Raw genomic sequence first — 57,671 nt, 5'->3', positions numbered from 1 at the left:
GATCCCGTTTCTCTCATAAGCAGCGCTTCATCGGTCAAATCTTGAATACGTAATTTCTTGCCAACCAAGGGATGACTGCTATTGGCGACAAAAGCAAGAGGGTTTAGTGCAATTCGCGATGAGTTCACGTTCAGGTCTTCAGGCGGTTGACCCAAAAGGTAGAAGTCGTCTTTGTTCTCATTGAGTCTTTCCAACAGGTTTTCTTTGTTGCCAACACGCATTAATACGGTGACATCAGGGTAGGCTTGTGAGAATTTATGAATGACTTCCGGTACGAAGTATTGAGCCGTTGATATAACAGACATTTTAACGCTACCGCCGGAGAAACCTTTGAGATGGTTTATCTTTTGTTCAACAGTCGATAGTTGCGACAAAATCACGCGACAAGCATCGTAAAGAATTTTGCCAGCTTCAGTAAGATAGACTTTACGACCTATTTGTTCGAATAGGGGAACTTCGAGGATATCAGACAGCTTCTTCACCTGCATGGACACCGTCGGTTGTGTCAGGTGGAGTTGCTCAGCAGCTTTTGAAAAGCTTTGATTGTTGGCGATACACTCAAAAACCTGAAGTTGTCTTAGGGTGGCGTTTCGTGCAAGCTGAGCAATTTTTTCAGGCATAGTGAATGAGCTTATTCTTCGACATCGTCTAGTTTTTTGATTTTTTTGTAAGCTTTTTTGACGGCTTGTTTTACGCGTTCTTCGACTTCATGATGCTCTTGCCCGGACATGTAAAAAGACATATCAATATCGTAGCGAATATATTTGGGCGGAATGCGGTTGAGAGCGATGCAAGCCATATCGGCCAATTGGTTTTCAGTCAGGCCGGATTTTAGATAATTATCGTTGATTTCGTCGAATACTTTTTTTTCATAAAAGTTGTGAACACTTTCCAAATCAGACATCGAAACCTCCAGTGGCATAGATTACATGCATTGTTTTTCAAAACATCATAATGAATTTTTGCAAGCTAAGGAAGGGATTTATCCAATATAAGTGAAAAGCGTCTTGGTCTAATTGTAAATTGAGGCGATAGCTTGCTTCTTGCCTGGTAAGTGATGATAATCAATGCCAACAAGTGGCGAATGCGATGCCACTGATTTCAACACTGTTTTGAACGAGACGTACATCATGCAATTTCTATATAGTTTGGCCAGTTTCGCGCATTTGCTTGCAGCCATTTTGTGGGTTGGCGGTATTTTTTTAGTTTATAAGGTGTTTCGTCCGGTGGCGATGCAGTTGGAGCCGTCTCAACGATTGACGATGTTCTTGGGGATTTTCAATAAATTCTTCCCTTGGGTTTGGGGATTTATCTTTGTATTGATTGTCTCTGGCTATGCAGATTGGATTTTAAGATTGGGCGGCTTTAATAGCACGCAGCTTTATGTCGTCGCAATGGAAGTGATTGGCTGGATAATGATTATTCTGTTTGCCTGGTTGTATTTCGTATTTTTCAAACGTTTTAAAAAATACGTCGAGGAAGAGAATTTTGCCGAGGCAGGTAAGGTGCTTAATACCAAAATGCGTCCAATTATCGTGACAAATCTTTGGTTAGGAATCTTGGAAGCCTTTATAGGTGTTTCGGGTGCTTACCTTTGAGGGGTGTGTTTTAACAAAAAGAAAAGGCAACCAGTTGGTTGCCTTTTTTGTTTCTAGCGTTGAATCGCTTAAGTCAATCCTTGAGTTAGGTCTGACTAGCTGATGGATTCTCTGCTAATGGCTCTGTGACCGATATCTGTACGGTAGTAAACATCATCCCACTGGATTTGGTTTAAACCGATATAGGCACGTTTTTGAGCTTCAGTCACGTTTTCACCGAGGGCGGTGACACATAAGACACGACCACCCGCGGTGACCACATCACCATTTTCATTAGTGGTTGTACCCGCGTGGAAGACTTTGATGTCTGCTGCATTTTTAATCACGTCAGAATTCAAACCTTTGATGACATCTCCTTTGCGGTAATCATCAGGGTAACCGCCTGCCGCCATGACAACGCCAAGTGCTGCACGGAAATCCCATTTTGCGGTTACTTCGTTCAAGCGCTTGTCTAACGCAGCAAGACAAAGTTCATTCAGGTCAGACTGAAGACGCATCATAATCGGCTGCGTTTCAGGGTCTCCGAAACGGCAGTTGAATTCCAATACTTTTGGTGCTCCATCAGGAGAGATCATGACGCCCGCATACAAAAAGCCTGTGTAAGGCAAGCCGTCTTTTGCCATGCCTTCAATAGTCGGCTCAATGACTTCTTTCATGATGCGATCGTGCACGTCACGAGTCACGACTGGTGCAGGCGTGTAAGCCCCCATTCCGCCAGTATTTGGGCCTGTATCACCATTGTTACGTGCTTTGTGGTCTTGAGAGGTTGCCATTGGCAGGATGTTTTTTCCATCTGCCATGACGATAAAGCTGGCTTCTTCACCAAATAGGAACTCTTCAATAACGACACGAGCGCCCGCGTCACCAAACTTGTTCCCCGCCAGCATGTCCTCGACAGCGGCAATGGCTTCTTCATTGGTTTGCGCAAGGATAACGCCTTTACCCGCAGCCAAACCGTCTGCCTTGATGACGATTGGTGCCCCCATTTTCTCAATATATTCGATAGCAGGTGGGATTTCAGTGAAAACTTGGTAGTCCGCAGTTGGAATATTGTGCTTTGCCAAGAAATCTTTGGAGAAAGCTTTTGAGCCTTCTAATTGTGCCGCACCTTTTGATGGGCCGAAACATTTCAAGCCAGCCGCTTCAAAAGCATCAACCACACCCAATACCAATGGCACTTCAGGGCCGACGATCGTCAAAGCGATGTCGTTATTTTGAGCAAAATCTACCAGGTTGGGGATGTCTTCAACAGCAATATTGACGTTTTCCAACTTAGGTTCAAGTGCGGTTCCAGCATTGCCTGGTGCAACAAAGACTTTAGCCACTTTGTTTGATTGCGCCGATTTCCATGCCAGGGCGTGTTCACGACCACCACTTCCGATAACTAATACATTCATTATTTTTGACTCTCTCTTCCGAGTTAGAAATTTGTTTATTTTCTATTTTAAAATGAGCGTTTTGCTTGAGTTCGCGGCGGGCAGTAAAACCGGAGCGGAGTGTACTTTTGAGTACATGAGCACCGGAAGTTTACTGTCCAACAAAGAAATCAAGTAAACAAGCCATTTTAATGTTTGAAGTGGCGCATGCCGGTAAACACCATTGCAATGCCATGTTCGTTAGCGGCATCGATTACTTCCTGATCGCGCATAGATCCGCCTGGGTGGATGACCGCGGTAATCCCTGCCGCCGCTGCCGCATCAATACCGTCACGGAAAGGGAAGAAAGCATCAGAAGCCATGACTGAACCAGGGACTTCCAAACCTTCGTCCGCTGCTTTGATACCAGCGATTTTAGCAGAGTAAACGCGGCTCATTTGTCCTGCGCCTACACCAATAGTCATGCCGTCTTTCACATAGACGATGGCATTCGACTTAACGTATTTAGCTACTTTCCAAGCGAATAGTAAGTCTGCCATTTCTTGTTGAGTTGGCGCACGCTCAGTCACGACTTTCAAGTCTGCTTCAGTCACGCTACCTAAATCGCGGTCTTGAACCAATAAACCACCTGTGACACGTTTGTAATCGTAAGCTGCCTGTTGAGCCCCCAATTCGCCACATGCTAATAGACGGACGTTTTGCTTGCTGGCAACGGCCGCTTCGGCTTCCTTGGAAACGCTTGGTGCAATGATGACTTCAACGAATTGACGGTCAACAATCGCTTTAGCGGTTTCAGCATCCAGCTCACGGTTGAAAGCGATGATGCCGCCAAATGCAGAAGTTGGGTCGGTTTTATAAGCGCGATCGTAAGCTTCAAATAGGCTGTTACCAACTGCAACACCACAAGGGTTTGCATGCTTGACGATAACGCAAGCCGTGTTGTCAAAGGTTTTTACCAATTCCAGTGCCGCATCGGTATCAGCGATATTGTTGAAGGAAAGTTCTTTTCCTTGGATTTGGGTTGCAGTAGAAATAGAGGCTTCAGTCGGGTTGCGCTCGGTATAGAAAGCTGCTGCTTGGTGAGGGTTTTCGCCATAACGCATGCTTTGCTTCTTAACAAATTGCGTTGAGTAGGTGCGAGGGAATTTGTCTTCAGCATTGTCGGTAAACATGGTGCCGAAATAGTTTGCGATGGCACCGTCATAACGAGCCGTTTGTTCAAACGTTTTGATCGCCAAATCAAAACGAGTCGCATGGCTAAGTTGACCATTGTTTGCAGACAGTTCTTCAAGGATGCGCGAGTAGTCAGCTGGGTCTGTTACAACAGCAACGTCTTTATGGTTTTTAGCAGCAGAGCGCAACATGGTTGGACCACCGATGTCGATGTTTTCAACAGCGTCTTCCAAAGAGCAATCCGCTTTAGCAACAGTTGCTTCAAAAGGATAGAGGTTTACAACCACCATATCGATTGGGTCAATGCCGTGCTCGTTCATGATGGCATCGTCCGTACCACGACGGCCTAGCAATCCACCGTGAATTTTAGGGTGTAATGTCTTAACACGACCATCCATCATTTCTGGAAAGCCGGTATATTCGGAAACCTCCGTAACAGGTAAGCCTGCTTCCGACAGAACTTTATAAGTTCCTCCTGTAGACAGGATGGCAACCCCCATAGAACTGAGTGATTGGGCAAATTCCAAAATGCCGGTTTTGTCGGACACACTGATAAGCGCGCGGCGAACAGGTTTCATAGTTTTTCTCCGAAGTTAAGTAACATTAAAAATTTAAGCTTTTGAAATCTGGTAGGTTTGAATCTTTTTTCTCAAGGTGTTTCGGTTGATGCCGAGGATATCTGCCGCCTTGCTCTGATTGTATTCAGTGTGATTCAAAATATATTCGATCATCGGTTTTTCAACTTGCCCGATGACGAGCTGGTAAACATCTGAAGGCACTTCTTCTTGCAGAGTTTTGAAATAAGCATCTAGTGTCGTGGTGACGTGATCGCTTAAAGAGCTATGCTGTTTTTCATTAAATGAAGTCATGGTTTAAAAAACTCTTCTACTAACCCAAGCTGTGCTTGAGCGCTACTTAGTTGGTTAAATTGTTTTCTAAGTTCGGTGCCGTTAGTAAGATGTTGGCTGTACCAGCCTATATGTTTTCTAGCTATGCGGTGCCCTTGTATTTCTCCATATAGCTGATAAAGACCGTTCAAATGTTGCATGACGACTGTTTCTATTTCAGACAGAGCAGGCTTTTCCAATAGCGTTTGCGTGTCAAGATAGTGGGAAATCTGCTTAAATAACCAAGGGTTACCTTGGGCAGCGCGTCCTATCATGATGCCATCGCAAAGCGTATATTTTAATACAAAATCAGCATCCTCGGGGGTGCAAATATCACCATTCGCAATGACCGGAATCGAGACAGAGGACTTCACTTCTCGAATGGTGTCATATTCAGCTTTGCCATTGAATTTATCTGCGCGAGTGCGACCGTGAATGGTGATGGCAGAAAGTCCGCAAGCTTCCGCCAGTTTGGCGATTTCCAACGCGTTTTTATTTTCCGGTGATGTGCCGGTGCGGATTTTAACTGTCACCGGCAAGTCGACCGATTTTCGTACGGTTTCAAAAATGGCTTGTACGCGTTCAGGGTAAGCCAATAATGCTGAACCGGCGGCAACATCACAAACCTTCTTCGCAGGGCAGCCCATGTTGAGGTCAATGACTTGAGCCCCTTTGTCTTGTTGCCATTTTGCCGCTTCTGACAATTCTTCCGGGTCAGTTCCCAGCAGTTGAACGATGCGGGGTGATTCTTCGCTTTCGTCAGCATGACGGCTGGATGATTTGGCAGACTTCCATAACTCCTTTTTGGACGCCACCATTTCCGAAACAGCATAATCCGCACCTAATGCACGAGCAATATCCCTAAACACTCTGTCGGTTACACCAGCCATGGGGGCAAGTGCTAGCATGGGTTTGCCAGTAGTTTGGAGGCGGATAGTCGAGATGAAGGAGTTGGTCATGGCTGTTGGTTTTGAGTTGGTTGCTTAGTGCTTTTGAAAAGCCAGTTGCGTCCATTCTTCCTGTTGGTGGTGTTCTTGCAAACGGAAGCCGATAGATTCGTAATGCGCAATTAAGTCATTGGCTTGCGTGGTTAAAATGCCTGACAACACTAATGTACCTTGTGGTTTCGTTAAACGATGAAACTCTGGGGACAGCTCCTTAAGCGGGCCGGCAAGGATATTGGCAACCAGAACATCTGCAGGCTCGGATTCAAAGTCTTTTACTAAAGCAAATGCAATATGGGCATTATTTCGTTCAGCGTTTTGTTCACTGGCAGTAATGGCTTGCGGGTCAATATCTGTGCCTTTCACTTCTACAGCGCCAAGCTTTGACGCAGCCAGAGCTAAAATGCCGGAACCACAGCCATAATCAATAACGGTTTTACCCATAGGTGGGTTTGCATCCAACCAAGTTAAACACATGGCTGTAGTGGGGTGGGTACCTGTGCCAAATGCCATTCCTGGATCCAGCATCAAGTTGGCGGCATCAGGTTGTGGCGCTTCACACCAGCTAGGGATAATCCATAGCTTGTCGCCAAATTGCATCGGTTGAAACTGATCCATCCAAGCACGAATCCAATCTTTATCTTCAAGGACTTCAACTTTGAAAGTTGCATCTTTGAGTTCTGGAACAATGGAAGTGACCAAGTTTAGGATAGGTTGAACTTCAACTTCGGCATCAAATAGTGCTTGTACGGTTGTTTGTTGCCAAATTGGGGTGGTTCCCAGTTCCGGTTCATAAATCGGACGATCTTCGGCATCGATAAACGTCACTGAAGCGGCATTGGCTTCCATAAATGCATCCGATAAAGGTTCAGCCAATTTTTCTTCGACGGTGAGGTTGATTTGTATCCAAGCCATTTATATTTCCTAAAAGGTCTTTTTAAGATTTCTAAAACGAAAAAACCACGGGTAAGTGCAATCAGCACCTTCCGTGGTTATTGAAATCAATCGCTAGAGGTTAAACTAGGTGTTCTAATCTATGCTCTAAGTAATGGATGTTTTGTCCACCTTCGCAGAAGCCAGCATCGTTCATGATTTCGCGTTGCATGTGGATATTGGTTTCAATCCCTTTGATAATCAGTTCTTGAAGGGCAACATCCATGCGGCTGATAGCCGTTTGGCGATCATTACCGTAGCAAATCAGTTTTCCAATCATGGAATCGTAATTTGGCGGAACCGGATAGCCTGTATAAATGTGGGAATCCCAACGAACGCCTAATCCACCAGCCAAGTGCAATCTGTCGATTGTGCCTGGGGAAGGAATGAAGTTTTTCGCAGGGTTTTCCGCGTTGATACGGCATTCAATCGCATGACCACGAATTTCAATGTCTTCTTGTCTAAGCGACAAAGGTTCACCCATAGCGATTTTGATTTGTTCTTTAACTAAGTCGACACCAGTTACTTGTTCTGTGACTGGGTGTTCTACCTGAAGACGAGTGTTCATTTCGATGAAATAAAACTCGCCATTTTCATATAGGAACTCAAACGTTCCCGCGCCACGGTAGCCGATTTCAATACAAGCGTTTACGCAAGCAGTACCGATTCTATTGCGTTGTTCATCGGTAATGCCTGGTGCCGGAGCTTCTTCGACCACTTTTTGATGGCGACGTTGCATGGAACAATCACGCTCGCCAAGATGGACAGCATTTCCTTGACCGTCAGCCAATACCTGAATTTCGATGTGGCGAGGGTTTTCTAGGAATTTCTCCATATAAACTTCTGGGTTGCCAAAGAAGCTACCCGCTTCTGATTTGGTCAACTGGATGGATTTAATCAGGTTGGCCTCAGTATGAACCACGCGCATACCGCGCCCACCGCCACCGCCGGATGCTTTGATGATGATTGGGTAGCCAATTTCTTTTGCCATGCGTTTGTTTTCGTCATCATTGTCGCCCAAAGGTCCGCCTGAACCCGGAACAGTAGGAACGCCAGCTGCAACCATTGCTTTAATGGCAGAAACTTTGTCACCCATGATGCGGATAGTTTCGGCTTTAGGGCCGATGAAGACAAAACCACTTTCCTCAACGCGCTCTGCAAAGTCTGCGTTTTCTGATAGGAAACCATAGCCTGGGTGGATGGCTTCTGCGTCGGTAATCTCTGCCGCTGCAATGATGGCAGGAACGTTCAAATAACTTTCTGAAGAAGGTGCAGGCCCGATACAGACAGACTCATCCGCAAGGAGGACGTGTTTTAAGTTAGCGTCAGCGGTGGAATGAACCGCAACGGTCTTAATGCCCATTTCTTTGCAGGCACGTAAGACGCGAAGGGCGATTTCACCACGGTTCGCGATTAGTATTTTTTCAATCATAGCTTCTCCGCGGAGTCTGATTATTCAATAACGAATAGAGTTTGACCAAACTCAACTGGTTCAGCGTTCTGAACCAATACTTGTTTGACTGTTCCAGACTTATCCGCTTCGATTGGGTTCATGATTTTCATCGCTTCGATAATACACAGCGTGTCGCCTTCAGAAACTTTGTCGCCGACCTTAACGAAAGCAGCGGCATCTGGTGAAGGTGCTGAGTAGAAAGTTCCGACCATTGGAGATGCTACTTTGTGACCAGAAACTTCTGGCGCAGCGGCAGGAGCAGAAGGCTCTTGCACTGGTGCAGCGGCAGCAGGAGCTGGGGCGTGCATCATTGCTTGAGGTACCATAGTCGGTGCTTGCATATAAACAGGCTCCTGACTACGTGTAATGCGAATGTTGTGTTCACCTTCTTTAATTTCGATTTCGGCAATATCGGATTGTTCTACGATTTCGATAAGCTTGCGAATTGATCGAATGTCCATCTTCGGAGTTCCTCTAATTAATATTTAAAATTAAGTTCATGTGATTCTGTTGTCATATCATTTCAGTTTTTCAACTGCGGCAGCCAGTGCCAATTGATAGCCGATTGGCCCTAAACCTGCGATAACACCTTCCGCTAGGTCTGAAAAGAAGGAGTGCTGGCGAAAATCTTCACGTTTGTGAATATTTGACAGGTGTATTTCAATAAATGGGATTTTGACAGTTGCCATTGCGTCACGAAGTGCGACGCTAGTGTGCGTGAAAGCAGCGGGGTTAATCAATATGAAATCAATTTTCTCATCCAATGCTTCTTGTACGCGCTCAACCAGTTCGTGTTCCGCATTGCTTTGGAAGTGATGCAGACGAACTTCATACTCATCCGCCAAGGTTTCAAGTTCTTCGATAATGCCGGATAGGGTTTGTCTACCGTAATGTTCAGGTTCACGCTTGCCAAGCATATTAAGGTTGGGACCGTTCAGTACCAAAATGTTTGCCATGAATACACCCTAGGATTTTGAAGAATAAGTTGTTTATAAATTTTTGAAATTATACCTAAATATCAATAAAAACGATACCGAAACTCGTTAAAAGTCTATTGAAAATGCGTGAAATGTTTTGAAAGTGGTGTTTGAGTACAAGAAGGGGGATTTTGTCGGTAAAAAGCATGATCCCAACCTGGCAGATTTTTGAAAATCTACCAGGTTGGGGGTGTTTTAGTTGAATGAGGTTTGAATGTTTTTTGAGAACTGTTCTGGTTTTTGAAAGCCAATAACACGGCTTTGTCTAGCTTCCTGACCATCTTTGAAGAATAGGATGGCCGGTGGTCCGATAATGCCGAATGCTTTCATTAGCGCTTTATCGTTCTCGTTGTTGGCGGTTACGTCTGCTTGAAGTAGTGTTACACCTTTAAGTTGTTGCATGATACCTGGATCGGAAAATGTGAATTTCTCCATTTCCTTGCAGCTAACGCACCAGTCTGCATAGAAGTCGAGCATGATAGGCTGCCCTTTGGCGACTTCTGCCTTCAGTTCGTCAAGTGTGGCGACTCTTTTAAAAGCCAGGTGTTGTTCTGCGGCGGCAGAAGAGCCATCTGCACCACCTTGATAAACTTTCAAAGGTTGCAATGCATCTTTACTGCCACCAGCTAAGCCGATAAATAGGATGACACCGTAAGTCATAAGGATAAATCCGATGGATTTCGCCAGCTTTGACCAGCCGGATTTTTCACCGATTGGTTCAAGCGCACCAAGGTAAATGGCAGAACCCATCAGAAGCGTTGCCCAAAGAACCATGGTGACGCTTTCTGGAAGAATACGGTCTGCCATCCAGATGGCAACCCCTAGCATCAATACACCAAATACGGCTTTGACATTTTCCATCCACATGCCTGCTTTCGGTAGTAGTTTCCCGGCCGACGTTCCAAGTAGCAGTAGCGGTACGCCCATACCGATGCTCATGGCAAATAGAGCCGTACCGCCTAGTAGAGCATCACCGGTTTGACCGATATAAATTAGTGCTCCGGCTAGTGGTGGTGCGACACAAGGCCCTACAATCAAGGCGGACAAGAAGCCCATGATCGCGACACCGGTTAACGTACCGCCTTGTTGTTTGTTGGATAGGTTTGTGATTTTGGATTGTAGGGCGCTAGGAAGTTGTAGTTCGTAGAAACCAAACATCGAGAATGACAGTAGAACAAAGATTAGGGCGAAACTGCCGATAATCCATGGGTTTTGGAACATGACTTGTAGGTTTTCACCAAACAGTCCAGCCAGTACGCCTGCAACTGTGTAGGTAACAGACATTGCCAATACGTACACCAGTGACATGATGAATGCTTTACGAGTGGTTAAGCTGTCGCCTTGACCGACGATGATGCTTGATAGAATTGGGATCATCGGGAACACACAAGGGGTTAGGGAAAGTAGTAGTCCAAACAGGAAGAAAGTACCAATAACAATCCATACCGAGCTGTGTTGTAGCGTTTGTGTGATTTGATCCGTTTCAGAGATTGGGGCAGCAGAATTACTGGTCGCCGAAGATGCAGTTGTCGCGCTTGCTGAGTTTGCAGAAAGAGTGACTTGTTTCTTCTCCGGCGGGTAGCATACGCCAGCCAAGTCAGAGCAACCTTGGTAGGTGATTTGAATCGTGCTGTTTGCCGTTAAGTTGGAAACAGGAAGTTTTGCTTCGAAATCCGTTTTGTAAACCAACGTATCGCCAAATACTGGATCATTGCTAGGTTCTGCTTTAGGTAGCTCTAGTGTGCCGAGTTGAGCAGGGCCGTTTAACACAGATGCTTTAATCTTGTTTTGGTAAAGGTGGTATCCGTTCGCTACTTTAAAGGTGAGAACTAAGTTTCCATTGCTATCTTGGTGGCTAGAGAAGGCAAATGCTTTATCCGCTGGGAGTAGAGCGCCATCATCATTGCTGTCTGACAACATATCGTTCAGACTACCCAAACTGTTAGAGCGACTTGCGGCAGGGATGTCAATTGTAATTTGACGTGTTTGCGGTGGGTAACAAACCCCCAGCTTGTCGGCGCAGCCTTGGTATTTTACAGTGATGGTTGCTTTTGAAAGCTTGGTCGCTTCGAAAGGTTGTTGGATATCCAGTTTGTTTAAGAAAACTTCTGTTTTACCAAATACAGCATCATCTTTGATGACGGCAGGGCTGAAAGTCGGTGTGCCCAGTTTTAAATCATTTGAGGAAATGGAGACGCGTTGTTTGTATAGGTGATAATCCTTGGCAATTGTCCAGTGAAGATCGATTTCGCCACTTTTAACTTCAGGTGTAGCCAGCTGAAATGCTTGGTTAACATCTAGAAGTTCATCATCGGCGCTTGCATTTGCCGAGAGTGTGAATAATCCAAAAGACAACAAAAGCAGTCTTAATATCGAACGAAAAGTGGAATTTATCATAGTGGCGCCTTGAAAATGTCTATTTTGTTATTATCTTAAAAATTAGGAAAGATGCTATCTAAGTCGATAGTCTTTCTAATGTTTCAAACGTATTCTTATTATTGTAGAGCTGAGCCCAATTCTATCCTAAATTTTGTCCAAACCCAAAGTTGCCATAAGGCGATTTGATTTGTTGAGTAAATGAACCCTAAAAAGAGACCGGTATGTTTAGATTTTTCTTCCTGATGTTTTTGTTGGTACCCTTGGTGGAGCTCTATGTTCTGATTAAGGTTGGAAGCGTGATTGGCGCTTTACCAACCATTTTGTTAACCATCTTTACCGCTATTGCCGGTGCTTGGCTGATGAAGAGTCAAGGAATTGCAACCATGCAAAGAGCGCAACAAAACTTGGCCGCTGGGCAGGTGCCAGAAACCGAGATGATGGAAGGTCTGTTCATTTTTCTTGGCGGTTTGTTTTTACTGATCCCTGGATTTATTACCGACACCATTGGACTGTTGCTGTTGATTCCGCCTGCCAGAAGATTTTTTGCCAAGCGATTTATTATGCAACGACAATCAAACTATGCACGTTATCACGGTCAAGATGGCAATGTTTATGAAGCAGAGTGGACGGTAGCAAAAGATGGGCATGTTAAGCAAGTGCATGTGACCTACGACACGAATCAGTCGGACGCGATTGAAGGCGAGGTGCTTGATTCTGATGACTCATCAAAGAAGCATGATAAATAGGGATAGGTAAATAGTGATTTGATGGCGGCAAGTGAGATGCCTTGCCGCCAGGCCTGTCAGTTTTGGTGTTAGATTAATAGTTTTCTAACATTTCTCCATAGCCTTCTCTGTATGAAGGATATTTAAAATCATAACCCGTCGCACGAATTTTAGCGTTTGATAAACGTTTGTTGCTTCTTTGTGCGCGACTGTTTTCCGTTGGTTCCAAGTGTTCAATGTCTTGAGGTACGGAAAGTTGGTCCGCCAACCACTCGTAAACGTCACAGGTGAGTGTCGGTTCGTCATCAACGCCGATATATAGATCTTCAACCTTGTCATAGTTCATTAAGTGAGACATCATGCCTACACAATCTTCAGAGTGAATACGGTTGCTATAAACGCCTTCCATACAGTGCGCTTTGCCTTTAAGTACCAAATCAATCAAATGAGTTCTTCCCGGACCGTAAATGCCGCCGAAGCGAATAATCGTTGCAGGAAATGGTGCGTTGAACGCCAACTCTTCACCTTCTAAAAGGCGTTGACTGGTAAAGTGCTTCGCTTCCGTTGCACTTTGCTCCGTGACCACTTCACCATCATTCTGTCCAAAAACAGAGGTGCTGGAAACAAAAAATAAGCGTTTGATGTTTTGCCCGTTTAAAGACTGAATAACGTTTTTTAGCCCTAAGACATAAGCTTGATAATAGGCAATGTCTTTATGGCTACTAGCCGAGACGATATAAAAAACGTAATCAATGTTTTCCGGTATTTCCGGTGGCTGAGAAAAAAGGTCTGCTGCAATTGGAGAAATGCTATCAGGAAGTGTTTCGACATTGCGTCGAATACCAAAAATTTTGTGCCCATCGGCCGTTAGGATATCTGCCAAACGACAGCCTAAATCTCCACATCCTGCTATTAAAACTCTTGCCACTTTTGAATCCCCGTGAGTGAAAACTGAATTTTTCCGCAGTATGCACTAATTTCAAAAAATAATAAATGACAAATTGTTTACAACAACCAAATTTATTTAAAAACCTGCCAGGTTGGGGTGAATAGATTTGCAGATATAAAAAAGCCGCTCGGAGAGCGGCTTTAATTTATGAAGGTTCTAATTAGATTAGAAGTTCATACGTAAAGAAACCGTGTACCCGATTTGCGAGTGAGTGGTTTTTTCATATGATGTTGTGCTACCACCCAACGCTCCTGATACTTGACCTGTTTGAATTGTTTTATTAACTTCCGGTGCGTAAACAATCGCGCCATCAATCGCCATGTTTTTGGTGACTTTAACACCACCACCAAAAGTAACGTGGCTTGTTACAATACCAGGGAAGAACACGTTGTTAAACATGTTGACGGCTTCATTTCTATAGCTAGTTTCAGAAAGTTTTTTAATTGGATCGTCGCCGTAGTTGAAACCAACGCCCGCCCAGTAGCCTTGACCTTGGTATTTACCACCTAGAGCAAACACATTTTGGTCTTTCCAGTTAAAGTCTTTATAACCTTTTGCCGAGCCCCAAGCGATTTGCTTGTAGTCTGCTGTGATAGTGTAGTTACCCATTCCGTAAGCAACACCAGCTTTGATTTCTGCTGGTTGCTCTAAATGATCTGTAAATCCAGTTAAGCTGAATCCTGATGCAGCAGTAGTGATTTGGTTTTTATATTTCATATCAATCGCAGACTGGTATGAAATACCGACAGTCAGGTTTTGCATAATGTCGAAGTAACCGCCAAGGTTATAACCCATACCTAAGTCAGATGACATGCCATTACCAACAGTAGCATTAGTAGAGTTTTTGTAGTTGATGTCCAATGCCCCGTACTGGATAACTGGAGCGAAACCAATACCAAACTTATCAGTGTTGTATGCTAGCGTTGGTGCAAATTTCATTAATTGAAGGTTGCTGTATGCTCTGAAAAGTTTTGGATCGTCTTGGTAGTCAACACCCATACCCGCGGAACCGAAAATACCTAGACCGAATGTTAGGTTGTTGCTTAGGCGGGTAGATAAGGACACTTCTGGAATAATATTAGTATCATTTCCGCTTTTAGATGAAGTTGCGCCTGAAATGTTAGCTTCAGCTTTTACATCAGGTTTAAATAGTGTGCCACCAATAGCGAATTCAGTTCCTTGGGATTTTCCTAGTAGACCTGGGTTGGTTAGGGCGTTTTCTGAGCCCATGAACATAGCGGCACCAGTACCACCCATTGCGCGTGAGTGGGCACCAAGTCCGATTAGGCTGTCACCGTTAGTTGCTAATGCAGGAGTTGAAACAACAGCTGTTGCAGCAATTGCTAATGCAATACGAGTCATCTTCATTTTTTCATTACTCTCTTGTAGTTGAATTTTTTTGTAGCTCTTATTCTCTTCCTTGAGAAACAGGTGTTCTTCCTTTGAACACTGGGCTACGTGCTTGTCGGAGACTACTATGCCTAAGAGTCTTGTGGGTTGATAATCAAAAAAATTTTATCTTGTATTAGCGGCATTAATTAAAAGTCTTGAGAAAGGATGGTTTTATTTGGTCGAAAGCGTAAAAAAATCGTAACTTATTGATTTTAAATGAAATAAGAGTTTATTAATATAAGTAATTGCTGTTATTTTTAAAAATTGCAGAGATGTTTAAAATAATTTTATGGTGAGAGAGCTTTTTTTTATCACTAGTTATTAATATGTTAATTTTCGAATATTAGAGGGTGTTTAACTCATGTTGTCTCTGGTTTAGTGGGGCGGTGTATATGCTTGAGATTGCATAGGGAGTAATATTGGTGGCTGATTTAGAGTAGATAAAGAGAATTGGTGCTTGAAGATAAAAATAAAAAAGCCCGAACAAGTCGGGCTTTTGAATAGCTACTTTTTGCACTTAGTATAGAGACTTCTTAGAAAGAACCTGTTTTACCTTTTTGTAGCATTTCCCAGATAGTGTTACGCACTTTCATGGTTGCTTCACGTAGCTCTGGAGGCATTTTTTTACCCATTTTGATCGCCATGTCCATATTCATTGAATAAAGATGTAGACCATCTTTTTCACCAACGATTGTCACACGGCATGGTAGGAAGCCACCCATAGCAGGTGAGAAGTCTAGCATTTTGCGAGCTGTTTCTGGGTTACAGAAAGACATAACGTAAACAGTGTCAGACTTGATGCCGCGAGCATTCAATTCTTTTGAAAGAGGAAGTTCACCAACGTTTTTAATATTATTATTGATTCCCACGTTGTTGATTGCATCGATAACATCCTGTAGCTCAACACCATCGTCAACTTTCACTTCCCACATGGTTGCAGAAGCGATGTCACCATCGTTCTTGACCCATTTATCCCAGATTTGCATGAAAGTTTCGCCAGCACCTGGTGCTAGGTTGTTAATTGCATTAATTGTGCCGCAACCTGAAAGGGTAGAAATCGCTGCTGCAACTAGGGCAACTTTGAAAAGGTTTACTAATTTCATTAAGGTATCTCCATTGAGTTGTCGAATTGATATGTATCAATTTTTCAGATAGCAAGGTTACTCTTGTCATCTATAAAAGAAAAATTAAATTTTTTGTGAAGGAATAACTATATTTTATAGTTAATAAACGAACTCTAATATTTGCGGATTACTAAATAATTATTTGCTTATATTAATTTAACCTTGAAGCCAAGGGCTTTCAAACGGTTGTTTTCCACTTCAGGGCGGTTGCTTTTAACCGTGAATTCCGTCCATTCATGATGGGTAGGATAGTGGCGTCTGTAATATTCAAATTTTTTATGAATCTCATCAATCTCATTTGAACGTATGGCGAGGTCATCAATGACTGGGTCGTAGCAATGATGTACGAGTTTAAATAGCATGGACTGAAAACTGTCGCCGTAACTTGCGGTTAAAGGTTCTGTTGGATGAGGGACTTGTGCTTTCCAATGGGACTGTATTGGCTGGTTCCAATGCTGACATAAGACTTCATAGACCATGCTGCTACCTTTGATTTTTGCTTCTAGCGCATGACCAGCTATATGAGGTGTGGCAATATCCGCTTTCTGATATAAGTTGGCATCTATGTTGGGTTCGTTCTCCCAGCAGTCAATGATATTGATGTCGGTTTCAGTTTTTGACCAGACGCTTTCGTCAATGATTCCGCCTCTAGCTGCGTTGATGACAACCGTAGAAGGATGAATTAAATGAAAATTGTTCTGGTTCAATAAATGGTGTGAAGGGTATTTTCCATCTTTTGTTAATGGGGTGTGGAAGCTAATGATGTCAGCAGATAAGGCTTTGTCTAAATCCACAAAATGAGGTAAATCTTCTTTTTCTTGTCGAGGAGGGTCGTTCAAAAAGACGGTCATACCCAGAGCGATGGCTTTTTGTTCCAAAAGCTTACCCACATTTCCAACGCCAATAATGCCTAGGGATTTTTCACTAAGCTCAAATCCGTGTTCTTCTGCAAAGTGTAATAAAGCACTGATAACATATTCGGAAACCGAGTTCGCATTGCAGCCCTGAGCGGAATAAAAATGTATGTTTTTCGAGGCTAAGTAGTCTTGATCAATGTGATCCAGACCTACGACGGTACTTCCCACAAATTCCACAGAGGAGTTTTTCAGAAGAGATTGGTTAACTTGAGTGCGTGAGCGGACAATGAGTGCATCGGCATCTTTTACGGTTTCTGAGGTGATTTCTCGGCCTGGAACCAATGTCACTTCCCCTAAATGGGAAAAAATGTTTTCAGCAAATGGAACGGCGTCATCAATAATCAATTTTTTCATGGTATGTTTTCTATTAGTGTCAAATCTCATTGTTATTATATAGAGTCAAGAAAAGTGACTAAATAAATCTTGTAAATGAACGCTCTTGGGTAAAGAAATATGTCAAAAACAATTATGGGTGATGCTGGGCAATTAGAAATCCGTCTGACGTTACCGGGGGCTAAAAAGTCTGAAGCCAATCAAAAACATGATCACTATGTAAAACATTGGGTGGTTCTGAGTCACCCGCATCCAAAGTTTGGCGGCACCATGGACAACAAGGTCATAACGACAATGGAAAGAACCTTTCAATCTCTGGGATATGGCACCCTCGCCTATAACTTTAGAGGGGTGGGCGCTTCCGATGGGGAATATGATGGCGGGGATGGTGAGCAACATGATTTGGCTGCCATTGTAAGTTGGCTAAGAGAAAATCATGAAGTAGAGCATTTAACACTAGCCGGCTTTTCTTTTGGAAGTTATGTTAGTTTAAAGCAATGCTCGCCACTAAAGGCGAATGCAATTTGTACCGTAGCGCCAGCAGTGGGGATGTACGATTTTTCAACTATTGATATCAATGTTCCTTGGGTCTTGGTGCAGGGTGGAGAAGATGAAGTGGTTTCGGCTCATGAGGTGATGGACTGGGCTATGAATCAGTTTCATGTCCCAAGTATTTATTATCGCCGCCAAGCGAGCCATTTTTTTCATCAGCAATTAGTTTGGTTAAAACAGGTGATATTACTAGAATATTAGAATTTTCTTATATATAATTTACTTTAATATAAGTATTTACTAATATATTAATAAGATTGATTTATAAAGTATGGTTCATATAGCCTAGCATCGGATTAGTTTTTGTCTGTTATGCTTTAGGACGTGCCTATTCTTTGTTTAAAAAGGTCTGCATACTTTAGAAATTGAGATAGGAACCAAGGAATGATTATGCCTTTTAAACCGAAAAAAATCGTGTTGTCGGTATCAGCGATTCTTGCCAGTACAATGTTGATGAGCTTTTCTGCTCAAGCTCAAGAATATAGCTTTGGTCAGTGCGTTGACTTGACCCTAACACAAAATCCAGAGGTTGGTGCCAGCCGTTACCGTTTGCAACAAGCGGAATCTGCCTTGAAAGAGTCTGATGCTCACCGCTTACCTCAAGTCACATTATCTGCAACGGCGATGAATTCAGATGATGCATTGAATGTTTTTGGAATGAAGCTTAGTCAAAGAGAAGCTAAGCTATCGGATTTTGGTTTTAATAACAGTATGCAGTTTGTTTCTGACGACTTGAATAAGCCGGGTGCTCATTCCGATTTTAATACACGTTTAGAGGTCATGATTCCCGTTTGGAACGGCGGTCGTGTATCCAGTTATCAAGAGCAAGCGAAAGCAATGATTCAAGCCGCGCAGCATGGTGATGCAGCGGTTAAGCAAATGCTGACGTATAACGTTTATCAAGCTTATGAAGGTGTGCACACAGCGAGAGCATTTGTTCAAGTGGCAGAGCAGGCTGTAAAAGCTGCACAGTCTTATGTTGAGACGACCAAGAATATGGTTGAGCAAGGTATCGTGGTTAAGAGTGAGTTGCTGAGTGCTAACGTGCATCTATCTCAAGCGATGACAGCATTGGAAAAAGCACAGACTCAAGAGCAGATCGCAAAAGACAATTTAAGAATGCTGATGAATGTCGATGACCATTCTTCGTTGACAGTTGGCCCGCGTGTTGATTTGACCGTTCCATCAAATGATATTCAAAAATTATTGGATATGGCCAATAACGCCAACCCGCAATTGGAAGCATCACGTGAAGTGGTGCGTTCATCGGTTGCCGCGATAGATGCTAGTAAGGCTGATAACTACCCAAGCTTCAATATCATAGCGCGTGGTGATACGCATGATAAAAACCTTGGGTTCGGTGCTCAATCCTATACTGTAGCGGGCGTTGTCTCTTGGAAGCTGACAGACTTTGGTTTGACATCCAGCAAAATCGACCAAGCAAACGCGCTGGCGAATGAAAAGCAGGCAGCGCTGCAATCCAAAGAAAATCAAACCAAATTAATGGTGCTAAAAGCTTGGCGATCACTTCAGGTCGCCGAGAAACAACGTGATTCAAATAAACTGGCGGTTGGACAAGCGGAAGAAGCTCAGCGTCTTATTATGAAGCGTTATAAAAACGGTGTGGCGACTATGACGGAAGTACTTGCCAGTCAGGCGCAACTTGACCAATCTAGAGCGGATTTGGTTCGTTCGACATTTGAAATCAATATTCAAAAAGCACAGCTCCGCTTGGCGACGGGCACGATGGATATGCGTGATTTACAAACAAAAAGCATGGTGAACTGAGTTCGCTGTTAACAGAATTTACCGTATTAAAAGCTTCGATTTAGGGATGGAAACACATGAAAGTATTAGCTAAAGCGATTGTATTAGGGGTGATGTCGGTTTCGATGGTTGCCTGTCAATCAGAAAATTCGGCTGAAAAAACGCCACCAGTTCAAAACGTGAAAGTGGATGTCGAGACGGTCTCATTAGGCGCTATCCCACTAAAAGTAGTTGTGCCGGGTGCGATTGTTCCAGATCAGAAGGCCATGATTTCTTCACGTCTGATGGGCTATATCAAAGATTTGAATGTGAAAGTTGGTCAATCCGTTAAACAAGGGCAGGAGCTTTTTTCCATTGATTCTTCTGATGTAAAAAGCGGCATTTTGAAAGCCAAGTCAGGTTATCAGCAAGCAGAAGCCGCTTTGTTGGATGCAAAGCTGGACTATGACCGTTTTAAGAAGCTTTATGAAGAAGAGTCTGCTTCCAAGCAACAATTCGATAAGATTAGCTTGCAATACAAAGTTGCACAGGAAAATTTGGTTGCGGCGAAAACCAACCTTGATCAAGCTAAGTCACAACTTCAATACTCTAATGTTAAAGCGCCTTTTAACGGGGTAGTGGTTCAGAAAATGGCGGTTGCTGGCGACCTTGCTGCGCCAGGCAACCCAGTATTGGCTCTAGAAAATAGAGATTCTTTGAGTGTACAAACTCAGGTCTCTCAAGACCTGTACTCGGTATTGCGCATTGGCGATACTGCTGAAGTACTTATTGATGGTCAAGATAAGCCGATGATTGGCACGATTTACACACTAGTCAGCGCGGCTGACCCTAAGACTCGTACCCATACGGTCAAGCTGAGCTTGCCTACCTCTTCAATTGACGTTAACAGTGGAACCTTTACACATGTTGGGTTTAAGCGTGGAGACCGACAAACGATTATGGTACCCAAGTCCGCTGTGGTTGTGAGATCTGGCATTCAAGGCGTTTTTGTAGATGAGAACAATCAAGCGAATTTCAGAATGGTTCGTTTGGGTGAATCTATTGGTGACAACATTGAAGTGAAAGCCGGTCTCAATCTGGGGGATGTGATTGTGGTGAAAAACAACCAAAGTTTGTTGAATGGCGATCATTTGGTCGTGGAGAACAAGCCTGCCGATGTTAAAGCCGCTGATAAATAACAGAGAGCCGAGTCATGTCAGAACAACAAAAAATTGAACAGACCCATAGCGAGGCGCCGTTAAATATGGCAGGGAAACTTGCCAAGATATTTATTCACTCAAAAATCACCATGATGATTATGATTGCCATCATGTTGGCGGGGGTGTTGGCGTATTTAATTACCCCGAGAGAATATAACCCTCAAATTGTGGTACCTGCTGCAAATATCATTGTGCCAAAAGGTGGGGCGACGCCGGAAGAAGTGCAAAATATGGTGGTTAAACCCTTGGAAACCATATTGGGTGCTTTGCCGGGGGTTGATCATACTTTCGGTTATGCCAGTGAAGATTATGGTGTGGTCACGGTACAGTTCAAGGTGGGAGAGAATCAGGTCTCAAGCTTGGTTAAACTCTATAACCAGGTTATGCAAAACATGGATAAGATGCCGCCGGATACCCAGCAGCCGATTATCAAACCAATTAATGTCGATGATGTGCCAATTATGACATTGGCAATTACGTCGAATGATTTGTCCGGCTATGACTTACGTGATGTGTCTTTGAAGTTGGTCGAAAACCTTCGCAATATTCCAGGCGTATCTTTCACCAATGTTGTGGGTGGGAAAACACGCGCCATTAATGTGTTGTTAGACGCTCAAAAGATTTCATTAACGGGATTGTCTCTAGAGCAAATCAGTAAAATGCTGACGGGTAATAACGTTTCATTACCTGTCGGCAGTCTTGTCAACAACAATAAAACCTATCCTGTCAGAGTGAATGGCTACCTTGGCAATGCTCAGCAAGTGGGTAATATCATTATCGGTATTGTCAAAGGACAACCTATTTATTTGAAGGATATTGCCAAAATTACCGACGGTCCGATGGAAACCGATACGGATACTCGTATCGGTTATGGTATGGCATCGCCTAAGTATGCGAATGTCGAAAAACCAGCGGTAACCATTACGATTGCCAAAAAACCGGGAACCAATGCGGTAACCGTGGCGGACGCGGTGCAAGCCAAGCTTGCCGAACTTAAGAAAAGTGTATTGCCAGCCAATGTTCATGTAGATATCACTCGAGATGACGGTAAAAAAGCGAATGCTGCTGTTAACTTGTTGATGGAACATTTGGCGATTGCTGTAGGTTCCGTTGTGGTCATTTTGATTATTTTCTTAGGATGGCGCGAAGCTGGAATCGTTACCTTGACGGTGCCTTTGATTCTGTTTGTGGTGCTGTTTGTGGGTTATGTTTCCGGGCAGACCATTAACCGTATTACATTGTTCGCCTTGATCCTTTCGTTGGGGTTATTGGTGGATGCCGCCATCGTGGTCATAGAGAATATTCACCGGCATATTCATCATGGCTTTGACCCGAAGGAGTTTGATCAAGTATTGATTCGTGCCACCAATGAAATCGGGAATCCAACTAACGTTGCAACCTTTGCGGTAATCTTGGCCTTTATTCCAATGTTGTTCGTAACCGGGATGATGGGGCCGTTCATGGCGCCAATTCCGTTTAACGTGCCTGTGGCGATGATTGCTTCTTTGGTCATTGCCTATATTTTAGTGCCTTATGCTTCTTACCGTTTCTTAGGAAAGAGCGCTATCGCCGAGATGCAAGCTCGTGAAAGTACGGAATCGCATCATGTGCATCAAGAAGACTGGATGCAAAAGCTTTATGGTAAGACGATTGTTCCTTTACTGGATAGTCGTACTAAGCGCAATGTGTTCTTAGCAGCGGTATTGGTGTCGTTAATTGCGGCGATGATTCAGCCTGCGTTACAGTTCATCCGTTCAGATGGGATGAACCATCCACTTCATGCTGGTGGCGTTGAGGTGAAGATGTTGCCTTATGACAATACCAGTACTTTTCTTGTGCAAGTGGATGTGCCAGAGGGCACGGCACTTGAGGCTACGGATATCGTGGTGCGTCGTGTCGGCGAAGTTTTGAGGCATACGCCTTTTGTGACTGACTATAGCGTGTATCTTGGTGAACATGCGCCAATTGATTTTGCGGCACTGGTTCGTGGTGACTTGATTAAGAAGGGCGCTAATTTTGCGCAGATTCGTGTGAATCTGGTCAATAAGCATGACCGTGACCAATCGTCACATGAGATTGTCCAATCTTTCAACAAAGCATTGAAGTCAGTTCGAGTCAGCTTCCCTTCAGCGAATATCAAGATTTATGAAACGCCTCCGGGGCCGCCGGTGACGACACAAATTTTGGCTGAACTTTATGGGCCTGATTACGATAAGTTGCGTGAAGCGGCGAAAGAAATCAATGCCAAAATGCATCATGTTTACGGGATGATCAATATTGATGACACGGTAACGGCGACCACGCAAAGCTATGAAATCAACATTGATCGTACGCAAGCAAATTTGTTGGGGGTGGTGCCAGCGAAGGTTTCTAAGATGCTGCGTGATTATATCAACGGGTTCGAGTTGGGTTATATGCACTTGGATAATGTGCGTGAGCCAGTGAATATCATTGTGCGATTGCCACGTTCAGAAAGAACGGTGCCACAGCAGTTGTTGTCATTGATGGTGACTTCTCGCTCTGGGGAATCAGTGCCTATTTCCGCATTCGCGACGATTAAAAAAGTTGAGAAAGCCAAGCCGATTATGGGGCGTGATCAACATCAGATGGTGATGGTTGGTGGAGAGTTGTTACAATCCAGCCCGGTTTATGCAGTTTTGACGCTGGATAAAATGCTGGATGGTGTGAAGTTGCCTGGTTCTGGTGTGACTTTCCATACGGGTAACCTTGGCTTTATCAATGCCCAGCCAAAAGATGTGATGAGTTACACCCTATTGTGGGGTGGTGAGATGCGTTTGACGTTGGATGTATTCCGAGATATGGGAAGTGCATTTATCGTGGCATTGATCTTTATCTACTTGATTCTGGTAGGTTATTACCGCTCATTTATGATGCCTGTCATCGTTATGGGTGCGATTCCGTTAACGATGATTGGGGTTTTCCCAGGGCACTGGTTGACAGGTCAGGCGTTTACGGCAACCTCCATGATTGGGGTCATTGCCCTCGCTGGGATAGTGGTGCGAAACTCCTTGCTGTTGATCGATTTTATACTGGAATATCGCCGTGAAGGTTATAGTCTTCACGATGCAGTCATTCAAGCAGGTAAGGTGCGTTTCAGACCTATTCTGTTAACAGCGTTGGCGATTATGTTCGGGTCTATGATTATGATTACGGATCCGGTATTCGGTGGATTGGCAGTTTCGTTGATTTTTGGAACGCTTTCTTCCACAGTATTGACCTTGCTGGTGATTCCATTGTTGTATTTCATCTGGCAATGGCACAGCGGTGTGAAGTACACAGAAGGCGGTTTGCCTCGCCCAGAAAAATAAACATAAGCACTGTTGAAACAAAAAAAGCCCGTCACCAAATGGTCACGGGCTTTTTTATTGGCATTTTCAATCTACCCCAACCTGGCAGATTTTTATTGATTAACGGAATTTGATAGCGGAGTCGAGCGCGCGCTCGAAAGCTTGAAAGTCAAACTCGGCATCTTCTGCAAGTAACAGTTCTATTCGGCTATCTTTTCGGTAAGCAATGATTTCTCTAGTAGCCGTTTGAGACACGTATTGAAATAGCATACGGGGATTGCCCACTCGGAAAATGCCCTTTGCCCTCAACACTGAAGGTGTGTGTTGAAACTGCTCAAACAAATCAAAAACCTTTTTCCAGTCAAACACCAAGCTGGCATCAAATATCCAGCCAATCGATTGTGCATGCGGGTTTTTTTGGTAAGCACGCTCAATGACACCTTCTATATTGATAGGTTCAAAAGGCAGGGTGTGAATTGAAGGGGCAGCGTTTTCAATCAGCAGTGGATAGTTGTTTGCTGTTTCGGTTTGTAGTGAAAAACGAAAGTGCTCTGAGATGAAGTGTTCACCGTAGATTTCGGCAATATCCACCTCGGCATTTTTGGTTTTCAGTATGCTGCGTTTGCTGGGAAATATATGGTCTCGGCAATATGCTTCTAAAGCTTCTACTTGAGAGGTTTCTGCAAGATCTGCTTTATTCAACAGAATAATGTCCGCCATGTTCAATAGGCTTTGGAAAATGGCTTTGTCGCGAAAGTCTTCTACGGTAAGGCGGCTGGCGTCAAACACCGAGAAAAGGGTTTGAATGTCAAAAAGTGGTGCACATTCTAACGACTTGAGCACATCTACGACAGTTTCGGGTTCGCCTAGCCCCGTCGGTTCGATGATCAAACGATCTGGCCGGAGTTTTTTGGCGATGTCTACTAGGTTTTGTTTGAGCTCTCCTTTGGCGGTACAGCAAATGCAGCCACCAGGGATTTCATGTGTAGATACTTTGGCATCGGCAAGGCTTTCAGGCGCCAGAATGGCACCGTCTATGCCTACAACGCCGAATTCATTGATCAGTAGTGCCCAACGTTCTTCTGGCGGTTTTTGTGATACCAGATGGCGAACAAAGGTGGTTTTCCCTGAACCCAGAGCGCCGGAAATTAAGTTGACGGCAATGCGGGGCTTCATCTTATTCCGATCAGCTGAGAGTACATTCTTGATTGTTTAGAGCGTATTCAATGAAGTCATTGAATGGTAGGGGTTGGCTATAGTAGAACCCCTGAACTTCCTGGCAGTTTAATTGCTCTAACATTTCTTTTTGAGTGATGGTTTCAACCCCTTCGGCAATAGAACGGATGTTCATGGCGTTTGCCATCTCAATGATGGAGCGAACGATTGCGAGATCTTTGGGTTTTTCAATATCATCAATGAATGACTTATCGATCTTTAGCTTGTTGACCGGGAAGTGCTTGATGTAAGCCAAAGAGGAATAGCCTGTACCGAAGTCGTCAATCGCGATTTTGGTACCGTTCTTCGAAAGCTTTTCTAAAATCTCGGTGACAGCAGTGTGATTTTCCATCAGGATACTTTCGGTCACTTCTAGTTCCAAGCACTCTGGATGGCAGTTGTTTCGCTTGATGGTATCTTGTATAAAATCTGCCAGGTTGGGGTCTTTGAACTGCAACGCAGATAAATTCACCGCGATTAATAAGGGTTCTTTAAACTGCTCTTGGAAAGGTTGCACATCTGAAAGCGCTTGCTGAATAAGCCAATGGCCCAGTGGAATGATTAGGTTTGAACTTTCCAATGTTGGGATGAATTCAAGCGGCGGAATTAGAGAGCCATCTTCTTTTTGCCAACGTACTAATACTTCTGCACCGATGACTCGCCCTGTTTTGAGTTCGATCTGAGGTTGATAGTAAAGTACGAACTCTTCTTTTTCTAAAGCGCGCGCTAAGTCAATTTCAAGGTTACGTTCTTGAATGGCTCGTTCCTGCATTTCTCTTTGATAGAATTCAAAGTTATTTTGATCGTTTTTTCGGGCACGGTTAAGGGCGGTCAGTGCTTGCTGAATGATTTCTTCAGGCGTGTTCTGGCTTTGGGTGTCGAAGAGGGTCACGCCCAAAGAGATTTGGATGTTTACTTGTTCGTTAGCCAGTTGGAATGGCAGCTCAAACCGCTGGTTAATCGCATTCATGATGTGATTGACCTGTTGGTTAAGGCTGACTGTCTTGCTGTTGTTGAGTTGGCATAAAATGGTGAATTCATCACTACCGATACGGCTGATAGAGGTGTTGATGGAGTCTTTGAGTTGAATGTTCTTCAAGCGGTTTGCTGTTTCAATTAGAATTTCATCACCTGCTAAATGCCCTAGCGTTTCATTCAGAGTTTTGAAACGCTTAATGTTCACAATGACCAAGATGACGTTAAAAGAGACATTGGCTTGCTGTTCTTGCAGTAAGAACTGTTCGATTTTTTGTTTAAGGAATGAGCGATTCGCCAACCCTGTTAGATCGTCATGGTTTTTCAAGTACGAAATTTCGGATTCTGCTTGTTTACTTTGTGTGATGTCGATGCGATGTAGAATATAGTTTGTTATTTTCTGATTATCGTCGAAAACAGCGGTGATGGTTTGATAGACCTGATACTCTGTGCCATCTTTACGGCGACTCCAAGTCTCACCGTTCCAGCGACCAGTTTTGGTAACGGTCTTCCATATGTCATCGTAAAAAGACAATGGGTGCTTGCTCGATCTAAGCATATCGGGACGACGACCAAAAACCTCACTTTCGGTATAGCCAGTCATTTCCGTGAATGCTTGGTTTGTTTTTAGAATCTTGGCGTCTTTATCGGTAATAATAATGGATTCCTGAGATTCGAATGCAATAGCGGAAATATTCTGAGAGGTTTGGTGTGCTTGTTCAGCTTCTCTAAATCTTAAACGTTCAAGCGCCAGGCTGACTTCATCAATCAGCTCCTGAATGATCTTAACGACTTTTTTGTTGAAAAAGTTGGGTTTCAGCGCATAGAAAACAATAATTGCTTCCACATCTTTGCCTCGCATAATCGGAAACGCGGCAAGAGAATGGATGCCCCATTTCATGGCTTCACTAAACCATGGTCTGGAACTTTCAGTGAGTGAATAGTCATTTTGTATCACAGCTTTTTTAGTGCGATAGGCAATGCCAACAGCACCTTGACCCTCTGGAATGTTTGGGTCGACGGAAACTTGAATATTGCTCAAAACTTCTTGGCCAATACCAGACATGGCAACCGGATTCACCCAGTTACTGTTGAGCTGTTTAACCGCAACCCAACATGATGGAATACGGATATAGCGAATAATGATGTCGGTAATTGTTTGGTAAATTTCTTCTTTAGTCGCTAAAGCTGAAGCGGCATGGTTGGCTTCGCTTAACGCATGATAAATGTTCTTTTGTTGTTCTAAGTCTTCAAGCGTTATGACTAAGTTTTTATTCACATGAAATAGTCTGTACAAAGACAGAGAAATAAAAGTCAGGAACAACAAGCTGATAATGACCAATGTCAGGTTGTACCAGAAGCTCAGCTTAACATCGTTATTAGTTTCAGTCTGATAAAGTGCATGAACACTTAAAATATTTTCTTTAAGTGGCAGGTCAATAATTTGATGGTAAACACCGGACAGTCTTTGTTGTAGATCAATGAGCTGTCTGCTCTGGAAGATTAAAGGTTTGCAGGCATCAATCGTGACAGTGTTTTCAAATCGGTTTGTAGTGTTCTCAAAGTGGTCAATAGTGTCTGTTTTGATAGCTAATAGCGACAGCTGGTTCGCATGGATTAAATCTGATAAAGCATTGCGCTGAGTGCTGGTGCTTAAATGATCCTGACATTGTTCAAGCTCTCTTTGGAATTGAATGCGGCTTTGAGAGATTTGGCGAAATAAAAGATTGAACTCTGACATAAACTCCTTAAGTGAATTTACGGTTTGTTCCAATTTGAAAAGCGCATTGTTGATTTGTGGCGTATCGTGGTCGTGTGACTGAATCTCCGTGAGAAGCTTTTGGATATTTAGAGTGTGTTTTGTGAGCGCCTGAGAGTCAAGTTGATGGTCTTCAGAAAAGAAAATAACCGATTTTGAAAAATCGATTTCTTCACCAATCAATTCAATAGTGTTGTTAAGGATCAAGTCCCTGTGCTTAATCTGGTTTGTTTTTTGGAAAAGAAAGGTTGCCAGTGTCAGTAATGAAATGACAAAAATCAGAATGACGTATTTTCCATATTTGATAAAACGGTCGTTATAGAGCGTTTTCTTTTGGCTTTGTATCATGCACTACTCGGTGTTGGCAACAATATCGCAATGTGTAATAGGTTAAGTCATTTCTTTACACAACGTGGCTCACATTTTCATTAATTTTTAATGGAATTGCAAATCCCTTTTTTTTTAAAGGGTAATTTTGTTTTGAAAAAGTGAAAATGCGACTGTTCTGAACAGTGTGTCAAGTATAAGCTTCAGCGATGCAAACATCTGACGAGTCATTATTTAGACTTTATAATAGAGTGTCTCATTAATCTTGAATAAAACAAAAAGGATAGGTTATGCCTGGAGAACGTTACTCGAATAAAATTTCAGCTCGATTTTGGTTGACTGGAAATGATGACGCTTATGTCGGTATTGGCAGAATAACCTTGTTAGAAAAAATACAGCAGTTGGGGTCAATTAACGCTGCTGCAAAAGATATGCAGATGTCATATAAAAAGGCATGGCGTCTTATTGAGGAAATGAATCAGTTTTTTGATGAACCTTTAGTTATTAAAGAGCAAGGTGGTAAGTCGGGTGGCGGCACACAGTTGACTGAAAAAGGTAAAAATCTAGTCAAGGAATTTAGGAGAATTGAAAAAGGTTTGATTGAGTTTTTAGAAAAAGAATCTTCACAATGTTCCTTTTAGAGCGAAAAAGTTAAATCTTTAATGAAATCAAATGAATTACAGCTTGACATTGTCTCAATAATCCATAAAATTCCACTTCTTTAATCCTTACCCTTATTGCCCGTTAAACAGTAAGTGTTTCGTTGAGGTGAAAACCTTGACGGTTAATTTGGATTACAATCATATTTTAGGACAAAGTTATGAAAACATTTGTTGCAAAACCAGCAGAAGTAAAACGTGACTGGTACGTTATTGATGCAGAAGGTAAGACCCTAGGTCGTATGGCTTCTGAAATTGCTGCGCGTTTGCGTGGAAAGCATAAGCCAGAATATACACCTCATGTAGATTGTGGTGACTATATTGTTGTTATCAATGCGGACAAAGTTGCTGTTACTGGTAATAAGCGTACAGATAAAATGTATCACCATGTGACTGGTTATGTTGGTAACCTAAAATCAACTAACTTCCAGAAGTTGGTAACTGAAAAACCTGCTCGTCCAATCGAGTTGGCAGTAAAAGGTATGTTGCCTCGTGGTCCTTTGGGTCGTGCGATGATGAAAAAATTGAAAGTTTATGCGGGTGTTGATCATCCTCATACTGCTCAACAACCTACAGCACTAGATATCTAAGAAGGAAAGCATAATGGCAACAGAACAATATTACGGAACAGGTCGTCGTAAAAGCTCAGTCGCTCGTGTATTCTTGCGTGCTGGTTCAGGGAAAATGACAGTTAACGGTCGTGATATCAATGAGTATTTTGCTCGTGATACCGATTTGATGGTTATCAACCAACCTTTGGCTGCAACGGATAACATTGATAAGTTTGATGTTTATGTAACAGTGACAGGTGGTGGAACAACTGGACAAGCTGGTGCGGTTCGTCACGGAATTGCTCGTGCTTTGGTTAGTTATGAAGAGGGTAACCGTTCTGCGTTGCGTCAACGTGGATTGTTGACTCGTGATGCTCGTCGTGTTGAGCGTAAAAAAGTTGGTTTGCGCAAAGCTCGTCGTCGCCCACAATTCTCAAAACGTTAATATCATTTTCGTTTTACAAGAAACCCGCTGTATGCGGGTTTTTTTGTATCTGAAATAATTGAGAAAGTGTTGCACCAATATGGATTGCCATATGTCCAAGTTGGAATTTATGATTGTGTTTAAAGCTTGTGTTTTTTAGGTAATAAATCATTAAGTTATTGAAATTTAAATTAATTGTAACAATTGGCATCTTGATTTCTTAGTGGTGTATGAGTTTATGATTAACTTATCAAAAAATAAGGAAGCAAAATGAAAAAAACAGCACAATTAAAATCATTGGTTATGGCAATGGCTGTAGCAGGTTCAACAGTTGCAGCTCTAGCTCCAGCTACTTCACAAGCAGGTGCTTCTGCTAATATGGGTATCGTTTCTTCTTACTACTTCAGAGGTATTCAGCAAACTGGAACTGCAGCTGCTCAAGGTGGTTTGGATTATGATTTCGGTAACGGTTTCTCTGTAGGAACTTGGGGTTCTAGTTTGCCGAACAGTTCTGGTAACAGCCAAGGTCTTGAAGTGGATGTTTACGGTGGTTGGTCTGGTACTTTTAGTGGTGTAGATGTTGGTGTAAACCTAACTACATATAACTACACTCGTGATTCAGGTAAGGGTGATACTAATGCATTCGACTCACAGTACACTGAAGGTTCTTTGGATTTAGGTTACAAAGGATTTTCTTTAGGTTTGGCTACTGGTACGCATGCTAAGACTTCTACAACTGGTAAGTCTGTTTCTTATAATGTATATACTGTTGGTTATTCTATTGGTGGCTTATCAGCTACTTATGGTATGGGTGATGATATGCTTGGTAAGAACACAGACCATACTTGGTTTGATGTTGGTTACTCAACAGAATTGGCAAAAGGGCTTGACGGTACAATTACTTATGTTAACAAGCAACAAAAGAAAACTCAGACAGATGAGAACTTGATTTTTGGTATTACAAAGTCATTTGATCTATAAGTTTGTACTTAATAGTTAGTTAGTAAAAGCGGGCATTGCCCGCTTTTTTTATGCCTAAAATCTGACAGGTTGGGGGTGAGATTTAACGGAGCATATTCTATGACCAAATCACCTTCAGCCCTCAAAAAACAAGTTCTGAATGTGTTTAGATGGTAGCAGTTGATGTTTTTCAGTTGTGGAAAAAGTATCTAAAGAAAATGTTTTACAAAAGCTGTTAATCGGGTGATGCGAATGAATTTGACGTGTCTAGAAAGTAGGTTGTAGCTGTTGGAGCTAGCGGTTGAAATTGCTTCAATTATATTGGACTTCTTCAGTTGTAACCCTTCTGTGGAGTATTTTGTAGGCAATAAAAAAGGGCGATATCGCCCTTTTTTATTAGTGCAAACGTTAGAGTTTGCATGCGCCGCCTGCGCATCCATCATCTTCCTCGGCGTCTTTGGCGCCATCACGAGTATTATGGTAGTAAAGTGTTTTAAGCCCCATTTTGTAGGCATATAAGATATCTTGCAATACGACTTTGATTGGAACCTTGTCTTCTTCAAACTTGGCAGGATCGTAGTTGGTGTTAGCCGAAATGGCTTGGTCAACGAACTTCTGCATAATCCCAACAAGTTGTAAGTAGCCTTTGTTGTCCGGAATTTGCCATAAAAGCTCATAATCATTTTTATGTTCTTTAAAGCCTGGAACAACTTGCTTTAAGATGCCGTCTTTTGATGCTTTAACGGAAACATAGCCACGAGGCGGTTCAATGCCGTTTGTTGAGTTTGTAATCTGTGAGGAGGTTTCACAAGGCATTAGTGCGGTTAAGGTTGAGTTTCGCAATCCATGAGTTTTGATTTCTTCGCGTAACGCTTCCCAATCATAATGAAGTTTTTCGTTACAAACTTCATCTAAGTCTGATTTGTAAGTGTCAATGGGTAAAATGCCTTGAGCATATTTAGTGTCTTCAAACTGGCTGCATTTTCCCATTTCTTTTGCTAAACCTAGAGAAGCTTTTAGCAAATAATATTGAATGGCTTCAAACGTTTTGTGAACCAAGGTGTTTGCCGAACCATTGGAGTATTTCACGTGGTTTTTCGCTAGGTAGTAGGCAAGATTTGTTACCCCAACCCCAAGCGTTCTGCGGCCAAGGCTTGCGTGTTCTGCGGCAACGACTGGATAGTCTTGATAATCAAGCAAGCTATCAAGAGCACGAACAATCAAATCTGATAATTCTTCCAGCTCATCCAAATTTGCAATTGCGCCTAGGTTAAAAGCAGATAGTGTACATAGTGCAATTTCACCATTAGGATCATCTGCAGTGTTTAGCGGTTTGGTCGGTAGTGTAATTTCCAAGCACAGGTTGGATTGATGGATCGGCGCTTTTTTAGCATCAAAGGAGCTGTGTGTATTGGAATGGTCCACGTTTTGAATGTAGATTCGTCCTGTTTGAGCACGTTCTTGAGCGACTGTTGTTAATAGGTCTAGTGCTTTTACTTTTTTCTTGCGAATTTTTTCATCTGCTTCGTAGATTTTATACAGGCGCTCAAATTCATCCTGATCGTTAAAAAAAGCGTCATATAAACCAGGAGCGTCTGACGGGCTGAATAAAGTGATTTCACCGCCTTCAATCATGCGCTGATACATTAGTTTGTTCATTTGTACGCCATAATCCAAATGGCGAGCTCTATTTTCTTCAACACCTCGGTTGTTTTTCAATACAACCAAGGATTCAATTTCTAGATGCCAGATAGGGAAGAATAATGTTGCAGCACCTCCGCGTACGCCACCTTGTGAACAGGATTTGACGGCAGTCTGAAAGTGTTTGATGAACGGTATCATCCCTGTGTGGTAAGCTTCACCGCCGCGAATTTCTGAACCAATAGCTCGAATGCGGCCAACATTTACCCCGATGCCGGCACGTTGAGAAACATATTTAACAATGGATGAAGAGGTTGCGTTAATGGAGTCAAGTGAGTCCCCACACTCAATTAGGACGCAAGAACTGAATTGTCGTGTCGGTGTGCGCACACCAGACATAATAGGCGTTGGTAGAGATAGTTTAAAGGTTGAAGCAGCATCGTAGAAGCGCTTGATGTAATCCAGTCGGGTTTTACCTTCTTCAGCATCATTTGAATAATGTGCGAATAAACTCATTGGGATTAACATATAAATAAATTGCGGGCTTTCAAAGATTTGGCCTGTTACGCGGTTCTGAACTAGGTATTTTCCTTCCAGTTGTTTAACGGCTGCGTAACTAAAGTCCATGTCGCGTTCGTGTTTGATATAAGCATCGAGTTCATCAAATTCAGCTTTTGTGAAATCTTCAAGTAGCTGAACATCGTACATGCCGCGGCGTACCATCTTGTTGACGTGTTCAAACAATGTTGGGGGGGTGAAGCGTTCGAATGCTTTCTTGCGAAGATGAAAGATTGCTAGCCTTGCTGCCAGGTGTTGATAGTCTGGTGAACTTTCTGAAATAAGATCGGCTGCAGACTTGATAATGGTTTCGTGAATATCTGAGCTGCTGATGCCGTCATAAAATTGTATATGAGACTTTAACTCAACTTCTGAAACGGAAACGTTTTCTAACCCTTCCGCTGCCCAAGTGATTACACGGTGAATTTTTTCTAAATCAATCGGTTCTTTTGAACCGTCGCGCTTGGTGACAAGTAAATTTTCGTTCGACATAGCTACAATCTTTAATAAATTCAGAAGGTTAATAAAATGAGTGAGTTTTTCTTGTTAAGAGAGTGCTTTATTTTGTTGTGTGTTGAATGAGCATTTCTACTATATATAGTTTTTTTTTGCACTGCTAAGCTCAAAATATAGTGGAAATGAAAAATGAATGCAACTGATAGAAATCAATTTATGGATAAAATTTTTTGTGTGTAAAAATGAAAAAAATTAATGCAAAAAAAGCTTGAAAAAAAAGCATTTAAGAAGATGCTTATTTATTGTTAAGGCGTGTATAAATAATAATGTGAAGAAGTCTTTATGGTTGGAGGATTTTATGTTTGTGTGTTGTAAAAAAACTACACTTTTAAATTTTGTTGTTTTTTTCTTAAAAAAAGTTGCATGACCATATAAAACTAAATATAGTTGCTTTCAAGTTCACGGTGACGTGGGCATACTAACTAACTATTTATAGGGTATAAATGATGAAAAAGAACATTATCGCTCTAGCAGTTGCTTCTGCTATCGCTGCGCCAGTTGCTATGGCTGACGCGCCTACTGTTTACGGTAAAATCTACATGTCTATCGACAACTTGACGGATGCTGGTACTACCGTAAACTCTCACTCTTCACGTTTCGGTATCAAAGGTTCTAATGACCTAGGAAATGGTTTGAAAGCAGTGTATAAGTTAGAGTTTGGTGTAGATCCAACAACTACCGCTAAAGCTAAAATTTCTGGTCGTAATGCATACGTTGGTCTTGCAGGTGGTTTCGGTACAGTGTTGATGGGTCGTCACGATACACCTTTCAAAATGATTCAAGGTACGGATTTATTTAACGATGCAACTAAAGAAGGCTATGGTGATAACAAGCCAATGGCTGGTGGCCTAGGTATCTCTGGTGGTGAAGTGCGTGCGGATAACGTTCTTGCCTACGTTTCTCCAAGTTTTAATGGTGTTAAGTTTATTGCTGCTGGCATGTCAGCTGGTAACAACGATGGTGGAAACACTACATATTATAGTACCGCTCCTGCTAGTAATAAAGATAACTCTTTAACAAATGCATACTCTATTGCAGCTATGTATGGTTCTAAAAAGAAAGGACTTTACCTAGCGGCAGCCTACAATAGTTTTGATAAGAAAATGACCAAAGTAACAAATGGTTCTGATTCACCAACAGAAACTCGTTTGGTTGCTCAGTACACTGTTGCTGGTTTGATGGCGAACGCTATGTACCAAAACTTTGATAAAGAAATCAACAACACAGTTAACGGTAAGAACTTGAATGGTTCTAACATCCAGATCAACGTTGGTTACAAAATGGGTGCTTTGATGCCTAAATTGAAATACTCAATGTTTGATTACAAAGATAAAACTTTGAAAGATGGTAATGCATTCGGTGTAGGTGTGAACTACTCTCTAGCTAAATCTACTACTGCAATGCTTGATTATGTGAGCTATGACAAAAACCTTGCGAACAAAGGTGTTGCAGGCGGTAAATCTACTAGCTTGATCTCACTTGGTATCGTTACTAAGTTCTAATCAATTACTACTTAGGTAGTCAATTCGTTAGAGTAAAAACCCCGCTTTTGCGGGGTTTTTTTACACTGTATATTATTATTCAGTGTTGCACTTGACTCTTTATAAATGGGGTCAAAGCCCTTTTTGTGGATAACTTTGTTTGTGTGCGTCTAAACCTCTTATAATGGGGTCAGAGCCCTTTAAAAAGTTGAAGTTACTTTGCTTGTCTGTTTGGCAATTTTGCGTACGCTCACGTATAATTGAACAGTATAATGGGGTCAGAGCCCTTTAAACTTTTCTTGCGGCGAAATAGTTACTTAAAATTTGTAGAAAACAAAATTATAACTAATGGTATTTTAACCCCGCTTCGGCGGGTTTTTTGTATCTAAAATTCTATTTTGGTTAAAGTTATATAAATGGGGTCTGTCCCCAGAGCAGAGTATATAATGGCGCAGTACTCTTTTGTGATGGAAGTTATCCACAAAAAGGGCTTTGACCCCTTTAAAGTTTTGACCTCTTTAAAAAAGTTGAAGTTACTTTGCTTGTCTGTTTGGCAGTTTTGCGTACGCTCACGTATAATTGAATCAATGTACTATTTTAGGAGAAGCCTGTTGATGGCTTTGAATAGGTTGAAAAAGGATTGCAGAAGTCGGGCTGAAAGCGGCTTTATCTTGATGTTTATGCTGGTTTTGTTGGTGTTGGGGGCTGCGACTTATTTTGGGACCTATGCTAAGAATTACAGTTTTTCTCATCGCCAGTCTGAAATGCAGAAAACATTGCAAGAGCTGAATAGCGTTAAGCAACAGCTTTTAAATTATGCGGTTTTTCAGCCGGAGCTGTTTCAGAGTGATCTTGTTTCTAACACGGTGACCAATGCTTCGATTGCGAATATTCCGTCTCCCGGTTACTTTCCTTGTCCTGATATGGATGGAGATGGTGCTTTGTCCGGAGCGGAAAGCCCGTGTAGTAATCCTAGAGTGATTGGTAATGATGCCACCGGATTTGATTATGGTTTCTTGCCGGTAGAATTTAAAACCCGCAACTTCTTTTTAAAAGGTGTTTCTCCTAAATCATTTTATTATGTGGTGGCGGATCGATTTGTTAACGCCTCTGGCGACTACAACAATACGACAACACATCGCTATGCCCCTTTAAATCCATCCATGACGCCCTCTGTGGGGGTTGATTCGGGCAATCCACCTGCATTGCCTGCTAATACGTTACCTTGGTTGCAGGTCAATGGTTCGGGAAATTATGTTGTATTGATTATTTCGCCAGGCGCGCCGCAAACTTTTCCCGATGGTACATCGCAAGACAGGACTCAGGCTGGTGATGCTAAAACTGTCGTTGGCCAGTATTTGGATATGCGTTTTGATGCTTCTGGTAACAAAATAGATAATGGGAATGCATCGGGTACGCGCTTTTTCTTCTCTGGGCAGCAAACCAGCCCGACAGTGAATGATATTGTGGTCGGAATTACCTTTGATGAATGGAGAGCAGCGATGGCGGCCAGAATTAAGGTGCAAAAATCTGCTTTGTGCAATTTGTCACCAAGTGTTGCGCACTGGTTTAATGACTACAATGCTGTCAGTAATCCCGCAGGGAGCAATTGGCGAGACCAATTTATTGGTGGGCAGGCGGTATGCCCATGAGGGTTGTGAATGACTCCTTGATGAAAGGTTTTTCTTTGATTGAGATTGCCTTGGCATTGCTTTTAGTCGGTATCTTCTTTACCAGCATGTTTACGTCTACTTCCGCACTCACGTTGCTTGAGAAGCAGCAAAAACAGACAAATGCTATGTCAGATATCCATCAGGCAATGCTGACTTACTTAAAGGTAAATCGGCACTTACCTTGCCCTGATACCGATGGTGATGGGAAAGAGAATAGAAAAGTGACCTCAGGCGTGGCGGTTTGTAAAAGTCGTTCAGGTAGTTTGCCTTATCGAGATATTTCTGTGGATGGAAAAGATGCTTGGGGAAATGCCTATTACTATCAGGTCAACGCCAGAGCGGAAAATAAAAAATATGTAAACGATATGTGTCAAACCTCCAGTGTGTTTGGTTCTCAGGGGGCAGTAACGGTGTCTAATAAGTTGGCTTATTGTGCGAGTGCTCATGTTTATTACTGTCAGGCCTGTGACAGTGTTTGCAGTACGGCATGTAAAACAGGAGGGAGTATTGATGTGTCCAGCTTTAATGCACCACCTTATATGCAATTGGGAACACCACCTATTGGGTCGGATAAAGCTGGGAGCGGTACAAACTCTCACAAGAATCTGTGGTTGGAAGATTTGTCTGGGAATGAAATAGAAAATGCATTGGTTTATATGGTGGCGTCTTTCGGTGCCGATGGGTTGGTAACTTGGGATAATTGCCAAAAAGCAGATAGTTCACGCCAGAAAGAGAATTGCGATGGTGATGAAGTGTTTAGTGAAACCAAGGGCGATAATCAAGACTTTCTGGATAGTATGACAGTGCTGGATGCTAAACGAGCTTTGCTGGAAGTGGGGGCAATAAAGTGAATCGAGATAGCGTGGGCTGCAGCCAATCATATCGCAAACAATCTGGTTTTAACTTGGTTGAGTTGGCATTGGTACTGGTGATTATCGGCATTTTGAGTGTTGGTGGGTTTAAAATGATACAAACCCAGCGAGACAGTGCGAAGTATAGCAGTTCAAAGCAAAACTTACAGCAGGTTAAGCAGGCTTTGTTAGCGTACGCATTGGTGAATCAATATTTGCCTTGTCCAGACACCAATCAAGACGGTAGAGAGAATCGTAACGGTTCAAGGTGTACTGCGAGTGCCGGGCGCCTACCCTATATTGATTTAGGCTTGAATAAAGCCAATGTATCTGATGGATGGGGGAATCCTATTCGGTATGCGGTCAATCAAGAATCGGCATCGGGTAATATTTGCGCGCAAAGTGCATCGCCGCCAGCAGGAAGAGCAGCAAACTATTTCTGCAATACGCCAACGGCACCCAAAACCGCCTTGCCGCAGTTTGATCTAAACACTTTACCTACTCAGGTGGTGCCAAGTACGGGTGACTATTCCGTTTGTGATTCCACTGTTAATAATTGTACGGCAGCATCCAGTATGGCTGCGGATAATCAATCAGTAGTGTTGGTTGCTTTCAACAAAGATGGCTATATCTCTAACTGTAATTCGCTGAGTACTCAAGAGCGTGAGAATTGTGATACAGATACGCTTTACTGGGCGGCAAGGTTTAATAACAGTACCACAGCGTTTTTTGATGACTCGATTGAAACCATTTCTGGTTACGATATTAAAAAAGCCTTTCTGGAAAACAATCCCATGGCGCTGCAGTGATGGTGGTGAAAGCGCCAAAATATTTGTGTTTAATAGTTGTATTTAAGAGCGCTATATTCATTAAAATACGTTATTATTTACGTAAATTAGCTTAAAATATAAGTTTGTAGAATAAGTGAGGAAAGATACATGTCGCAAACAAATAAAATGCAATCACAAAAAGGTTTCACACTGGTTGAGATTGCTATCGTACTGGTAATTATTGGCTTATTGTTGGGTGGTGTTTTGAAAGGGCAAGAATTGATTCAAAACGCCAGAGTCAAAGCTACGCAATCTGAAGTTCAACAATGGAGCGCGGCTGTAGCATCTTATCAAGAGAGGCATGACAATGTGCTTCCGGGAGATGGCAAGCCATCTGGTACGCCAAATGGGCAAATTTCAACTGCAGAACGCCCATATGTATTTCAAGACTTGATGAACGATGGTTTGATCAAAGGCAATTACACCGGAACAAATTATCCATCGAATAAATGGGGTGGACAGGTATATATTGCAACCGGTCAAGCAAGTTTCAATTTGGCAGTTTGCTATGCTGGGCTGGACCTAGCGACAGCAACCGAGTTGGATACTAAAATGGATGATGGACAAGGCGCGACAGGTGATGTGCGTCGCAGCACACAGGCAGCTTATACTGCAACCAACAATACTGTTTGCTTTAGAATGTAAGTAACAGTGATTGTAAAGAAACCCGGCTTAGTCCGGGTTTTTTGTTTTATGGGGTAGCAGGGTGTTTAAACATTGACCCAACCTGGCAGATTTTGCTAGAATACGCGCCCTAAAAATAGATATTTATCAATAACTTCTGTTTGCTTTGCAGGGGATTTATCCATGCAGTTTTTAGGGTTTCTTGTTAGGTTTTTGCTTTTTTCCTTTATTTAGGCTTAGGTTTTTTATGTCAGACACTTCAAATGCTTCTCCATTCACTGGCGGTTTGTTTATCAAGACTTACGGATGTCAGATGAATGAATACGACTCGGATCGTATGGCGAAATTGTTGGAAAAAACCTACGGGCTTGAGGCGGTTGAAATGCCTGAGCAAGCGGATATGTTGATTCTAAATACTTGTTCTGTGCGTGAAAAGGCACAGGAAAAAGTGTTTGATGAATTGGGTCGCTGGAAAAAATGGAAAGCCGAAAAACCTAATCGCGTTATCGCAGTGGGCGGATGTGTGGCGTCACAAGAAGGCGAAGAGATTCGTAAGCGCTCACCTGTAGTGGATGTGATTTTCGGTCCACAGACGTTGCACCGTTTGCCAGCGATGATTGACGAAGCTTTATCAATGCGAGCTGAAGCCGCGCAGGATAAAAAGTTCAAAAAACGTGCGGTTATTGATATTTCCTTCCCGGAAATTGAAAAGTTCGATAACTTGGCGGCACCGGAATCTAATGGTGTATCCGCTTTTGTTTCTGTGATGGAAGGTTGTTCCAAATATTGTACTTTCTGCGTGGTGCCTTATACCCGTGGAGAAGAGTTCAGTCGTCCTTTCGCGGATGTGATGGCAGAAATTGAAACGCTGGCAGAGCAAGGTGTGCGCGAAGTTAATCTTCTTGGGCAAAACGTTAATGCTTACCGTGGTGTCATGCCAGATGGTGAAATTGCCGACTTAGCGGTATTGATTCATGCAGTAAGAGCGGTAGAAGGTATTGATCGTATTCGTTACACAACATCTCATCCTAATGAAATGACGCAAAGTTTGATTGATTGTTATGCAGAAGTTCCTGAGTTGGTATCACATTTACATTTGCCGATTCAGTCTGGTGCAGACCGTGTGTTGGCAATGATGAAGCGCAATCACATGGCGATCGAATATAAAGCAACTATTCGCAAGATTAAAAAGTTGCGCCCGAACTTGAGTTTGTCTGGCGACTTCATCATCGGTTTTCCAGGGGAGACTTGTGATGACTTTAAAGAAACATTGGCGCTGGTTAAAGAGTTAAATTACGACCGTTCTTTCAGTTTCATCTATAGCCCAAGACCTGGAACACCAGCAGCAAGTTTGCCTGATGATGTCGAAATGCATACCAAAAAACGTCGTCTTCAAGCCTTGCAAGATCTGTTGAACGAGCAAACCGCGGCTATCAGTAAGTCGATGGAAGGAAGCGTTCAGCGCGTATTGGTGGAAAGCCTGTCGCGCAATTCAACGACGGAAGTTTCCGGGCGTACGGAAAACAACCGTGTAGTGAATTTTGAGGGTTCACCAGAGCTGATTGGGCAATTTGTCGATGTCGAAATTATTGAAGCCTACGCCAACTCTCTCAAAGGGAAGTTGGTGGCTACCCCAGAAGCTAAGAAGTTTGCGCAGCGCCAATATTACGCCGTGTGAGCTTTGGCGAGCACCCATAGATGATCGGTTAATAAATTCTTCATTGTATTTATATCAGTAATTCATTAAGATTTTGTAATCGATTTCAATTAAGGCAATAGCAGGCTTTTGACAACCCTTCATACCATACAGTTCCAACTCTCTCCCGAACAGAATGATGCTTTGGTGAACCTTTGCGGCTGGCAAAGTGAACATATTGCTCAGGTCGAATTACGTCTGGGCGTTGAGATCAATCATCTAGGTTTTAAATTTAGCGTGACGGGTCTTCCTGAAAGGCTTGTGAAAACGGAAAGCTTTCTGCGTGACTTGTACGCGCAAGCTTTAAAGGAGCCGCTTGATCCTGAAAAAATACATATGGCGTTACAGTCCGTTGGTTATGATGAAGTCAAAACGGTGGATGACTCTGAAGTCCTCATCAAGACCCGCAAGAAAACCATTAAGACCCGTAATCCGAATCAATCAAACTATATCAAGTCCATCCAACAGTATGATGTGAACTTCGGTATCGGTCCTGCTGGAACCGGTAAGACTTATCTTGCGGTTGCCGCGGCGGTTGAAGCTCTGGAAAGAGAAGATGTTCGTCGTATTATCCTGACGCGCCCGGCGGTTGAGGCGGGTGAAAAACTTGGGTTTTTGCCGGGAGATTTGAATCAGAAGGTTGACCCTTATTTACGTCCGTTATTTGATGCGTTGTTTGAGATGCTTGGTTTTGAGCAGGTTGAGCGCATGATTGAACGCCATATTATAGAAATTGCTCCTTTGGCCTTTATGCGTGGTCGTACATTGAATGAAGCCTTTATTATTTTGGATGAGGCGCAGAACACCACCACCGAACAAATGAAAATGTTTTTGACGCGAATTGGATTTGGTTCGAAAGCGGTGATCACCGGAGATATTACCCAATGTGATTTGCCAAAAAGCCAAAAATCAGGGTTGCGTCATGTTATAGAAGTATTGGATGGCGTGCCGGAAATCGGTTTTACCTTTTATCAATCAAAAGACGTTGTTCGCCATACGCTTGTACAAAAGATTGTTCAGGCTTACGATGTGTTCGATAGAAGACAGTCTGAAGGAGCGGCAGGATGATTCATATAGATTATCAAGTTGAGTTGGTTTCTAGTGAATCCATTGAGCTTCCGACATTGGAGCAATGTGAATCTTGGGTTGCGGCATCATTAATGCAAGATTGGGCATCCGGTGAAGTGGAGATGGTGATTCGCATTGTCGAAGAGAATGAAAGCCAGACGTTGAATCGAGATTATCGAGGTAAAGATTACCCGACGAATGTGTTGTCTTTTCCATTTGAGAACCCTCCGGGATTGTTGGAGCTGGAAGAAGAATTGCCTTATTTGGGTGACTTGGTTATTTGCGCACCGGTTGTCGCGCGTGAAGCGGCGGAACAACATAAGCCTATTATTGCCCATTGGGCACATATGATTGTTCATGGTTGCTTGCATTTGCAAGGGTATGACCATATGAATGATGCTGAGGCAGAGGAAATGGAAGCTCTGGAAACGGAAATTTTGACCGGACTAGGCTTTGACTCGCCGTATCAACCGATTGAAGAATAGGTTTTAAACACTTGCCATTAAAATGTCATTTTTAATGGCTAAGATGAATTGCATGTTAAGGAGAAAACAGCTCGCATGAGTAGTGACACTAGTAGCGGCTCTTCGTGGCTTGAAAGATTTGCAAAGATTTTTTCAGGCGAACCGGAGAGCCGGGAAGATTTAGAAACCCTTTTGGAAGAAGCAGAAGCTCAAGATCTGATTGAGCACGATGCCTTGATGATGATTAAGGGGGTGTTAAATGTGTTCGAAACCCGTGTGCGGGACGTCATGGTGCCTAAGGTTCAGTTGAGTTATGTCGATGAGGCTGACCCGATCGAAGTGATTCTGGATAAGATCCTAGAGTCTGCCCACTCCCGTTATCCCGTTTTTTCAGCCGATACTGATGAAGTCGTTGGTATCTTGCTGGCAAAAGATGTATTACAAGCTGTCACCAAGCACAGTTTGACAGACTTGTCTCAGTTGAGAGAGTTGTACCGTGCGCCAGTTATGGTGTCGGAAAGCAAGCGATTGAACATCCTGCTGAAGGAGTTCAAGAAAAGCCGTAACCACATGGCGCTGGTCGTTGATGAGTATGGTGAGCTTGCAGGTTTGGTAACTATCGAAGATGTGTTGGAAGAAATCGTTGGTGACATCGAAGATGAGCATGACGAAAGTGAAGACAATATTCAAAAGCACATCTCCGGCGGTTTCTTGGTTGAAGCGATTACGTCCCTTGAAGACTTCAATAAGTTTTTCAAAACCGACTTGGAAGATGAGCAGTTGGAAACGATAGGTGGCTTGATTTCAAAAGACCTTGGGCGTATTCCTTCTGAAGAAGAAGAGTTTGACTTTGCAGGTTTGATGTTTAAGGTTTTGAAAGCGGATGGTCGTCGTGTTGATTGCTTTATCGTTTCGCCATTGGAAACGGGGCAAGACGTCGCACAACCGGCGGATTAATCTTTTTGCCACTGGGTTGTGGTACCCATAATGATGAGAATGAAAGGAGCAGTGTTGCTCCTTTTTTATGTTAACTTTGAAGAAGTGTTCATGAAGTTTTTTAAAGCGATTGCAAAGCCCTTTACTGTTTTTAATCCGGATCGTTCTGCACTCTATGCATTTGTATTAGGGGCAGCAAGTGTCCTAGGGTTTGCGCCCTTTAATATTTCGCCAGCCATGTTGGCAACCCTGATGGGGTTGTTTTTCTTGTGGCAAAAAGCTGAAACCAGTTTTGAAGCCATGCGTATCGGCTTGTGGTTCGGGCTAGGTATGTTTGGTTTAGGTACCAGCTGGCTATTTTCCAGTATGTATTTTTATTCTGGGATGAATATCGTTTCTTCAGCGTTGGCGACGTTTATCTTTGTTCTATTTCTGTCTCTTTATCTTCTGGTCGCCGGGCTTATCGTTTCAAAACTCAAGCAATCCAACCCGGATAGAAAATGGGTGGATTTAGCCATCATGATGCCATTGGTTTGGGTATTGATGGAATGGATTCGTGGCTCTTGGTTTACTGGGTTTCCTTTTTTATTGGCGGGTAATACGCACTTGGATACATGGTTGGATGGCTATGCGCCGGTGTTTGGTGTATTGGGTGTCAGTTGGGCGATAGCGACTTCCGCAGGATTGTTTGTGCTGTTGCTCAAGTCGAGACTGTGGCTACCAATCAGTGCGGCGTTTGCTTGCGTTTGGTTGCTGGGCGCTGGCCTGAAACAAATCACTTGGGTACACCCGGAAGGTAAGCCCGTCAAAGTGGCATTGCTACAGGGCAATATTCCACAGGACAAGAAGTGGCTCGCGTCCGAGTTCATGCCTTCGATGAAAGTCTATGTAGAGCAAACCAAGCAAAACATGGATGCGGATGTGATTGTTTGGCCAGAAACGGCGATTCCTGCCTACTACGATCTGGTGCAGGAAGGTGTATTGAAATCCTTTATCCGTGACGCGCAGCTGTTGGAAAAAGATATTTTACTGGGTGTGATTGCGCGTACTAACGATCATGAAAAATATTACAACGCACTGGTTAATGCACGTGATTCTCAAGAGTTTTATTACAAGAAACACTTGGTGCCATTCAGCGAGTACTTCCCTTTTGCCAACTTTTTCAAGGCTCTGAGCTTGTTGTTCAATATTCCCTTCTCCGAGTTTAGCGAAGGAGATGTGGTGAACAAGCCCATGAAGTTGGGTGGTCAAATGGCTGGTGTGACCATTTGCTATGAAATTGCTTTTGGGGATGAGATGGCAAAAACGGTTGCGAAGACGCGTTATCTGATTACGGTGAGTAATGATGCTTGGTTTGCCCATACTTTTGAGCCAGCGCAGCAGGTTCAAGATGTACAAATGCGTGCACTGGAGTTGGGGCGTGAAATTGCTCGTAGCACCAATACCGGCTATACCATGATTGTTGGTGTGGACGGGCTAATTAAGGCAAAAATTCCAGCTTATAAAGCCGGCGTATTGAAAGGCGATGTGCAGCCTTATGTTGGCGAAACTTTCTTTGCTAAGTGGAAACTGCTACCGATTCAGCTATTGATGGGGGTTGGGTTGATGTTTGTACTAGGAGCAAGGTTTTATAAATCACGGAAAAAGGCGGTTTCCGCTGAGTGAAGAGCTCAACCCCAACATGATAGATTTTAGAGAAAATCTGCCAGGTTGGGTATTGAGCGTTTTGGTTTAGTGGCCTTTGTGCATGGCAGCGTTCATGCGTAAACGTAACAACATAAGGTCTGTCGGATCAGCAAGGCTTAGCGCTTTTTCTTCTAAATAACTTTCTAAGATCGGTAGTTCCATTTCTAGGAAATTCTCCACGCCTTGTTGGTATTCCGAAAGGTTTTCGGCAACGGCCTCCAAGTCTGCTTTCAGGTCTTTGCGAACTTGTTCCATTTCTTCATCCGTCAACTCTTCCAGAATCGATTCTTTTTCTTCAATGTTTTCGACAGCTTGCCCGAGAAGTTCCCAGGTTTTCATATCCGCCTTAATCAGCTCTTCTTTCGCTTTTTCCAAAAGGTAGCGATAGGCTTCAAGCATTTTATTGTCGGCCATTTTATTTCTCCAAATCTGTTATAATTTTTGTCTTATTTTTAACGCATCTTATCATAAAAGAATGAAGTCAATGGCTGAAGAAATTTATAACGATTATCAACCCCAAAACATCGAAGCGGAGATTCAAAAACGCTGGGACGACCAGCAGGTATTTGTTGCTAAAGAAGACGACAGTAAAGAGAAATTTTATTGTCTGTCGATGTTCCCATATCCAAGTGGAAAATTGCACATGGGGCATGTGCGCAACTATACCATCGGGGATGTGATTTCTCGTTACCAGCGAATGCAAGGCAAAAACGTATTGCAGCCGATGGGGTGGGATGCGTTTGGCTTGCCTGCGGAAAACGCGGCCATGCAGAACAATGTCGCGCCAGCCAAGTGGACTTACGAAAACATTGATTACATGCGTAACCAGTTAAAGGCTTTGGGGCTGGGTTATGATTGGACGCGTGAAGTCGCGACTTGCCACCCAGAATACTACCGTTGGGAGCAATGGTTGTTCACGCGTTTGATGGCAAAAGGGTTGGTTTACCGCAAGATGTCGGTCGTCAACTGGGATCCAATCGACCAAACAGTATTGGCAAATGAACAGGTTATCGACGGTAAAGGTTGGCGCTCTGGGGCACCGGTTGAGCGTAAAGAAATCGCACAATGGTTCTTGAAGATTACCGATTATGCCGATGAGTTGCTAAGAGATTTAGATCAGCTCGAAGGTTGGCCAGAGCAGGTCAAAACCATGCAGAAGAACTGGATTGGTAAGTCAACAGGTTTGGAAATCCAATTCCCATTAGCGTCAGGTCTAGAAGCTGGTGCGGAGAATTTAAAAGTCTACACGACGCGTCCAGATACCTTGATGGGGGTGACTTATGTTGCAGTGGCAGCAGATCATCCTTGGTCAAAAAAAGCGGCGATTAATAACGAACCTTTAGAACGTTTTATCGAAGCGTGTTCACACGTTTCCACCGCGGAAGCGGATATCGAAACCATGGAGAAGAAAGGGGTCGATACCGGTATTCGTGTGAAACACCCAATCACGGGCGAGACCGTTCCTGTATGGGCGGCGAACTTCGTGTTGATGGGCTATGGAACGGGTGCGGTTATGTCGGTACCTGCTCATGATCAACGCGATTACGAATTCGCGAAAAAATATGATTTGCCGATTAAGTCGGTTATTCGCCCGAAAGACGCCGATGATGTGGATGTTTCTGAAGCCGCTTACACGGAAAAAGGGGTGTTGTTTAATTCCGGTCAATTTGATGGATTGAACTCGAAACAAGCGCTGAATGAGATGGCGAAAGTCTTGGGTGAGCTTGGTTTGGGTGAAAAGCAAACCAACTTCCGTCTGCGTGACTGGGGGATTTCTCGCCAGCGTTATTGGGGTTGCCCGATTCCGGTCATTTATTGTCCGGCGTGTGGTGCCCTGCCAGTTCCTGAAAAAGATTTGCCAGTACGCTTGCCGGAAGATGTGGTTCCGGATGGTGCAGGTTCGCCGTTGGCGAAACTAGACAGCTTTAAGAACTGCTCGTGTCCACAATGTGGTGGCCCAGCGAAGCGAGAAACCGATACGTTCGATACTTTCTTCGAGTCTTCTTGGTATCACGCTCGTTATACGTCAAGAAACTCAAATGATGCGATGTTGGATAAAGCGGCGGCAGACCATTGGTTGCCGGTCGACCAATATATTGGAGGGATTGAACACGCGATTTTGCATTTGTTGTACGCGCGTTTCTTCCACAAGTTGATGCGTGATGAAGGCTTGGTATCTACAGACGAACCGTTTAAAAACCTATTGACGCAAGGAATGGTGCTTGCCGGAAGTTGGTATCAACAAGATGCATCGGGCAAGCAGACTTGGTATTCACCATTGGATGTTGAGCCGGTTGCTGATGAGAAAGGCGGTATTGTCTCCGGTAAGTTGAAAGCAACGGGCGAAGAAGTGCGCTACGGTGGCGTGATTAAAATGTCCAAGTCGAAGAACAATGGTATCGATCCCCAAACGTTGATTGACCAGTATGGTGCGGATACCTTGAGGCTGTATATCATGTTTGCCTCTCCGCCAGAACAAACGCTGGAGTGGTCTGATTCCGCGGTGGATGGTGCTTACCGTTTTTTGAACAGAGTTTGGCGTCAGGTGGTAGCACATGTTGAAGCTGGAAATACATCGGCATGTAACTCACAAGATGGTTTGAACAAAGCGCAAAAAGCATTACGTTTGAAATTGCATGCAACCTTGCAGAAAGTGTCTGATGATATCGGGCGCAGAATGCACTTCAATACTGCTATTGCTGCGACTATGGAATTGATGAATGAGCTTTCCCGTTATCAAGTTGAGAGCGAGGAAGATAAAGCTGTCATGCAAGAAGCGCTAGAGATTTTGGTGCTGATGTTGTCACCGATGACGCCGCATATTTCTCAGCAACTTTGGGGAATGTTGGGGCATGATGGTCTGGTGTTGAATGTTGCTTGGCCTGAAGTTGATGAAAACGCTTTGGTTAAGGATGAAATCGAGATTATGGTTCAGGTCAACGGTAAGCTGCGTGGTAAGATTGAAGTCGCGGCCGATGCCGATAAAGATTCGATTATCGCCGCCGCGAAACAAAACGAGCAAGCCGCTAAGTTTATTGAAGGCAAAGAGATTGTTAAAGAGATTGTGGTGCCAGGGCGTTTGGTCAATATTGTAATCAAAGGATAAAAAATGACAAAAGTCGTAGCAAAAATCTGCCAGGTTGGGGGGGGTAAACACGTTGCCTTCGCGGGATTGCTTGCGGCGACTTTGTTGTTGTCCGCCTGTGGTTTTCATTTGAAAGGCATGGGTGATGCAGCCACGGCGACTTATCAAAGCATCAAGATTGTGCAAAATCCTGGTGTAAGAAGTGATGTCGCGCAGGCGCTGAACCAGCAATTGCAGGCCATGGGCATTAAAGTCGTCAGCAACTTAGCAGATGCTGAGCTGGTGTTGAATTTGCAGGCGACTCAAATGAATACGTCTATTACCGCTAGAGACGGTAAAGGGGATGTGTCCGGTGAGTTGCTGAAAATGATTCAGCCGTTCAATGCTCAAGTTGTAGCGACTGAAGAAAGTGTTATCCAAGCACGAGCCGTGGCTTATCGTGACCGAAGTGTTAACGCTGCACAAGCGCAGGCTTCCAGTCGTGAATTACAGTCGATTCAACGCCAAATGGCTTCAGAAGTTGCTTTGCAAGTATTGGATCGGTTGAACCGTGCTTATGCGTTGATGCACCCTGCTAAGCAACAAGAGAAAAAAGCGACAGACTCGTGATTACCGCACCGGCATTTATCAGGCAGACTCAACAACCGGGTTTTCAAATAAAGCCTCTGATGTTGATCTATGGTGAAGAGCCGCTTTACGTTCGTTTATCTCTGGATGCGTTGCGAGAAGCACTAAAAGCGCAAGGCTTTATGCAGCGCGATCGTTATGATGTTGAAGGACAATTCAACTGGCAGGATTTGCAAATGGATACTCAGGCAATGAGTTTGTTTGCGGACAAGCGTATTATCGAGCTGGATATGCCTAAGGGTACGCCCGGGAAGGAAGGTGGTGAGTTTATCCGTAACTGGCTGAATCAACAGCAGCAAGTGATGGACTTGGAAACCGTGGTGGTGGTGACCTGTGAAAAGTTGGATAGTCGCCAAACTAAAGCCAAGTGGTATCAAGCGATTGAAGCCCAAGGTTTGGTGGTGCAATCCAAGCCGATAGAAGGCAATGCATTGATTCAGTGGTGCCAGAAGCGTGCAGCTGACATCGGTTTGCAGTTGGATGGCGAAGCGGCAGCGGAATTGGCGCAACGCGTGGAAGGCAATTTGCTTGCGGCAGATCAAGAGTTGGAGAAGCTTGGGCTATTGTTTCCACAGGGCGCGCAGCTGACGATTGATAATATTCGTCAATCGGTTGCCGACCAAGCGCATTATCAATTGTTTGCGCTGAGCACGGCGATGTTGTTGGGTAAAACTCAATACGCCTTACAAATATTGCATCGGTTGCAGCAAGAGGGCTTGGAAGCGCCGATTGTTTTGTGGCTGTTGTCCAAAGAATTGCGCTCGTTGATTGCCGTCAGCCAAAAGCAACAGACAATGAATTTGACGCAAGCCTACAAGCAATTGAATATTTGGTCTTCAAAGCAAAATGAATTCAATGCCGCTTTGAGAAGACATAATTTAAGTTATTGGCAATCGTTGTTGGGATTGGCAATGCAAATAGATTTTCAGATAAAGGGATTGAGTCAGGGGGATGAGTGGGTGAACTTGTCGGACTTGGTGTTTAAAATCTCGCAATAGAACAAAAAAGAGAAAGTTATGAGCAATGATATTCAACAAATGATGCAAACCCTCGGGCAAAAGGCGCGTAAAGCTTCCCGTGAGTTGGCGGTGGCGACCACAGAACAGAAAAACCGTGCATTATTGAGTATTGCGGATGCTTTGCTGGCGCAAGCGGAAACGCTGAAAGCGGAAAACAAAAAAGATTTGGAAGCCGGTAAAGCAAAAGGGCTTGATGATGCCATGCTTGATCGCCTGACCATGACAGACAAAACGATTGCAGGCATGGCAGAAGGGCTGCGCCAGATTGCAGGCTTGAAAGATCCAATCGGTGAAATCGAACACATGAACTATTTGCCTTCAGGCATTCAGGTCGGCAAGATGCGCGTACCGTTAGGCGTGGTGGGCATTATTTATGAGTCGCGTCCAAATGTGACTATTGATGCAGCGGCTTTGTGCTTGAAATCAGGCAATGCCACTGTCTTGCGTGGCGGTTCAGAAGCTTATTTTTCCAATCATGCATTGGCGGCGTGCATTCAACAGGCACTGAAAGAAGCACATTTACCCGAAGCAGCGGTGCAAGTGGTGCAAACCACGGATCGTGAAGCGGTAGGCGAGATGATTGCCATGCCTGAATATATTGATGTCATTATCCCACGTGGTGGCAAAAGCTTGGTCGAGCGTATCAACCAAGGTGCCCGTGTACCGGTGATCAAGCATTTGGACGGTATCTGTCATGTTTATATCGATGATGATGCCAATACCGATAAAGCGGTAAAAGTCGCCATTAATGCAAAAACGCATCGTTACGGCGTGTGTAATGCGATGGAGACATTGCTGGTTGCGGAAAGTCGCGCTCAGGAAGTTTTGCCGATTCTGGCTAAGGCTTATGCCGAGAAGGGTGTTGAGCTTCGTGGCTGTGAAAAATCTCGTGCAATTGTCGAGATGAAAGCGGCAACCGATGAAGATTGGGCAACGGAATATCTTGCGCCGATTCTATCTATTAAAGTGGTTGCGGATGTGGATGAAGCCATTGATCACATTGCTCAATACAGTTCCGGTCATACCGAATCGATTATTACGGAAAATATCACCATTTCTCGTCGCTTCTTGGCGCAAGTGGATTCCAGCTCAGTAATGGTGAATGCTTCAACGCGCTTTGCCGACGGATTTGAGTATGGTTTGGGCGCGGAAATCGGCATCAGTACCGATAAGTTCCATGCACGTGGGCCTGTTGGCTTAGAAGGGCTGACGTCTCAAAAATATATTGTGTTGGGTGACGGGCACATTCGCCAGTAATCGACATTCCTCTTTCACCCCAACCTGGCAGGTTTTCAATACAAAATCTACCAGGTTGGGGTTTTCTAAATTTCCATTTTCAATCTATCACGCGCTTCGCATAATTTTCTAAAGGCTTCCGGTTCGCCGCCTTTATCCGGGTGATGGATTTGCGACAACTTTCTAAATTGCCGATTGATCGTTTCAATGCTCAAGCCACCGTCGATTTGCAGGATGCTGATAGATTCCTCAATGCTGATATGGCTAGAGGGCATGGTTGGCAATTTGCCAAAACTTTGCCAGAAGCTATCTAACAGTTCGATGACTTCCTTTTCTTGTGTCTTGATAAATTTTTCATAGTCTAAGTAATAGTCTTTGACTTCTTCTGGTGTCTCACCAAAATCTGCCAGGTTGGTCAGATCGTTATTGGAAGCGTTATCCATAGAAAGTAAACGGATTTCCAGGCTGTGAATGGCAAGCGTGCCTTTTTCTTCCTTTATCCATTTGTCTTGCAAGCGATAGAGTAGGTGAAAAAGTAGGAAGTGGGCGCGGAAAAGTTCTAGTGGTTCGAGCGAAGGGGTGAATTGCTCAAAGCCCCGTTCCACGAGTATGCGCATCAGGTCATATTCCTTATAGCAAGCGCCGCTGGAGAGGAGTTGCCACAGAGCTTGTTCTAAAGCGTCTGGAATGGCGGGATTAGCGTTATGATTTTGGGTCATAATTGTTATAATAAACAATAAAGCCAAAAAGAGATGGTTATTTGCAAATTAAACGTTTAATCGGCATTAACGGCGGCACATTTGATCCGATTCATTTCGGTCATCTGCGCCCGGCGCTTGAAGTTTTAAATGCACTTCATTTAGACGAGGTGCGGTTTATTCCTGCCTACCGTCCTGTCCATAGAGATACGCCTCAAGTTTCTGCCGAGCAACGGTGCGAAATGATTGAGTTGGCGATTCACAATCAACCTAAGTTCAAACTGGATCGAATTGAAATCGAGCTGGGTGGACCGTCTTATACGGTGAATACCCTGCGTGCCCTAAAAGAGCGTGAGCCTGATGCGACCTTTGTGTTGATGATGGGGTCGGATGCCTTCGCAAAGTTTGACACTTGGCATGATTGGAAAGGTATTTTGGCGCTGGCGAACTTGGTGGTGACGCATCGCCCGGGAGAGCCGATGCCGTCTGAAGGTGAAATCGGTCGATTGTTTCATCAGCGATGGGTGCCGAATTTAACGCAGGATGCAGGACAAATATTGGATTTGCCGATTACACAGCTGGATTTAAGTGCAACTGCCTTGCGCTCCTATTTGAGTCATGGCGATTCGGTGGACTATCTGATGCCGGAATCCGTTGCGCGCTATATTAAAGAACACCAACTTTACCAATAAGAGGGACTACACAAAAAAATGGATATCAAAGACGTTGAAGACTTGGTTGTTAAAACCTTAGAAGATAGCAAAGCCAGAGACATTCAGGTTTTGGATGTGACAGAGCTTTGTTCTTTTACTGACCGAATGATTGTGGCGACAGGGACTTCCTCTACGCATGTGCGTTCTACGGGTGATGCCGTTGCTCAAGCTTTTAAGGACATCAATGAAGCGCCGTTAGGTGTAGAGGCTGGTCCTGAACCTGATTGGGTTCTGGTTGATCTGGGAAATGCCGTGGTTCATGTGATGACGGAATCTGCCCGTGCGCATTACCAACTTGAAAAGTTGTGGCAAGCGCCTTCAGCTCAGGAAATGGTCAACTCAGCAAAAGCGTGATGCGGTAAAGCTTATATGCTCAGGTTGGCCCAAAAAGGTTGTTTTGGGTTTTCAGGAGAGTGTCCGCTAAAAATTGATTGTTTATGATTATTCATTTTATTGTGGTTGGGCAAAAAATGCCCAAGTGGGTTCAGGAAGGCTATCACGAATACGTGAAACGCCTGCCGAAGTCCTGTTCTTTGAAGTTGGTGGAACTGCCGATGGCGACTCGTGGAAAAACGGGGAGTGTTGATGGTTACAAAGAAGACGAGGCAAAACGTATCTTGGCAGCCGTACCTAAAAATGCTCAACTGGTCGTATTGGATGAGCATGGAGAGCAACCGACGACTTTGAAACTGTCACAAAAACTGGATGAGTGGTTGAGTTCCGGTCAGGATGTTGCGTTGATTGTGGGCGGGCCAGATGGTTTACAGGCAGATTTGATTGCGAGTGCCAGATGGAAGTGGAGCCTGTCGAAACTCACGTTGCCTCATCCGCTGGTCAGGGTAGTGGTGGCTGAGCAGGTTTACCGGGCTTGGTCGGTATTGCAAAACCATCCATATCACCGAGAGTAGTGCGTAGACACCTTCTTTTCTGACTAAGCGACGACCCATTGTCCTTTTCCTCTTCGTTTTGCTTCATACATGGCGTTGTCCGCGTCCTTTAAAATCGAGTCCACAGACACGTTTGATCTCTCATCGAATATTTTCAACCCGATAGAAGCACTGACATGACCGGAAATTTCATCCGCCAATGTCATCGGTTCTTGCAGTACCTCAATAATTTTTTCGGCGACCTGTGCAGCAAAACTGTCATTTTGAATATTTTCCAGTAAAACCACGAACTCATCGCCGCCAAACCTTGAGGCAAGGTCGGACTTTCTAATGGTTGACAGAATTCTCTCGGCAGCGGTTTTTAGCACAATATCTCCCGCGTCGTGGCCATATTGGTCGTTAATGTTTTTGAACCCATCGAGGTCAACGAAGAGTAGCGCGTTGGCTTGTGGTTGGCGATCCATTCTTAACAGTGTTCGGCTCAATGTGTCTGATAATACGTTACGCTTCGCGAGGCCAGTCAGCAGGTCGTAATGAGCCATCTTGTAGGTTTCTTCAAGCAAGGCTTCCTTCTCGGAGCTAAGCTGGTTGAAGGCCTGGGTCACGTGGTTGTAATAGGTCGCAATTAAATAGGCATCTGATTGAGGCTCCACCAAAATCTTTTTAGAGAAGTCCTGTTCTTTGGCCTGAATGTTCATGGCGCTTGCCAAGTCATACATGGAAGTTGAAGCCTTGTGTTCGGTGACATTGAGGCCGAGGATTTCATCCGTTTCCGATACCCGTAGTTTGAAAAAGTGATTGATGATGCTCAGAAGAACATAGGTAACGCCAAATGATAGGGCACCAATTGTGATAATGCCTGTTAATTGATATTCCAGTTGTTGAAGAATCTGTTCCGGTTGTACAAGAAATGCCACGGCCAATGTTCCGGTGATGCCAGCAAACAGATGGACGGGAACGGCATCAATGGCATCGTCGATACGCAGTTTAATCAATACCGACTTACCGATTAAATAGGCAATGCTACCGAGTGCGCCAATAATCATTGCCGAAGAGCTGGTGGCAAGATGGGCGCAGGCAGTGATGGCAACTAACCCCGATAAGACGCCGTTCATAATGTCGTTGACCTGGTAGTATCGGGTAGACAGTCTGCCCAATACTAAACCAACCAGTCCGCCAGAACACCCTGCGATTAGCGTATTGAGTATGACTAAACCAGTTACGGCATTCAGCGCCAAAACACTACCACCATTGAATCCAATCCAACCCAGCCAGATTAGGAACACACCCAGTGCGCTAAAAGCGAGATTGGATTGGTCAAAACTATGCACTCCATCATCAAAACGGCCAATGCGTGGACCGATGATTAAGATTGCTGCCAAGGCAGCCCAGCCACCAACCGAGTGCACAACGGTGGAACCGGCAAAGTCAATGAAGCCGAGTTGCGCTAACCAGCCTTCGGAATTCCATGCCCAATGCGCTTGAATCGGGTAAATAAACAAGGAAACGATCACGGCAATCACTAAGTATGATGAGTATTTAGTCCTTTCAGCAATGGCACCTGAAATAATGGTGACAGCAGTCGAGGCAAACATTGCGTGAAATAACATTAGAGTGGTATTGGATAGGCTACTCTCGTAAAAGAAAGCAGGGCTCCAGCCGAACCAACCATCATGACTTTTGCCGAGCATAATGCTGGCACCGACGATGGCAAAAATCATGAAAGCGATTAGAAAATCACTAAAGTTCTTGATGGCGGTTGAGATGGAGTTTTTAGTTCGAGTGGCACCAGCTTCAAGTGCAGTGAAACCTGGTTGCATGATTGCGACCAGAACTGCACTGAATAGAACCCATAGAATGTCGACAGGTTGTTCACTCATTTGCCTTGCGCCTATCTTAGAATTGCTTGTAGAGAAAGTACAACGACTTAGTTGCGCCCTTTTATGTATAGGCAAGCAAAATTAACACCATAATAATTAATGTTTTATCTTAAAAAGCCTTACTGTAATTTTTGAATATTGGAAGTAAAAATTTTTTGCTCTGTGCAAACAGATCGTTCAACTTTGTTCATCAATGGTGCATTGCAGCATTCTTGTCGTAATGCAATTCTTTATCAGGCGGCTCAGGGGGGAAGATGTTTATTGTCGTATTCTCCCTAAGGTTTTCTGTGCGGTTTTGAAGCGTGTGCTATCAACCCTAATGCGCTTTAGCTGCCAAAAGTCTTCGCACAAAAAAATAATTTTTTATATATAGGGGTTTTCAGCAAAATAAGTTTGACAGAAGGTGGTTGGGTGTGGATAATTTCGCAATCCTTTCAAACATTTATAGTTGTTGCAGAAAGATTTAGCCCTTTCAAAGCAGTGACTTGGTCGATGCGTATCGATATTAAACGATTGAAATAACCAAATTTTGGAGACAAATTTAAATGGCAAACTCAGCACAAGCTAGAAAAAGAGCGCGTCAAGCCGAAGCGCATCGTCAACATAACGCTAGCATGCGTTCTGCAATGCGTACAACTGTAAAGAAAGTTCTTCATGCAGTTGAAGCAGGTGACAAGGATGCTGCAACTGCTGCATTCCGTGTTGCTCAATCAAGCTTAGATGGTATGGCTCGCAAAGGCATCATCGCTAAGAACAAAGCATCTCGTAGTAAGAGTCGTCTAAACGCTCGCATCAAAGCTATGGCGTAATTGCTACGCAATTGTAAAGAAACCGGGTATATCCCGGTTTTTTTGTGCCTGAAATTCTTCAAAATCGAAATTCCAAGGATTTATACGCTTTTATTGGGTTTTCGGTTTATCACTTGGCGAACTACTGCTATGATTTTGCAGAGCATTCTTTAAGAATGTTGTTTCGTTTTTCATAACAAAGGAATTTTGTGAAAAGGTTGATAAAAGCCACTGCTACCGTGGGTAGTATGACTATGATTTCCCGTGTACTTGGCTTTGTCCGAGATATGGTGATTGCTCGTTATTTTGGGGCATCCACCGGAGCCGATGCATTTTTTGTGGCCTTTAAGATTCCTAATTTCTTTCGACGACTGTTTGCAGAGGGCGCATTTTCGCAGGCGTTTGTACCTGTTCTGGCAGAGGCAAAAGAAAAAAAAGGGCTGGATGCCGTTAGGCATTTGGTGAACGCAATCAGCTTCCGTCTTGGGAGTATATTGCTGGTATTGACGGTGTTCGGTGTTTTCGGTTCAGGCGCCTGGATGATGGTGTTTGCGCCTGGCTTTATTGATGACCCGGCTAAATTTAAGCTGGCATCCGATATGCTCTCTATTACCTTTCCTTATTTACTATTGATTTCGTTTGTTGCTCTTTCCTCTGCAATACTCAACACTTATAACCAGTTTGCTGTTCCTGCGTTCACGCCAGTGTTTTTGAATCTGGTTCTGATTTCTTTTGCTATTTGGGTGGCACCTTTGTTGTCCGTACCCGTCATGGCGTTGGCTTGGGGGGTGTTGGTTGCAGGTGTTGTTCAGCTATTGTTTCATGTGCCTTTTTTGATGAAGCTTGGGTTGCTACCAAAACCGAAACGATACGACGATCCGGGTGTGCATGAAGTAAAGCGCTTAATGTTACCTGCGCTGTTCGGCGTTTCTGTTGCACAGATCAATTTATTGATTGATACGGTGCTGGCATCTTTTCTGGTCACGGGCTCGGTGTCATGGCTTTATTATTCTGACCGTTTGATGGAATTCCCATTAGGGGTGTTTGGTGTTGCACTGGCGACAGTTGTGTTGCCGGGATTATCTAAAAAAGCGGCGAATGATGACTGGGAAGGTTTTAGAGAAGATTTGGATGGCGCACTTAGATTGGTCTTTATTTTAGGGGTGCCGGCGACCTTAGGGTTGGTCATGCTGGCGCAGCCACTGTTGGTGAGTTTATTCAACTATGGCGCCTTTGATGATCACGACGTGTTGATGGCGAGTAAGAGTTTGGTTGCTTATGGTTTTGGGTTGCTTGGTTTTATTTTAGTGAAAATTTTAGCTCCAGCGTTCTATGCTAGAAAAGAGATGAAAATCCCCGTCAAAATCGCCGTCATTGCGTTGGTTGTGAATACAACGTTGAACTTGATTTTAATCGGACCTTTCGCGCATGTTGGTTTGGCTGCTGCGACTTCTATAGCCGCTTTTGTCAATGCTGGGTTGCTTTATTACCATTTGAGAAAGTCAGGCGTGTTTTTTCACCAGCCGGGCTGGTCTAAGTTTGGGGTTCAGGTGTTGGTTGCCAATGTGCTACTGATTTTATTTTTATATGGTTTGACGCCTGCTAACAATGTTTGGTTGGTGTTTGATGCTTGGCATCGTTTGGGTTGGTTGGCTGCGTTGGTAGTGGGCGCTGTAGCAGTGTATTTTTTGACCTTGCTAATACTGGGGCTGCGTCCGTCACAATGGAAAAGAACGTCGGCATAATTGTCATAGTTTGAAACGCTTGTAAAAGTATAAATTCCTTGAATATTAGCAAAATTATGTTAGCTAGAATGGGCTATAATTTCAGGCTTACAGTTTGATTTAGTGATTGATGA

At 43.6% G+C, this 57,671-nt stretch carries 51 protein-coding genes (2 of these 51 cut by a window edge); 30 read left to right on the top strand and 21 right to left on the bottom strand.

The window, feature by feature from the left end; all coding sequences use genetic code 11:
- Window positions 1–620, bottom strand: the 5' portion of a protein-coding gene (locus HVMH_RS09885; protein WP_029912628.1) for a LysR family transcriptional regulator. Its footprint begins 325 nt before the window's first position; only the first 620 of its 945 coding nucleotides appear in the window; the start codon lies at window positions 618–620; the stop codon falls past the left edge of the window.
- Window positions 621–631: 11 nt separating this feature from the next.
- A complete protein-coding gene (locus HVMH_RS09880; RefSeq protein WP_029912631.1) occupies window positions 632–904 on the bottom strand; it encodes a late competence development ComFB family protein in 273 nt (90 codons plus the stop codon).
- A 163-nt stretch (window positions 905–1,067) separates the two neighbouring features.
- On the opposite strand from HVMH_RS09880, the gene HVMH_RS09875 reads away from it, so the two are divergent.
- A complete protein-coding gene (locus tag HVMH_RS09875) occupies window positions 1,068–1,598 on the top strand; it encodes a CopD family protein (protein WP_232087763.1) in 531 nt (176 codons plus the stop codon).
- A 95-nt stretch (window positions 1,599–1,693) separates the two neighbouring features.
- On the opposite strand, the gene purD is transcribed toward HVMH_RS09875, so the two are convergent.
- The 9 genes from purD to dsbD all read right to left on the bottom strand — a co-directional run bounded on the left by purD (window position 1,694) and on the right by dsbD (window position 11,738).
- Window positions 1,694–2,995 carry a phosphoribosylamine--glycine ligase gene (gene purD, locus HVMH_RS09870; protein WP_029912635.1) on the bottom strand — a complete coding sequence of 434 codons (1,302 nt, stop codon included), beginning with the start codon at window positions 2,993–2,995 and terminating at the stop codon, window positions 1,694–1,696.
- Window positions 2,996–3,162: 167 nt separating this feature from the next.
- The gene (purH, locus tag HVMH_RS09865; protein ID WP_029912637.1) at window positions 3,163–4,725 is read right to left on the bottom strand and encodes a bifunctional phosphoribosylaminoimidazolecarboxamide formyltransferase/IMP cyclohydrolase; all 1,563 of its coding nucleotides are present in this window, start codon (window positions 4,723–4,725) and stop codon (window positions 3,163–3,165) included.
- A 33-nt stretch (window positions 4,726–4,758) separates the two neighbouring features.
- A complete protein-coding gene (locus tag HVMH_RS11880) occupies window positions 4,759–5,016 on the bottom strand; it encodes a helix-turn-helix domain-containing protein (protein ID WP_029912641.1) in 258 nt (85 codons plus the stop codon).
- Complete coding sequence (dusB, locus tag HVMH_RS09855) at window positions 5,013–5,942, bottom strand: tRNA dihydrouridine synthase DusB (RefSeq protein ID WP_155837743.1); 930 nt, start codon at window positions 5,940–5,942, stop codon at window positions 5,013–5,015. The genes HVMH_RS11880 and dusB overlap by 4 nt, the downstream gene beginning before the upstream one ends.
- A 75-nt stretch (window positions 5,943–6,017) precedes the next feature.
- Window positions 6,018–6,893 carry a 50S ribosomal protein L11 methyltransferase gene (gene prmA, locus HVMH_RS09850; RefSeq protein WP_029912646.1) on the bottom strand — a complete coding sequence of 292 codons (876 nt, stop codon included), beginning with the start codon at window positions 6,891–6,893 and terminating at the stop codon, window positions 6,018–6,020.
- 100 nt (window positions 6,894–6,993) lie between these two features.
- On the bottom strand, window positions 6,994–8,343 hold the full coding sequence (gene accC, locus HVMH_RS09845) for an acetyl-CoA carboxylase biotin carboxylase subunit (protein ID WP_029912649.1): 1,350 nt from the start codon (window positions 8,341–8,343) through the stop codon (window positions 6,994–6,996).
- Between the two features lie 20 nt (window positions 8,344–8,363).
- Complete coding sequence (gene accB, locus HVMH_RS09840; RefSeq protein WP_029912652.1) at window positions 8,364–8,825, bottom strand: acetyl-CoA carboxylase biotin carboxyl carrier protein; 462 nt, start codon at window positions 8,823–8,825, stop codon at window positions 8,364–8,366.
- A gap of 57 nt (window positions 8,826–8,882) precedes the next feature.
- Window positions 8,883–9,320, bottom strand: a complete 438-nt coding sequence (gene aroQ, locus HVMH_RS09835; RefSeq protein WP_029912655.1) for a type II 3-dehydroquinate dehydratase — start codon at window positions 9,318–9,320, stop codon at window positions 8,883–8,885.
- Window positions 9,321–9,536: 216 nt separating this feature from the next.
- A complete protein-coding gene (dsbD, locus tag HVMH_RS09830) occupies window positions 9,537–11,738 on the bottom strand; it encodes a protein-disulfide reductase DsbD (protein WP_029912658.1) in 2,202 nt (733 codons plus the stop codon).
- A gap of 203 nt (window positions 11,739–11,941) precedes the next feature.
- On the opposite strand from dsbD, the gene HVMH_RS09825 reads away from it, so the two are divergent.
- A complete protein-coding gene (locus HVMH_RS09825; protein WP_029912661.1) occupies window positions 11,942–12,466 on the top strand; it encodes an FxsA family protein in 525 nt (174 codons plus the stop codon).
- A gap of 73 nt (window positions 12,467–12,539) precedes the next feature.
- On the opposite strand, the gene HVMH_RS09820 is transcribed toward HVMH_RS09825, so the two are convergent.
- From HVMH_RS09820 to HVMH_RS09805, 4 genes are all read right to left on the bottom strand, one after another.
- Window positions 12,540–13,373: an NAD-dependent epimerase/dehydratase family protein gene (locus tag HVMH_RS09820; RefSeq protein WP_029912666.1), complete on the bottom strand. Its 834-nt coding sequence runs from the start codon at window positions 13,371–13,373 to the stop codon at window positions 12,540–12,542.
- Between the two features lie 186 nt (window positions 13,374–13,559).
- Window positions 13,560–14,762 (bottom strand): OmpP1/FadL family transporter, encoded by a 1,203-nt coding sequence (locus tag HVMH_RS09815; protein ID WP_029912669.1) that lies wholly within the window; start codon window positions 14,760–14,762, stop codon window positions 13,560–13,562.
- Window positions 14,763–15,319: 557 nt separating this feature from the next.
- The gene (locus tag HVMH_RS09810; protein ID WP_029912674.1) at window positions 15,320–15,889 is read right to left on the bottom strand and encodes a DUF302 domain-containing protein; all 570 of its coding nucleotides are present in this window, start codon (window positions 15,887–15,889) and stop codon (window positions 15,320–15,322) included.
- Window positions 15,890–16,056: 167 nt separating this feature from the next.
- Window positions 16,057–17,181 (bottom strand): 4-phosphoerythronate dehydrogenase, encoded by a 1,125-nt coding sequence (locus HVMH_RS09805; protein WP_029912676.1) that lies wholly within the window; start codon window positions 17,179–17,181, stop codon window positions 16,057–16,059.
- Window positions 17,182–17,280: 99 nt separating this feature from the next.
- On the opposite strand from HVMH_RS09805, the gene HVMH_RS09800 reads away from it, so the two are divergent.
- From HVMH_RS09800 to HVMH_RS09785, 4 genes are all read left to right on the top strand, one after another.
- Window positions 17,281–17,913, top strand: a complete 633-nt coding sequence (locus tag HVMH_RS09800; RefSeq protein ID WP_029912679.1) for an alpha/beta hydrolase — start codon at window positions 17,281–17,283, stop codon at window positions 17,911–17,913.
- A gap of 183 nt (window positions 17,914–18,096) precedes the next feature.
- Window positions 18,097–19,500 (top strand): TolC family protein, encoded by a 1,404-nt coding sequence (locus tag HVMH_RS09795; protein WP_029912681.1) that lies wholly within the window; start codon window positions 18,097–18,099, stop codon window positions 19,498–19,500.
- A gap of 56 nt (window positions 19,501–19,556) precedes the next feature.
- Window positions 19,557–20,657, top strand: coding sequence for an efflux RND transporter periplasmic adaptor subunit (locus tag HVMH_RS09790; protein ID WP_029912684.1), 1,101 nt, complete (start codon window positions 19,557–19,559; stop codon window positions 20,655–20,657).
- Window positions 20,658–20,671: 14 nt separating this feature from the next.
- Window positions 20,672–24,007 (top strand): efflux RND transporter permease subunit, encoded by a 3,336-nt coding sequence (locus tag HVMH_RS09785; RefSeq protein ID WP_051623132.1) that lies wholly within the window; start codon window positions 20,672–20,674, stop codon window positions 24,005–24,007.
- Window positions 24,008–24,106: 99 nt separating this feature from the next.
- Here HVMH_RS09785 and HVMH_RS09780 read toward each other — a convergent pair whose 3' ends face one another.
- Window positions 24,107–25,162 (bottom strand): CobW family GTP-binding protein, encoded by a 1,056-nt coding sequence (locus HVMH_RS09780; RefSeq protein WP_051623133.1) that lies wholly within the window; start codon window positions 25,160–25,162, stop codon window positions 24,107–24,109.
- A 10-nt stretch (window positions 25,163–25,172) separates the two neighbouring features.
- Window positions 25,173–28,283, bottom strand: a complete 3,111-nt coding sequence (locus HVMH_RS09775; RefSeq protein WP_029912693.1) for a bifunctional diguanylate cyclase/phosphodiesterase — start codon at window positions 28,281–28,283, stop codon at window positions 25,173–25,175.
- A 269-nt stretch (window positions 28,284–28,552) separates the two neighbouring features.
- On the opposite strand from HVMH_RS09775, the gene HVMH_RS09770 reads away from it, so the two are divergent.
- The 4 genes from HVMH_RS09770 (at window position 28,553) to HVMH_RS09755 (ending at window position 30,877) form a co-directional block, all read left to right on the top strand.
- A complete protein-coding gene (locus HVMH_RS09770) occupies window positions 28,553–28,903 on the top strand; it encodes a winged helix-turn-helix domain-containing protein (protein ID WP_029912696.1) in 351 nt (116 codons plus the stop codon).
- A 179-nt stretch (window positions 28,904–29,082) separates the two neighbouring features.
- The gene (gene rplM, locus HVMH_RS09765) at window positions 29,083–29,511 is read left to right on the top strand and encodes a 50S ribosomal protein L13 (RefSeq protein WP_029912699.1); all 429 of its coding nucleotides are present in this window, start codon (window positions 29,083–29,085) and stop codon (window positions 29,509–29,511) included.
- A 13-nt stretch (window positions 29,512–29,524) separates the two neighbouring features.
- Window positions 29,525–29,917: a 30S ribosomal protein S9 gene (gene rpsI / locus HVMH_RS09760; protein WP_029912702.1), complete on the top strand. Its 393-nt coding sequence runs from the start codon at window positions 29,525–29,527 to the stop codon at window positions 29,915–29,917.
- A gap of 249 nt (window positions 29,918–30,166) precedes the next feature.
- Window positions 30,167–30,877, top strand: coding sequence for a TorF family putative porin (locus HVMH_RS09755; protein WP_051623135.1), 711 nt, complete (start codon window positions 30,167–30,169; stop codon window positions 30,875–30,877).
- 387 nt (window positions 30,878–31,264) lie between these two features.
- On the opposite strand, the gene nrdA is transcribed toward HVMH_RS09755, so the two are convergent.
- The gene (gene nrdA, locus HVMH_RS09750) at window positions 31,265–33,547 is read right to left on the bottom strand and encodes a class 1a ribonucleoside-diphosphate reductase subunit alpha (RefSeq protein ID WP_029912706.1); all 2,283 of its coding nucleotides are present in this window, start codon (window positions 33,545–33,547) and stop codon (window positions 31,265–31,267) included.
- A 467-nt stretch (window positions 33,548–34,014) separates the two neighbouring features.
- Between nrdA and HVMH_RS09745 the strand changes: the two genes are divergently transcribed.
- From HVMH_RS09745 to lnt, 10 genes are all read left to right on the top strand, one after another.
- A complete protein-coding gene (locus HVMH_RS09745; RefSeq protein WP_051623136.1) occupies window positions 34,015–35,073 on the top strand; it encodes a porin in 1,059 nt (352 codons plus the stop codon).
- 593 nt (window positions 35,074–35,666) lie between these two features.
- Window positions 35,667–36,704, top strand: coding sequence for a hypothetical protein (locus tag HVMH_RS09740; RefSeq protein ID WP_155837696.1), 1,038 nt, complete (start codon window positions 35,667–35,669; stop codon window positions 36,702–36,704).
- 20 nt (window positions 36,705–36,724) lie between these two features.
- The gene (locus HVMH_RS09735) at window positions 36,725–37,576 is read left to right on the top strand and encodes a hypothetical protein (RefSeq protein ID WP_155837697.1); all 852 of its coding nucleotides are present in this window, start codon (window positions 36,725–36,727) and stop codon (window positions 37,574–37,576) included.
- The gene (locus HVMH_RS09730) at window positions 37,573–38,385 is read left to right on the top strand and encodes a type II secretion system protein (protein WP_081822768.1); all 813 of its coding nucleotides are present in this window, start codon (window positions 37,573–37,575) and stop codon (window positions 38,383–38,385) included. Before HVMH_RS09735 ends, HVMH_RS09730 begins: the two co-directional genes overlap by 4 nt.
- 129 nt (window positions 38,386–38,514) lie before the next feature.
- Entirely contained in the window at window positions 38,515–39,051 is a 537-nt protein-coding gene (locus tag HVMH_RS09725) for a type II secretion system protein (protein WP_051623138.1), read from the top strand.
- A 226-nt stretch (window positions 39,052–39,277) separates the two neighbouring features.
- Window positions 39,278–40,708, top strand: a complete 1,431-nt coding sequence (gene miaB / locus HVMH_RS09720) for a tRNA (N6-isopentenyl adenosine(37)-C2)-methylthiotransferase MiaB (protein ID WP_051623139.1) — start codon at window positions 39,278–39,280, stop codon at window positions 40,706–40,708.
- 108 nt (window positions 40,709–40,816) lie between these two features.
- Window positions 40,817–41,794, top strand: a complete 978-nt coding sequence (locus tag HVMH_RS09715) for a PhoH family protein (RefSeq protein ID WP_029912727.1) — start codon at window positions 40,817–40,819, stop codon at window positions 41,792–41,794.
- Window positions 41,791–42,279, top strand: coding sequence for an rRNA maturation RNase YbeY (gene ybeY / locus HVMH_RS09710; RefSeq protein ID WP_029912730.1), 489 nt, complete (start codon window positions 41,791–41,793; stop codon window positions 42,277–42,279). Before HVMH_RS09715 ends, ybeY begins: the two co-directional genes overlap by 4 nt.
- Before the next feature lie 75 nt (window positions 42,280–42,354).
- On the top strand, window positions 42,355–43,215 hold the full coding sequence (locus HVMH_RS09705) for an HlyC/CorC family transporter (protein WP_029912734.1): 861 nt from the start codon (window positions 42,355–42,357) through the stop codon (window positions 43,213–43,215).
- Window positions 43,216–43,305: 90 nt separating this feature from the next.
- On the top strand, window positions 43,306–44,859 hold the full coding sequence (gene lnt / locus HVMH_RS09700; protein ID WP_051623260.1) for an apolipoprotein N-acyltransferase: 1,554 nt from the start codon (window positions 43,306–43,308) through the stop codon (window positions 44,857–44,859).
- 66 nt (window positions 44,860–44,925) lie between these two features.
- On the opposite strand, the gene HVMH_RS09695 is transcribed toward lnt, so the two are convergent.
- On the bottom strand, window positions 44,926–45,294 hold the full coding sequence (locus tag HVMH_RS09695) for a zinc ribbon-containing protein (protein ID WP_029912739.1): 369 nt from the start codon (window positions 45,292–45,294) through the stop codon (window positions 44,926–44,928).
- Between the two features lie 70 nt (window positions 45,295–45,364).
- Between HVMH_RS09695 and leuS the strand changes: the two genes are divergently transcribed.
- Genes leuS through HVMH_RS09675 form a run of 4 tightly spaced genes read left to right on the top strand, consistent with a single transcriptional unit; the run spans window position 45,365 to window position 50,868 of the window.
- On the top strand, window positions 45,365–47,986 hold the full coding sequence (gene leuS, locus HVMH_RS09690; RefSeq protein ID WP_408610126.1) for a leucine--tRNA ligase: 2,622 nt from the start codon (window positions 45,365–45,367) through the stop codon (window positions 47,984–47,986).
- A gap of 3 nt (window positions 47,987–47,989) precedes the next feature.
- A complete protein-coding gene (locus tag HVMH_RS09685; RefSeq protein WP_029912746.1) occupies window positions 47,990–48,574 on the top strand; it encodes an LPS-assembly lipoprotein LptE in 585 nt (194 codons plus the stop codon).
- A 59-nt stretch (window positions 48,575–48,633) separates the two neighbouring features.
- Window positions 48,634–49,590, top strand: a complete 957-nt coding sequence (holA, locus tag HVMH_RS09680; protein WP_232087762.1) for a DNA polymerase III subunit delta — start codon at window positions 48,634–48,636, stop codon at window positions 49,588–49,590.
- An 18-nt stretch (window positions 49,591–49,608) separates the two neighbouring features.
- A complete protein-coding gene (locus tag HVMH_RS09675; protein ID WP_035629084.1) occupies window positions 49,609–50,868 on the top strand; it encodes a glutamate-5-semialdehyde dehydrogenase in 1,260 nt (419 codons plus the stop codon).
- A 65-nt stretch (window positions 50,869–50,933) separates the two neighbouring features.
- On the opposite strand, the gene HVMH_RS09670 is transcribed toward HVMH_RS09675, so the two are convergent.
- Entirely contained in the window at window positions 50,934–51,566 is a 633-nt protein-coding gene (locus HVMH_RS09670) for a DNA-J related domain-containing protein (protein ID WP_081822769.1), read from the bottom strand.
- 41 nt (window positions 51,567–51,607) lie between these two features.
- Here HVMH_RS09670 and nadD point away from each other — a divergent pair, with 41 nt between their 5' ends.
- The 3 genes from nadD to rlmH all read left to right on the top strand — a co-directional run bounded on the left by nadD (window position 51,608) and on the right by rlmH (window position 53,166).
- Window positions 51,608–52,237 (top strand): nicotinate-nucleotide adenylyltransferase, encoded by a 630-nt coding sequence (gene nadD, locus HVMH_RS09665; RefSeq protein WP_029912759.1) that lies wholly within the window; start codon window positions 51,608–51,610, stop codon window positions 52,235–52,237.
- Between the two features lie 18 nt (window positions 52,238–52,255).
- Window positions 52,256–52,612, top strand: a complete 357-nt coding sequence (rsfS, locus tag HVMH_RS09660) for a ribosome silencing factor (RefSeq protein WP_029912761.1) — start codon at window positions 52,256–52,258, stop codon at window positions 52,610–52,612.
- An 83-nt stretch (window positions 52,613–52,695) separates the two neighbouring features.
- Window positions 52,696–53,166 (top strand): 23S rRNA (pseudouridine(1915)-N(3))-methyltransferase RlmH, encoded by a 471-nt coding sequence (rlmH, locus tag HVMH_RS09655; protein WP_029912766.1) that lies wholly within the window; start codon window positions 52,696–52,698, stop codon window positions 53,164–53,166.
- A 23-nt stretch (window positions 53,167–53,189) separates the two neighbouring features.
- Here rlmH and amt read toward each other — a convergent pair whose 3' ends face one another.
- Window positions 53,190–55,025 carry an ammonium transporter gene (gene amt / locus HVMH_RS09650; RefSeq protein ID WP_029912770.1) on the bottom strand — a complete coding sequence of 612 codons (1,836 nt, stop codon included), beginning with the start codon at window positions 55,023–55,025 and terminating at the stop codon, window positions 53,190–53,192.
- 545 nt (window positions 55,026–55,570) lie between these two features.
- On the opposite strand from amt, the gene rpsT reads away from it, so the two are divergent.
- The 3 genes from rpsT to ribF all read left to right on the top strand — a co-directional run.
- Window positions 55,571–55,834, top strand: coding sequence for a 30S ribosomal protein S20 (gene rpsT, locus HVMH_RS09645; protein ID WP_029912773.1), 264 nt, complete (start codon window positions 55,571–55,573; stop codon window positions 55,832–55,834).
- A 227-nt stretch (window positions 55,835–56,061) separates the two neighbouring features.
- Window positions 56,062–57,558: a murein biosynthesis integral membrane protein MurJ gene (murJ, locus tag HVMH_RS09640; protein ID WP_051623261.1), complete on the top strand. Its 1,497-nt coding sequence runs from the start codon at window positions 56,062–56,064 to the stop codon at window positions 57,556–57,558.
- Window positions 57,559–57,660: 102 nt separating this feature from the next.
- Window positions 57,661–57,671, top strand: partial view of a bifunctional riboflavin kinase/FAD synthetase gene (gene ribF, locus HVMH_RS09635; protein ID WP_232087761.1) — the 5' end (the start) only. Its footprint extends 967 nt past the window's final position; only the first 11 of its 978 coding nucleotides appear in the window; the start codon lies at window positions 57,661–57,663; its stop codon lies beyond the right edge, outside the window.

This window comes from Hydrogenovibrio marinus, from assembly GCF_013340845.1.
Taxonomy (GTDB): Bacteria; Pseudomonadota; Gammaproteobacteria; order Thiomicrospirales; family Thiomicrospiraceae; genus Hydrogenovibrio; species Hydrogenovibrio marinus.
Note: the sequence above shows the minus strand (reverse complement) of the source record. Positions and strands in the feature narration are given on the sequence as shown.

Coding starts and splice junctions, on each gene's coding strand:
- HVMH_RS09880 (WP_029912631.1), bottom strand. CDS start 904: ATGTCTGATTTGGAAAGTGTTCACAACTTTTATGAAAAAAAAGTATTC.
- HVMH_RS09875 (WP_232087763.1), top strand. CDS start 1,068: ATGCCAACAAGTGGCGAATGCGATGCCACTGATTTCAACACTGTTTTG.
- purD (WP_029912635.1), bottom strand. CDS start 2,995: ATGAATGTATTAGTTATCGGAAGTGGTGGTCGTGAACACGCCCTGGCA.
- purH (WP_029912637.1), bottom strand. CDS start 4,725: ATGAAACCTGTTCGCCGCGCGCTTATCAGTGTGTCCGACAAAACCGGC.
- HVMH_RS11880 (WP_029912641.1), bottom strand. CDS start 5,016: ATGACTTCATTTAATGAAAAACAGCATAGCTCTTTAAGCGATCACGTC.
- dusB (WP_155837743.1), bottom strand. CDS start 5,942: ATGCTAGCACTTGCCCCCATGGCTGGTGTAACCGACAGAGTGTTTAGG.
- prmA (WP_029912646.1), bottom strand. CDS start 6,893: ATGGCTTGGATACAAATCAACCTCACCGTCGAAGAAAAATTGGCTGAA.
- accC (WP_029912649.1), bottom strand. CDS start 8,343: ATGATTGAAAAAATACTAATCGCGAACCGTGGTGAAATCGCCCTTCGC.
- accB (WP_029912652.1), bottom strand. CDS start 8,825: ATGGACATTCGATCAATTCGCAAGCTTATCGAAATCGTAGAACAATCC.
- aroQ (WP_029912655.1), bottom strand. CDS start 9,320: ATGGCAAACATTTTGGTACTGAACGGTCCCAACCTTAATATGCTTGGC.
- dsbD (WP_029912658.1), bottom strand. CDS start 11,738: ATGATAAATTCCACTTTTCGTTCGATATTAAGACTGCTTTTGTTGTCT.
- HVMH_RS09825 (WP_029912661.1), top strand. CDS start 11,942: ATGTTTAGATTTTTCTTCCTGATGTTTTTGTTGGTACCCTTGGTGGAG.
- HVMH_RS09815 (WP_029912669.1), bottom strand. CDS start 14,762: ATGAAGATGACTCGTATTGCATTAGCAATTGCTGCAACAGCTGTTGTT.
- HVMH_RS09810 (WP_029912674.1), bottom strand. CDS start 15,889: ATGAAATTAGTAAACCTTTTCAAAGTTGCCCTAGTTGCAGCAGCGATT.
- HVMH_RS09805 (WP_029912676.1), bottom strand. CDS start 17,181: ATGAAAAAATTGATTATTGATGACGCCGTTCCATTTGCTGAAAACATT.
- HVMH_RS09800 (WP_029912679.1), top strand. CDS start 17,281: ATGTCAAAAACAATTATGGGTGATGCTGGGCAATTAGAAATCCGTCTG.
- HVMH_RS09795 (WP_029912681.1), top strand. CDS start 18,097: ATGATTATGCCTTTTAAACCGAAAAAAATCGTGTTGTCGGTATCAGCG.
- HVMH_RS09790 (WP_029912684.1), top strand. CDS start 19,557: ATGAAAGTATTAGCTAAAGCGATTGTATTAGGGGTGATGTCGGTTTCG.
- HVMH_RS09785 (WP_051623132.1), top strand. CDS start 20,672: ATGTCAGAACAACAAAAAATTGAACAGACCCATAGCGAGGCGCCGTTA.
- HVMH_RS09780 (WP_051623133.1), bottom strand. CDS start 25,162: ATGAAGCCCCGCATTGCCGTCAACTTAATTTCCGGCGCTCTGGGTTCA.
- HVMH_RS09775 (WP_029912693.1), bottom strand. CDS start 28,283: ATGATACAAAGCCAAAAGAAAACGCTCTATAACGACCGTTTTATCAAA.
- HVMH_RS09770 (WP_029912696.1), top strand. CDS start 28,553: ATGCCTGGAGAACGTTACTCGAATAAAATTTCAGCTCGATTTTGGTTG.
- rplM (WP_029912699.1), top strand. CDS start 29,083: ATGAAAACATTTGTTGCAAAACCAGCAGAAGTAAAACGTGACTGGTAC.
- rpsI (WP_029912702.1), top strand. CDS start 29,525: ATGGCAACAGAACAATATTACGGAACAGGTCGTCGTAAAAGCTCAGTC.
- HVMH_RS09755 (WP_051623135.1), top strand. CDS start 30,167: ATGAAAAAAACAGCACAATTAAAATCATTGGTTATGGCAATGGCTGTA.
- nrdA (WP_029912706.1), bottom strand. CDS start 33,547: ATGTCGAACGAAAATTTACTTGTCACCAAGCGCGACGGTTCAAAAGAA.
- HVMH_RS09745 (WP_051623136.1), top strand. CDS start 34,015: ATGATGAAAAAGAACATTATCGCTCTAGCAGTTGCTTCTGCTATCGCT.
- HVMH_RS09740 (WP_155837696.1), top strand. CDS start 35,667: ATGGCTTTGAATAGGTTGAAAAAGGATTGCAGAAGTCGGGCTGAAAGC.
- HVMH_RS09735 (WP_155837697.1), top strand. CDS start 36,725: ATGAAAGGTTTTTCTTTGATTGAGATTGCCTTGGCATTGCTTTTAGTC.
- HVMH_RS09725 (WP_051623138.1), top strand. CDS start 38,515: ATGTCGCAAACAAATAAAATGCAATCACAAAAAGGTTTCACACTGGTT.
- miaB (WP_051623139.1), top strand. CDS start 39,278: ATGTCAGACACTTCAAATGCTTCTCCATTCACTGGCGGTTTGTTTATC.
- ybeY (WP_029912730.1), top strand. CDS start 41,791: ATGATTCATATAGATTATCAAGTTGAGTTGGTTTCTAGTGAATCCATT.
- HVMH_RS09705 (WP_029912734.1), top strand. CDS start 42,355: ATGAGTAGTGACACTAGTAGCGGCTCTTCGTGGCTTGAAAGATTTGCA.
- lnt (WP_051623260.1), top strand. CDS start 43,306: ATGAAGTTTTTTAAAGCGATTGCAAAGCCCTTTACTGTTTTTAATCCG.
- HVMH_RS09695 (WP_029912739.1), bottom strand. CDS start 45,294: ATGGCCGACAATAAAATGCTTGAAGCCTATCGCTACCTTTTGGAAAAA.
- leuS (WP_408610126.1), top strand. CDS start 45,365: ATGGCTGAAGAAATTTATAACGATTATCAACCCCAAAACATCGAAGCG.
- HVMH_RS09685 (WP_029912746.1), top strand. CDS start 47,990: ATGACAAAAGTCGTAGCAAAAATCTGCCAGGTTGGGGGGGGTAAACAC.
- holA (WP_232087762.1), top strand. CDS start 48,634: ATGTTGATCTATGGTGAAGAGCCGCTTTACGTTCGTTTATCTCTGGAT.
- HVMH_RS09675 (WP_035629084.1), top strand. CDS start 49,609: ATGAGCAATGATATTCAACAAATGATGCAAACCCTCGGGCAAAAGGCG.
- HVMH_RS09670 (WP_081822769.1), bottom strand. CDS start 51,566: ATGACCCAAAATCATAACGCTAATCCCGCCATTCCAGACGCTTTAGAA.
- rsfS (WP_029912761.1), top strand. CDS start 52,256: ATGGATATCAAAGACGTTGAAGACTTGGTTGTTAAAACCTTAGAAGAT.
- rlmH (WP_029912766.1), top strand. CDS start 52,696: ATGATTATTCATTTTATTGTGGTTGGGCAAAAAATGCCCAAGTGGGTT.
- amt (WP_029912770.1), bottom strand. CDS start 55,025: ATGAGTGAACAACCTGTCGACATTCTATGGGTTCTATTCAGTGCAGTT.
- rpsT (WP_029912773.1), top strand. CDS start 55,571: ATGGCAAACTCAGCACAAGCTAGAAAAAGAGCGCGTCAAGCCGAAGCG.
- murJ (WP_051623261.1), top strand. CDS start 56,062: ATGACTATGATTTCCCGTGTACTTGGCTTTGTCCGAGATATGGTGATT.